Origin of the sequence: Nocardia sp. NPDC005978 (genome assembly GCF_040614455.1) — a bacterium.
Lineage (GTDB): Bacteria > Actinomycetota > Actinomycetes > Mycobacteriales > Mycobacteriaceae > Nocardia.
Genome location: NZ_JBEXUS010000013.1, coordinates 1 through 56,252, shown reverse-complemented (window position 1 = coordinate 56,252; position 56,252 = coordinate 1). Strand labels below are relative to the sequence as shown.

The window sequence follows — 56,252 nt, the reverse complement described above, 5'->3', positions numbered from 1 at the left end:
CCCGCGACTCCATGCTGACCGCGATCCTGTACCCGGAACTGGTGTCGCGCCTGGTGCTCTGGAACATCGTCGGCGGCATCTACGGCACCCTCAACCTCGGCGCCCACTACATCCTGCCGAGCCTGCAGGCGGTGCGCGGCCGCGGCATCGAAGGGCTGCTGCGCCTGCGGGAATGGCGCGAACGCGTGGAGGCCAATCCACGCAACCGAGACCGCCTGCTGAGTCTGGATCGCGAGGAGTTCCTGCGCCTGTCACTACTCTGGCTCCAGGCCTACGTCCCCAAACCCGGCCAGACGATCCCCGGCGTGGAAGACGACCTGTTCGACCGGATCCAGGCCCCCACCCTCATCATTCGCGGCGGCGCGAAAGACCTCGACCACCCCAAACGAACCTCCCTCGAGGTGCACTGCCTGATCGAGAACTCGGTCCTGATCGATCCCCCCTGGCCCGAAGACGCCTGGGAGCGCGCGATGGAAGACTTCGTGACCGGCCGCGCCGACCACTACAACATGTTCGACACGTGGGTACTGGCCGCCCCGGAGATCCTGAAATTCCTTGCGGAACAATAACTCTTGGAGTTGGTTCTGACGAGAGTCGTTTGCGTCCTGCGCGGAATCATCCGAGCAGGATTCGGACCTCGCAGTTCAGGGCCGCCTCCAGGGCGGTCTGCACCCGGCTCTCGGGTACCCGGTCGAGGTCGGACGCGCGCAGGGTGACCGACACGACGTCGAAACCGGACGCGTCGGGGGCGCGTTCGACATCGCCTGTGAGACCGAAACCGGCGAGTACGCCGTGGGCGTCGGCGTCGGTGCCGCGGCTGAGGAAGGTCACCGGGCCAACGGTCGGGACGGTTCCGAAAACGCCAGCGCACCAGCGCACCACCTCGCGGCGGGCCATCCCCGCGTCGGTCGTGTCGACCAATACCTGAATCTCGCGCGAGTCGACCGCCCCGGCCGCGTCCTCGATCACGACGGACCGCTCCCCCGCCTGTTCCCGTAGCCGTGCGCGCCCGGCGGCGAGCCGGGCATCGTCGAGATCCTTCGTCGGATCGACGTTCACTCGCAGCACCGCGGTTCGCATGTGCCCATGCTATCCCCCAGGCCGATCACCGGAACCGTTCCGCCACAACATGTTCGGGTGTCTTTGCGATACCCGGCCGGCTCCTTCGAGGCGGCTTTTCGTTTCTCGTGACTTGGGCTCGTTCCGAGCGGCGACATGGCGAACTTTAATCGTTAGTTGCGCATATATACATGTTCCCACGTTTTAGGCAGGGGTCATAGTCTACCGGCGTCGAATCGTCACGTGGCGTCCGGCGTCCCCTGGGCCAGGGCGAGTGCGCGTTCGAGCATGCGGGCCACCTCGTCGGCCTGATCGTCGAAGTCGTCCCACAGCTCGTCGAGGTCGTCGAGGCGCTCGTGATCGCGGTGGCGGGCAGCGATTCCGGCGTCGTAGGTATCGGCCAGGACCGGTTCGACGAACACCGGTTCGGGGGGTTCGGGCAGCTGCTCGGTGCGCGCGGCCTCGGACATCAGGCGGTAGGCCGGGACCGGGCCGCGGACATGGGCGGCGATGATCGCGGCGATCGCGGTGGCGGACAACGGTTGCAGCCAGAGCATCTCGTTATCGTGCATGGGGGTGTAGCCGCGAGAATCGAAACTGGTGAACAGCGGCAGGTGCTCGTGGGCGACATCGAGACCGGTGGCGGGCAGGTCCCGGCGGCCCAGGTGGTGGGCGAGGCGGCCGCGACCGGCCGGGTGCGGAGCCAGGCGCAACGCGTCGGTCCAGCGGCACAGCACCTCGATCGGGCAGGTCGCCGGGTCGCCGGTCGGCTCCAGCAGCGCCAGATGATCGCCGACGACCACGTGTTCACCGCTCGAGCGCAGGTCACGCTGGGTGAGGGCGGCGATCTGCGGGTAGGTGAGACCGGCGGCGGCCAGCACCAGCAGCGCGGCGTTGCGACGGCCGAACAGCCCCGCGGTCCACCCCCAGACCGGCAGCTGCGGCAGCAGCCGCTCGACCCGCCGGCGCAGCTCGGAATGCCGGTGTGCGCGATGTGCATTGAGCGCGGCGCGCAGAGCCGCGGCCCTGCCCGGCGCGGGCAGGCCGGCGGCGACGTGCGCCTGATTCAGCGCCGTCAGCCGACCGCGCTGGGTGGCCGTTTTGCCGGGGTGTTCATGCAGGTAGGCGGCCACGGTGGCCGGTGACGCAGGCAGGGCGCGCCGATCGGTGGCCGCACACCAGCGGGCGAACGCCGCCCAACCACGGTGGTAGCGCTCGGCGAGGCCCACCGGGTGCCCGGCGACGGCCGAATCGGGCTGCAAGGGTGGATGTTCCCGCGCGGCGGCCTCCCGGCACGCGCCCGGTTCGGCAACAATGGTCGCTCGCGATACGGCCGCGGCGGCCCGCCGCTGCCATACTCGGCCGACGGAACTCGCGGTCAGAGGCTGTTTTTCGTGCGGAACACCGCCGCGCAGGGGCCGGAACAGCGGAGCTGTCATCAAAGGCACACCCGGCCACGGGGTCTCGCAGCTGTGCGCCTCGGGGTCCACGTCGTCGTGGCCCAGCAACCGGGTGACCGCCAGCGCTCCGCGTCCAGCCGTCAGGTCCACGGCCATGAGTCCCTCCGCGCCCGGAATACCGGTCCCGGCCTCCCCCGGCGCCGTAGGGTCCGCTCCCGGCACGACAAGCCGATCCGGCTCCGCAGCACCGCTTTCGGCCCGGTCGTAGGCGGCGAGGACGCCGAGCCAGCGGTGCACCACGCAGGGCGGGCAGCGGCGACTGTCGGACCGATTCTTGGCCAGGAACACGTATTCCGCGCCGTCACCGCGTGTTCGGCGGATCCGGACCCGCAGCCCCTCCCCTCCCCCACCGTCGTCCGGCCCCACATCCTCGATGTACAGCCGGGTCAGGGCGCTGTGGTTCAGGCGGCGGTCGGAGCCCAGGACCAGCAGCGCGATGTCGCGGCGGGCGAGCGCGCGGGCGGCCCATCCGCGCGCGTCCGCTTCGATGCCGGCCACGAGCACCGACAGCTCCTCGACGCTGAGCCGCGCGGCCTCGCGAGCCGGGGACGACCCGGTCGAGGCAGCACGGGCACGAATATCACGCAGGGCCAGCGTGACCCGAGGATCCTTGCCGGGGTGCGGGAATCCGGCTGCCTGGTGCCGATCGCCGATGGCGGCGAGCCAGACTCCGAACGTCGCCGTCCGGTAGGGGCGTTCGCCCCGTCCGCGCGGGGTCGCCGCCTCGGTCAGGTACCGAATCACGCTCTCGGCGTCGGCGGGCAGGGCGACGTACCCGTTCGCCGTGCACCATGTGTCGAAGCGCCGCCAGGACGAGTCGTACATCCGCCGGGTGCCCGGCGACACCGCGGGAACGGCGAATTCGCCGCTGTTTTCGCCCCCGATCGCCGCGAGGTCGGTCGTCACTGTGTGCCTTCCTGCCCGGTGAACACCCGCCGATCGACATCGAAACATCAATTGAGCTGGGGCAATTCATTGTCGAGCCACCGGAACGCAAATTATCATGCGCCAGAACAAAAAACGTCAATGTGGCTGGGACCGGCCGTTGTTCACCCCGGACAACCCCGACGTCCGGCGACCTCGTGAACAACCCGTTCGCATCTCGTCACCAGCACCATCATGCCGCTGACCTGCCGGTTCAGCCGGTTTCGACACGGAAAATCTTACCGCTTCGGATCTCGGTACACGACCGCGAATTCCGGCCGACGAGGTCGCTCGCGCGTACAGGGCGCGGCGATCTCGTTCGATGGCGAGCCGGGACACGAGGCGGCGGCACGAGGCGTGCGGGTGTCGGCGTCCCGGCTCGCCCCTCTCCCCTCCCCCGCCGAGGCCGATCAGCCCGTCCCGGAGCCGCTTTCACCCGGCGCGGCAACCGAATGCCCAGGCCAGAGGGCTGATGCCGCTAGATTCCACGCTGAGCGACTTTCTCCGCAAAATCACACACGGGTGCCAGATGGCAGTGATCTTCGCGCAGAAGATCATTCAGGGGTCTTTGTGGGGTTTGGCGGTTCTCGAAGGGGGTCAACTTCGACGAAAACAGCCGATTTCGAGCGGATTCGAGCATTCCGCCAGCAAACCCCGTGCTCAGCGGGTTTCCGCACATGAATTCCCGATCGCGCACTCCCCCGTCGACATGACCCACGGTCCGCAGATCAGTCACAAGGGCCCGCCGAGATCCGGTGCGATTCCGGCCATCCGAGCATCGACGATCAACCGCGGGCGATATCGCCGGCTCGATTCGACGCTCGCTGAGCGTTCTCGTGCACGCACCGCGGGCACGCTGGACACGCGCGCGAAAGGAGGATGTCCGTCGGCATCGTGACCGCGCCACCAGCGCTGAACCTCGATTCGCAGAGACACACACGTGGATTCGCCGACAAGCCTTCGTGTCCTCGGATTGCTCCACCCACGTCGGGCTCACCCTCGCCCGATCGCTCCACCGCGGCCTCGTCGCTCGCCGAAGCGCCCGCGTGACGCCGTACCCGTATCCGCCGACGACTACTGCGGCCGTGCAAGGTGTCGTTCTCGGCCGGCCCTGCCGTTGACAGTTCCCCTCCCTGAGCGGCATTCGTCGGCATGGCATGCCATCGAAGCAAGAAGCACCCGATGCGCGGATGCAGAAGCCGACTTCGCGCACTCGACATCTGCGACCGCCTCCCTTCCGGCCATCACCGGTCATCGCGTGAACATCCCCGCCCGCGTCGGATGGCGTGGTGGCGCTTCGACGACTACGCCTGCGCCGACTCGATCGGAGTTGCCGCGGTCGTCGACGCGGCCCTTCTCCGAACCCCGCGGTGCGCCGGGAAGTCCCGCTCAGCACGACAGAGCGCTGCACGGACGCGCACGCGAAGTGCGCCGGCGAATCAGCGCGGGACGCCGTTCCCCAGCGTCGTCCTCGTGCCAGGCAGCACGCCCGTGTGCCACCCGAAACTCACCGGCACTCCGGTCAGCAGTCCGCAGTCCGCACGGTAGCGCGGAGCGGTCGATTCACGTCGGCAACTTGGCATTCGATGTAGCCATACGGGTCGCGCAGTCGCACCGCCACCGACAGCTCTGCCGCACATGGTCCGGCAGCATATGGACACGCACGGCCAATGACCGGCAGATCAGGATTTTGCGCACCACGCGCACGAGCCACAACTTCCGGACGAGAGGGGAGGGGACCACCCGGCCTCCCCTGCCACCGCCGAGGATCGAACGGATTCATGACTGTCGCAACAGGCTTTTCACCTGGGAAATGGTTAGACTTCCACGGAGCGATACAGGCCGGAGACCCCAGGAAGGAGGACACATCGTGAGACACCATGACACTCGAAGAAGACTCGCCACAGCCCCTTCCAGATCCGGTTCAAGTCTTGAACTCGTCAGTATCAGAGACACTTTCAGATCTGTCAGACTTGATTCAAATACTTGCTCTGAGCTGCGAACTTTCAATCAGACAGTAACTGCCGCCAGTCGTAAGGTCGCATGTAACGTCGTACGCAAGACAGTAGCTCCGACTGTGTGTACGACGTTAGATACGACGTTATGCAAGACGGTAGAGCGGGCGTGTTCATCGACCTCCGGTGTTGCCTCAACTACGGGTGCCCGCAGGGGATTCGATACCGCCGCATATAGACCCAGAGGTAGAGCACTTTCCGGTGGAGTACGAACTGCCGCTGAGATCACCTCCGGTTCGACCGCATCGACTGCCGGATTCAGTGGCATCTGCGGGACCGTGCCCAAGGCGGTTTCCAATGCCGTAGACATCGCCACTTCACTGCCCCGGACTCGGGCCGTCCATGCGACAGGGAAGCCTGCGCACAGCAAGGCCTTCCATCAGGTACGCGGCCAGGTATTTATCAAGGCGACATCTATCGCCGATCTGACGGCCGCAGACTCGGTCTTCCTCGAGGGTGTATGCATCCCCTTGGAAACGGCTTGTGCGATGACAGTTCCCGCGAGCACAGCACGGGCGATCCCTACGCCCGCAACAAAGATCAGCGCTGCCACCCGTGCACTTACCGCCGATCCGATCGAATCGACTTCCCCATCTGCGACCTTGGCAAATGCCGTATCTCGTGTCGTACTGCCGATACGTTCGGCGACCACAGAATCGGCGCACAACAAGGTCATTGCCTCGGTCATGGTCAAGACATCTCGTTCGGCAATCCAGAAGGTCACATCTCGGACCTCGGCTATGCCCCGAGACAAGGTGAGAGCCAAGGGCTTTCCTATCGCCAGAGACATAGCCGCCGGTACGCGCGTGATTATGGTCATCGATACCGCCGCAGCTACTGTCACCGCAGCGGCATGCGATGAGGTATCCGCTCCGAACGTCGAACAGACCACGGCGACGACCGAATCCACGGTCGTGTCATCGGCCTTCTCTTCGACAGCGAATCCGGCCGCACGACAGGTCTCGACGACGATCGCAACGGATATCACCGGCACTACCTCCCACCATGCTGCCCCACAGGTGCTTTCACCGACCCTCGTCACGACCTCGGCGAAGACAGCCCGCGCCGCCGAAGCAACGACCGTCCACAAGCCCCTTCGGCGTGTCGACACACCGGTCTGTTCCTAGACCGCAGTACCCGCCCTTCCGAAGCCGCCCGCTACGACCGCTCAACAGGCTGACCAGCAGATCAGTTGTAGTGGAGTGCATTTGGCGGTACTTCGGACGACCGCACAGACACGAGGACATACCGCGACACACCCCCTCGCGGTTGTTGTTTCGACGATCTTCGCTCGGGTACTGTCGCCGCCGTGACCAGTACGCGTTTGCTACCCGTTTCCCGAGCTGCCAGACGAACCATCCTGGTGGCCAATCAGAAGGGGGGAGTGGGCAAGTCATCCATCGTCGCCGCGATCGCGGTGGCCGTCGCACAGCGCAACAAGCGCGTGCTCGTGGTCGACGCCGATCAGCAGGGCAACTGCACGATGCGCGATCTCGGGGTGAAGAACTCCGATGAGGGGCGCTCGCTGGCGATGACCCTCCAATACGGTTCCGCTCTCGAACCGGTGCTCGATGTCCGCCCTGGACTCGACCTCGTCTGCGGCGGAAAGCTGCTGGCGATGGCCGGCACGGTGGTCTCCAACGCCGAACAGCACGGGATCGATCCGCGGGAGAATCTGCTCAACGCGCTCGACGCACTCATCGACACCGGTCGGTACGATCTGGTGCTCATCGACTCCGGCCCCGGCGACCGCGGCGTCCTGGATCTTCTGCTCCAGGTGGTGAGCTGGCTGGTCGTTCCCACCAAGGAGGACGACGGCAGCATCGACGGCGCGGAACTGCTCGCCCGCCGCTACCTGTGGGCCCGCAAGAACGGCGCTCTCGTCGAACTCATGGGAATGATTCTGTTCGACTGCAATCCGCGCGCGGTCCGCCGCAACGAGGACACCCTCGGCAAGATCATGGATCTGCTCGAGGGCACCGGCATCGAGCCGTTCCGGAATTTCGTCCGGCAGGACAAGGCCACCGCGCTCGACGCACGCGCCTTCCATCTCACGCCCCAGGAGCTCATCGACTTCACTCCGCCCAAGGGCGGGGAGGATTCGAGCGAGGCGCCCGTCAAACGCTGGTCACGTGACGCGGAACCCTTGGCTTCGGACTATCAGGCGCTGACCAAGGAAATTCTCGTTCGCCTCGCTGCCGGCGAACGCGCGAAGGAGGTTGTGTAAATGAGCCGGAAGGGCGCCTTCAAGTCCGACGATCTCGACGACATCGACGATCTGCTCCCCCCGCCGCCGCCTCCGGCAGCGGTGCCGCCGACCCTGCCCACACCTCCGGCCGTGGTCGAAACCCTCCGGGCCGTCGAAACTCCGGAACCGGCGCCCGCGCCCAAACCCGCGCGAAAGACGGCCGCCCGTTCCGCCCCGGCGGCCGAGCCCGCGGCGAGCAAGCGCACCCGCCAGGCCCCCGCCCGGGCCCGGGCCACCCAGTCCACCCCCGAGGCGCACGTGGCTTCGGTTGTCGCCGACGCGCTTCGACGGCTCACCCACGCCGAGAAGCAGCAGCGGGGCCGGGGCCGCAGCTACGGCGAGGTCGTCCTGGACGCGATCGAGCAGTTCGAAACCGAACTGCGCGAACACTTCACCGAGCAGGTCGAGGCCAAGCCGAAGGGCCGGCTGTTCCAGCGCGTCGACAGTTCCCGGCCGCGCCGCCGTCGTCACGCCGAACCGCCGGTGAAGATTCCGCTGGCGGGCATCATCTCGACCGACGTCGAATCGCTCGATCTGCTGGCCGACGAGTGGCACGCGGGCAGTCGCAGCGCCCTGGTGGACCAGGCGCTCCGGCTCTACCTCGCCGAGGAGATCGCGGCGCTCGCAAGCGAAGCCGAGGAGAGCGCGGACGAAGGCGACCTCGAGGCCGAGGCCGCGGTCTGATCAACGCTCGGCCGAAAGCCCTCGAACCCACCGGGCAAGGGTGCGTCAAGCCGCGTACGAGTCCCCTTTCGGCTGCCATCGTGCACCGCGGAGCCCGCGATGCACGGTGTCATCGGCGAGACCGATGACGTAGAGGTCCTCATCGCGGCAATTGTCGGACTGTAGACGGTCTACGGATTGGACCAGCCGTTTGCGAAACCCCAGCCAGTTCAGCCAGGCCGAGCGCACGGTCGCGTCGATGCCGTGCAGCAGGCGGCGGCGCAGTGCCCGGCGAGTTTCGAGCTGGGCGGCATCGAGCGCGCGGACCCAGCAGCGTTGATGGTGCAGGGAGCGCAGCAGTTTCGCCGAGCGCCCGTTGCTGGTGGCCAGACGCTCTCCAGGCAGCAGTTGAGCCAGGGCGTCGCACCGGAGTGCCCAGCGGTGGCGGTCGGCGGCGTGCTGGGCGCGCAAGCGGGGGAGGGAGGCACGCCCGGGGGTGGGGGTGCTACAGCTAGTGGGGGAAGTTTGGTGGTCGCCGTGCCCGGCCGTCACCTCCGGGCCCACCCCGTAGGCCGCCGTGTCCTTCGCACCGCCGCTGTACCGGTGGACCACCACCAGCAGACCGGCCCGCACGCACACCGCCAGCGCCGCCCGAACCGTCTTGGCATCCATCAGGGTTCGCTCGGCCAGATCGCGCACGCTGATCGAGCCGTTGCGCTTCACCAGCACCTCGGCCAGGTGAAACAGCACCCTGGTGACGCTGGCACGGCGTTGCGGGCGGATGGGCAGGGTCGGCAGCACCGCGTTGCCGGCCGTGGCCAGTTCCGTGCGCAGCACGTCGATTTCGCGGGCCGAGTCGCGAGCGAGATCGACGTGGACGTCGCCCACGTGCAATCGCCGGGGGCGGCTGGTCGTGGCTTCGACGACGGCCCGCTCCCACAGCACCAGCCACCATTCGCGTCGAATGCGGGCATACCCCGGGGGACAAGCCGTTCGGGCCAACGCCCACGCCTCGGATTCGGTACGGCCCTGCTCGGCTGCCACCGTGGTCACCGCGGGCATCCACTCGTAGCGCTGCCACCAGCGCCGACCGCGCGTCAGCGCTTTCGAGCCCGCGACGGCGACGATATGCCAGGCGTCGGCGGCGCGGTAACCGGCGCGGACCAGTGCGCAGGCTTTGCCGTACTCCCGGGCGGAGCGGGAGCCGTCGCGTGCGCCCTGCCCGGAGCTCGCGCCTCGGAATCGAGTCCGTCCGGACACGCCCCTGTCCCAATCGCGTGCGGCGTGCGGAATGGCGGTGATGTCGGCCGGGGTCAGGGTGCACGACAGGACCGGGCAGGGCAGTCCCTGGCGGTGCGGAGAACTGAGCAGGCGCAGCGTCTTTCCGGTGCGATCGTCGACGTCGATCGCGTACTGCCGGGACAGGCGCGCGCACAGTTGTCGCCATTGCCGCCGATGTCGTCGCTTACGGGCGGCGGTGAGCACGTGCCTGCCACCGGGGCGGCCCGATTCGCGCACCAGATACGGCAGCCCCTGGTCCACACACCATTTCACCAGCGATTCCGCGCAGGCGTCGCCCACGAGCGCGTATCCCGGCGGTGGATCGATGTCCGCGACCAGGATGCCGGGCCGGACCCGGCCCGCGATCGAGCGCGCCGTGCCCGCCGCGAGGTCTGCCCGTGCCGCGGACAGGTTCCGGGCGCGAGCGGGGGAGGTGTTGTCCGCGGCGATGAGAACCCATGGTCCCCTGAACAACTCGGCCTCGAGAGCGGCGACGACCGTGGGCGAGATGTCGTGAATGTCCGGCAAAACCGGACGTGTGTCACATTTTTCAGGCACCCGGGCCGTGCGTTTCCGATTCGTGACATACGCCATCGGTGTGTCACGCACTGTTGGGGTGGAACTCTCGTGAGGGCATGCTCTACCCTCAGAGGTGCTGAGCAAGCGCAGCCTCCGTTGCAAGACGGTGGCACCGGCGGATCCCGAGTTCCAGCTCGGTCCGCAACCTTTCGGTCTGGGGCGGTTTGGTCGCCTCGCCGTAGTCTCGATATCGATTCAGGCCCTCCCCTCCGGGGGAGTGGTCTGTCTCGACTCGTTCGATGCCCATATGACGTTGTCTGGGTGTGGGTTCAGCGACGAACTGTGGGGGCTTTCCTCCTCGAAGCAGTGCGGGGCGCGACGGGTCATGACGCCGGCCGGGTATGCGGGGTCACCGAACTCGGGCGGGGACGCGGGACGATTCGTTCGCGGGCGGTGGCACGATCCCGTGCTACCGGAACGCGGAACGGTTCATCGACGCGTGGGCAGAGCTCCCGTTGAGGTCGACGACGGGCAAGCTTGGTGGGGTACAGCAGCTCTCACGAAGTCCACCGGCAGCGAGCTTCGTGATGCAGCTTTGCTACCAGAGACCTGCGATTTCGACGACGACTCGCTCCGAAAACGAGAACACGCAAGCGACACGCCGTCCGGGGGAGGGGTAACACTCCGCTGTTGCCGTGCACGGGTACACGGACATGCGGTATCCTCAGAGCTGTCCATAGCCTTTTCTGATTTTTCTTTTGGTCGGATACGCACCCTTGGCGTTTGCAAGACTTAAGAGGGTGCGACATCCGAAGGCGGGCGCAGGTCGAGAAGGGGCGGCAACCCTGACTTATCGACCTAACCGTGAAGCTCTGGCCCTGACGGCCAGGGCTTTCGGTCTTTTCTGCCTACCTATGAAGTTGTCTGGGAAGCGCGATCACGATGCCTGGGCGAACTCCTCGAAGCTTCGGACGGTCTGAACCGCCTGGGGGGTGGCCAGATCCGGTCGGCCGGCGAGAACGCACAGCATGTCCGACATGAACTGGTTGACGCTGGTGTAGCCGTTGGTCCGGGCCAGATCCTGGAGGTCGAGCTCTTGGGGGTAGCGGACTTTGGTCTCGTGCCGCGGCCCGAGACTCTTGCGGCCCATGGGCTTCTTGCCCGTGTGTGCGTCACCCGCTGCCATTAGCTCCTCCTCGCCAAGGATGGATACCGAATTATGGGTACAACAAGTATCTTTCACTGAAATGTATCCCCCGTCGAGTTGACACGCAACGACACGCCGCTCCCCGCTATCGCGTCGGAAATCCCCGGTCGCACCGGCCCTCCGTTTGTGCAGGTGAGGCCGTGAAAGGGAAAGCAGCACCGGACGAGTGCGCCGGGATATCCGAAGTCTTCACCGCAAGAGCGGGATTCGCGAAGAGTGTACGCGGCCGCGCGAGGGGTGGATCGGCAGATTCGTCAATGACGTTGCGACGCAACCTGTTCAACGGCCCATACGAGCCGGATTCGCTGGCTGAGCAGGGCAAACATCATGCCCGGACACAGCGGGAGCGAGGAAACCGCAGCGAGAGCTGCTGGGAGTCATTGGAAGTGGCCGTGCGAGGTCTCTGTTCACAGCCGACGCCAGCCTACTACAGGATTTTTCTAACAGGGAAGAACTACATGGGGGCGCCATTTACTGCGTGTCACCTGCGGAAATACGAGGGCCGCGTCCGCAAGTTATGCGTGCGGCGTCCGCAAGTTATGCGCGCCGTCCTGGGAAAACGGCAATGCGGATGTCCGCGTGTTATGCGCGGAAACCCGTGTGCGGCGGCCGAGTTGTCCACAGGACTGTGTATGACGTCCGCGAGATATGCGTGGATAACTCACCCCGGTAAGTGTCCGCCTATTATGCGCGGCATCCCGCGATTCGCCGCGCATAACACGCGGACACGACGTCCGCGAATTTATCCGGCAGCCAGCGACTACGACGACCTCGCCCGTGGAGAATCATCGTTCACCGCACGCATAACACGCGGACGCCGGTTATCCACCGTCCGCAAGCTATGCGTGATTACCCGGTCAGCGTCCGCAAGGTATGCGTGATCGGCCGCGGTGTGTCCGCAAGGTATGCGTGCGGTGTCCGCCGGTTATGCGCGGACGCCGGTGTCCGCGAGTTATGCGTGCCGTGTCCGCCGGATATGCGTGCCCGTCCGCCGTTTATGCGTGGGCGGCAAGGGGTTTCGGTGTCCGCAAGCCATGCGTGACGTCCGAACCGCCCGTCACCGGGGCGATGTCCGCAAGTTATGCGTCTGCGTCGCGGGAAACGCCCTGGTCAGAAGCGGTGCCGACACCTGTCCGCACCACGGTGGCATCGGGGCCCGCGCGCGGCTCATCCGCTGTCCGGACGGCTCGATTCCCCCGATGTCCGCGAGTTATGCGTTGCGGGACGCGAAGAACCGCAGGTCGGAGCCTGATGATACGGCCGGCTTCCCGACGCCGGCTGACGGTCCGACGTCGGGAAGCCCGACGGTCCGACGTGCCGATGTCCGCAGGTTATGCGCCGGGCGCACCGCGACAGGGGGTCTTGACCGGGTGATGTTTCGGTGGCGGTCCGCAAGTTATGCGTGCCCGTCCCGGCGCGATCCCGCGCGCTACCTGCAGGTGTCCGCGAGTTATGCGTGCGATGACGGGGCGAACGATAGGAAAGAGGCGTCCGAAACCGGACACGGGGTCGGTGAGAACTGGAATTTCGCTGTGATCATGCAAAACTAGGGGCCATGCCACGACCCAAACGAACTCCGTTGGACATCGTGCGCGCTGCCGCCGAGGTATGGGATGGCGAACAGGAGGTCGGTTACCTGGCTCGCGTGTTCACCCAGACGTCGCTACCGTATCGGGATCCGGGTGACGTTCCGGCGTGGGGCCGCCGCAACGGTGACCTATCCCTGACGGTGCAGCCGGGCATGACCACCGACGAGAACAACAAACCCGAGTCCATCGGCTACCCCTACGGCACGATGCCACGGCTGATCCTGACCTTCCTCTCCACCGAGGCGGTGCGGACCGGATCGCAGGAAATCGTGTTGGGGGACAGTCTCACCGACTTCATGGGCGCGATGGGCCTGACCGCGACCGGGGGGAAGAACGGTTCCCTCACGCGGATGCGCAACCAATCGCATCGCCTGTTCAACGCCACCTTGACCATCGAGTACAAGGGCGACGCCAACCGCCGGATCGGCGCGAAACTCTACGTCGCCAGTGCGTACAACATCTGGTGCGGCACCGACACCGACGAAGAACAGCCGTCGTTGTTCACCTCGACCGTCCGGCTCAGCGACGAGTTCTTCCGCGAGGTCACCGCCCATCCGGTTCCGCTGGACATGAACGCCATCAAGGCCCTGGGCGGTTCGGCGCTGCGCCTGGACATTTACGCGTGGCTGACCTATCGCATGTTCTCGGTCAAGCGCGAGACGACCGTGCCGTGGGAATCGCTCATGGCGCAGTTCGGATCCGGGGCGGACTCGTCCGATCGCCGTCGCCGCCACCAGTTCCGGCGCGACTTCACCGCCGCGCTCAAACAGGTTCTGGTCGTGTATCCGCAGGCCAACGTCGATACCACCGAACAGGGTGTGGTGTTGCGACCGGGTCTGCCGCACATTCCGGCCTCGCCCGGGTTCCGGGCCCTGGCTCGCGCCTGACCTACTGCTTGCAGTCCGCGCATAATTTGCGGACATCCCCCGCTCAGAGCCGGGTCGAATAGTTGCAGTCCGTGCACCGTTTCAGCATTCGAGTGCCTCGGCGAGCATGGTCAGATCCACCGCGTCGGCCATTGCCCGATAGCCGGCGAGATTGGGATGCAGCCGGTCCGGGCCGCTGAAACCGCGCGCGAGCACCGTCGGATCGACGGGATCACGCAGCGCGGCATCGAAATCGACCACGCCGTCCGCGACCTGCTGGGTGCGGATCCACGCGTTGATGCGCTGCCGGAAGTCTTCACTAGCCGGTGCGATGGCCACGCCGTTGACCAGGGCATCCGCCGCGGGCAGGATCGTGCCGAGCCAGATCTTCACCCCTGCCTGCCGTGCCTCGGCCACCACCTGCCGGAGACCGGAGATCATCTGATCCGCGTTCGCCTGCGGCGGCAGTCCCAGGTCGTTGATGCCCTCGAGAACGAGCACGCCCGCGACCCCGGCCTGCTCGAGCGCGTCCCGGCGGAAGCGCTGTATTCCGCTGGGGCCGAGCATCAGCGGCTGCCCGTCGGTGACCAGCCGATTACTGCCGATACCGGCGTTGGCCACGGACAGGGGGATTCCGGCCGCGTCCAGCCGGCGTTGCAGCACGTCCGGGTAGCGGCCGTCGGTGTCGGCCAGGGCGATCTCGGCGGGCACTCCGACCGGTGAATTGGTGATCATGCCGTCGGTGATCGAGTCGCCGAACGCGACGATGGACCGGGTCGACGCCGGGGCCGAGACCTCGAGCGCGTCGACGTAGAGCCACGAATAGGTCTTCTCGGTGAACCCCGCACCGCTGTCGCCGCCGGTCAGATCGCCACTGCCGGTGGGGGAGTAGTACGAGGTGGCGTTGGCGTTCCAGTGCTTGGTCGGCGGTCCCGCGGTCCCGGCGACGTGGATGCTCACCGCCAGCCGGGTGAAGGCCGCGAAGCTCAGCTCGACCGGATCACTCACGATCTCCGCTCCCGCCGGCACCACCGCCGAGCGACCCGCGCCGAAGGTCACCGGTCGCGGATTCCGCACCGCCGCGCCGATGTCCTGCGTCCCGACGGTGACCGCGCCGAACGTGACCGGAGTCAACCCGAACCGGTTGCTCAACCGGATGCGCAGGGTCGAACCGCCCAGGTGCGGGGTGATCATCATCCGGAAACTCTGATCCGAGACCACGGACGGGACGACGGTGCCGGTGGGGTCCAAGGGCGTGACCGCGTCGGTCACGCTCGCGGTCCAACCGGCCACGAAATGATCCGCGCCGCAGCCCGGTACGGCGGGATCGGCGGTCGCCGACGCGGCCGGGACCACGATCGAGACCGCACCGAGCACCGCGCAGGCGAGCATCGAACCGCGGCGAGGGGACGGTCGGCGGGACCGGGAGCCAGGACGTCTTCGGCCTGTTCGCATGATGAAATTCCTTCTGTAGCCGCGCTGTCGGCGGGCGGACTCGAGACTGGCATTCGTGTGGTGAACGCCCATCCGGGTTGCGCCCGGAGGTCGAAAAGTGGCGTCGAACGGTCGTTCTCGTGCGCCGATCGGCGACGGGTATCGCGATCGGCGGCGCCCGGCTCCGGTAATCTCCAGGTGATGACCACCGCACGCCGAACCAACAAGGGGCCGAGCGCGGCGGCTGGAAACCGGGCGGCGATTCTCGCGGCGGCGCGAACGATCTTCGCCGAGAACGGCTTCGACGCACCGCTGTCGGCGATCGCGCGGACCGCAGGCGTGGGTCAGGGCGTGCTGTACCGGCACTTTCCGAATCGGGAAGCGATCGCGCTCGCGGTATTCGACGACAACATCGCCGAAATAGAGGCGCGCGCCGCCGATCCCGGGCGCTCGCTGGGCGAACTGCTGAACATGATCGTCGAACAGCTCACCGACTCGGCCGCGCTCATCGCGCTCATCGACCCCGAATCCACGTTCGACGCGCGGCTCACCGAACCGGCGACCCGGTTGTTCGTCCTGATCTCGGGCAAGATCGACGACCCCGCGCAGCGCGGCGACGTGCGGACCGAAGCAACGGCCGCCGATGTGATCATGGCGTTGTCGATGCTGGCGGCCCTGCTGACCAAGACCGACCCGTCCTGCCGGGAGCAGGTCTCCCGGCAGGCGTGGAATATCTTGTCGCACGGCCTCTTTCGTTGACGCTCAGATGAGCGAGCCGATATCACGGGCCACGATGTTGTCCAGGGCCCGTTCGGCCAGCGCCGCGATCGTCATCGAGGGATTGCAGGCCGCGGTGGTGCCCGGGATCAGCGCGCCGTCGACCACGTACAGGCCGGGCTGACCCTTGACCCGCCCGTCCAGGTCGCAGACCACGCCCATGTTGGCCCCGCCCAGGGCATGCCAGGTCGAATTGAACGCGAGGTTGGTATCGACCAGCGTGCCCGTGGAAGCCGCGATGCGGTGTGCAGCCGGGCCGATGTGGTTGTTCTGGATGTCGCCGTCGCCGTTCTGTGGCCAGTAGAGCGTGGCGTCGTCCCGCGCGGTGTCGTAGCTGAAGTGACCGCGGTCCGCGCTGACGCCGAAGCCGACCATCATGGTGCTGGCGGCGTCGACGCCCATCGGTGGAATCGACGCCTGGATGATGGTGAACGCGGACTTCGGGTCGTTCCAGTTCTTGCTGCCGTACACCACCGGCCCGCCCTGTGCGGCACCGAAATTCGCCGTCGGGTCGTTCCAGAGATAGATCCGGTCGGCGTTGGTGCCCCAGCCCTGACCCAGGCCGTCGGGCATATCCGTGATCTGGCCCTTGGCGCTCGCGCGCACGAGCAGCCGTGTCGTGTTGAGGCTTCCGGCCGCCATGACCAGGGCCCCGGTGGTGAGGATCTTGTTCTCCACGACCGCGCCGGTGGTGTCCAGGCGTTGCACGTGCACCACCCAGCGTCCGTCGCGCCCGCGCTCGATGTCGGTGACCTCGTGCAGCGTTTCGACCCGGACCCGGCCGGTGGCCTCGGCCTGTTCGATGTAGGTGACATCGACCGAATGCTTGCCGCCGTTGTTCACGCCCATCGCACCGTCGCCGTTGGAGTACGACGGCTTCATCTCCCCGCGCAGCTCGGCGAGCGCGTAGTTCCAGTCGATGGGCATAGGGATCTTGGACAGCGGCATCCCCGCCTGCCGGACGCGATCGGCGAAAATCCGTGCGACCCGGTAGTTGTCGGTCGCGATGAGTTCGTCGGGGGCTTCGGCGAGCCCGAGCATCCGGGCCACGCGCGGGTAATGCACGCGGTTGAGGGTCGCCCAGTCCAGTTCCTGGGGGAACCAGGTGTTGAACAGGTCTTCGGTGGGTTGCAGCGACATGCCCTGGTACACCAGCGAACCGCCGCCCACGCCGGAGGCGCACAGCGCGGTCATATTCGTTCCGGGCACGGCCTCGACCAGACCGGTGTAGGGCTCGAACACCATCGGGGTACCGAAGAGGTTGGGGCTCGATCGGTACCAGAGGATGCGCTTGTCGGGTGCGGACGCCCGCGGGAAGGTCTCGGCGTTCGGTCCGGTGCGCCAGCGCAATCCGCGTTCGAGCACTGTCACCTGCACGCCCGCCTGGGCCAGGCGCAGCGCGGTCACGCCGCCGCCGAAGCCCGAGCCGATCACCACGACGCGGTGGTCCTCGCGGGTGAGTTCGACCCGGTTGACCCGGGCCGCGGCCGGGGCCGGCCGGGTCAGGGCGCCGGTGGCCAGGAGTGCGGCACCGGCGGCGACACCGGTCATCATCGACCGGCGCGAAAGTGCTGTCATCGGGAGAGACCCTTCGGGGGGGAGAGAAGCCAGGGCGTGACGGTCGCCACAAGGCAGCTGTCGAGCGTGGACGATACCGGACAGTGTTGTCCGGATAAAGGGGCGGTTTTCGGCGGTCGTCATCGGCGGTGGTCGGCAGGGTCTCGCCGAGTGCGTCGCGCACGGTCCGAGTTGCCGTCGCGCGGCGCTGTTCTTCTCTAGGTCGTAGTTAGTGTCGTACGTACTGTCGTGTGGGATGTCGTACGTACGACGTTAAGGGACCACAGCCAATCATGGATACTCGAAACCCAGTTCACACAGCATGTTTCAGCGGTCGGCGGTATTCGATTCAACGTTGCTCGCTTCGACGCTGCTGGGAGCGGCGCGGACCCGGCCCGGTGCCCAGAACCCGATTGCGACCGCGCTCACCAGGGTCAGCACGCCCAGGGCGATCGCCGCTTGGCCGACGCCGTGCACGAACGCGGCCGCGGCGGCCTGTGCCAGCGGATCGGCCTGCGGGCCGATCCGGGCGGCCACCTCCAAGGTCGCCGCCAGCGAATCCGAGACCGGGCCGCGGAGCTGTTCGGGGAGTGCGGCCACGGTCGGAGCGATCCGGTCGCTGTAGCCCGCCGCGAGGATGCTGCCCGCCAGCGCGATGCCGACCGCGGCGCCAACCTCGCGGGCGGCGTCGTTGACCGCCGCCGCCACACCGTGATTGCCGGTCGGCACCCCGGACACGATCGCGGCGGTGGCCGGCGCGGTGGCCAGGCCGATGCCGGTGCTGGTGATCAGCAACGGCCACACCAGATCCGCGTACGTGCTGTCGGCGGACAGGGTCGCCACCGAAAGTAAACCGATGCCGAGCGTGAACAGACCCAGCACGGTGGGTACGCGTAGGCCGAATCGCTCGGCCAGGCGGGGCGCGATGGGGGAGAGCAGCATCATCGGCCCGATCATCGGTGCCATCGCCACCGCCGACCACAGTGGCCGGTATCCAAGAATCAGCTGCATGTACTGCACGATGAGCAGGAACAACCCGAATGAGACCAGGAACTGAATCGCGACAGACAGTGCGCCGCTACCGAATCCGCGCCGCAGGAACAGCCGAACATCCAGCAGCGGATGCCGTGTCCGCAATTCGACTATCACGAACACACAGCCCGCGACCACCGAACCGACCAACGCGACCCATGGCACCGGATCGGCCCAACCGCGTGCGGGCACCTCGACCATGGCCAGCACCAGCAGTCCGACCGCGAGACTCGACAGCGCGGAACCCACCAGATCGAAGGGTGGTCGTGCGGGATCTGCGGATTCGGGCAGCGTGCACGACGCGATCGCCAGGACCGCTCCCGCGATACCCATGGCAAGCGGAATCGACTGCCATGACCAGTGTTCCACCAGCAGTCCGGAACCGATGATGCCCACCACCGCCCCGGCCCCGGCCATACCGGCCCAGATACCGACCGCAACTCCTCTCCTGGCTTCGGGAAAGCTCGCGGTCAGCAGAGACAAGGTGGAGGGCATGACCAGGGCCGCGCCGGCCCCGGCGACCGCCCTGGCCGCGATGAGCCAGCCCACCCCGTCTACGAATACCGGCAGCAGCGAGGCCAGAGCGAAAACCGCCAGCCCCGAGACCAATGCCGCCCGTCGGCCATACCGATCGCCGAGTGCCCCGCCCGGCAGCACCAGACACGCCAGTGCGAGCGTGTAGCTGTCCACGATCCAGGTCAGCTGCTGCTGTGTCGCACCGGTCGAGGACGCGATCTGTGGCAGCGCCGTGTACAGCGCCGCCATCGACGCGATGATGAGAACGATTGCCAGACAAGACAGCACGAGTGTCCAGCGCTGCATCGTCGAGAGTCGGGTGGGGCCGGAATTCATCGGCGTCTCCCAAAGGTACCGAAGGTAGCGTTACGCTACTACCAGTAGCACACCTGGGAGGGGTGACGGAAGAATTACCAGTAATGCGACCGGTAATGACGGCGGTAGCGGTGACGAGCTCGAAAAACGCTTGTCGGAAACCGATTTCGCGACCTCGAGCGACACTGATGATCCGAGAAAGGCTCGCTCGCGCGCCCATCTGTTGCGGGCGGCCACCACGCTGTTGCGCAACGGCGGCATCGAAGCGGTGACGATCGAAGCGGTGACCCGGATATCCAAGGTCGCGCGCACCACGCTGTACCGGCATTTCGACAGCGCCGCGCACTTGCGCGCCACCGCCCTGCAGGAGCTGCTCCCGCCTGTGGTTCGGGCACGCGACAGCGGAACCCTGCGCACTCGGCTGATCGACCTGATCACCCGGCAGGCGGCGGTCATCAACGACGCGCCGATCCACCTCACGACCCTCGCCTGGCTCGCCACCGCCGATCACGCCGATTATGGGGCGGCCCCGGCCTTCACCTCGTTGCGCGAGCGGATCATCGAGCAGTACCGCCGTCCGTTCGACCAGGTCTTCGACACCCAGGAGGCACGAGCACTGGTCAAGGACGAGGACCGGATGCTGGCCCTGGCACAGTTGGTCGGTCCCATCGTCTTCCAGCGTTTGGTCGGCCTCGAAGCCGCCACCGAAGCCGACTGTGTCCGGCTTGTGGATGACTTTCTGGCAGCCCGCGCCCCCCGCGAGTAGCGATCTCGAGCTGTGAGCAGTAAGACGCGTGTGGGGGAGCGTCGGCGGGCTTCGCTCGTCGGCATCGATGCAAACGCAGAGTTAACGAATTCGTCCGCGCCGGCGTCCCGGTGAGTGGGACCGATGCTCGGGCCGGAACCGCACCCGATAACGTCAATGGCGTGAGCTCGCCAAGACGTGTCAACAAAGGCCCGGCCGCGGCTGCGGAGAACCGTGCCGCGCTGTTGGAAGCCGCGCGCGGCGCTTTCGCCGCGCACGGGCTGAACGTGCCGTTGAGTCTGATCGCGCGCGAAGCCGGCGTGGGGCAGGGAAGTCTGTACCGGCACTTCCCCAATCGTGAGGCGATCATCCTGGCCGTATTCCGGGAGAATATCGAGCAACTCGAGGCCCTGGCCGCCGATGTGGACTCCACCCTGGATGAGCTCCTGGACCAGATATTTCAGCAAATGACCACGGTCACACCGCTTTTCGACTCGTTGGCGGGCGCTGATCTCAGCGATTCGCGATTGACCGAGGTGATCGGCCGGCTCTACGGGCTGCTGGGGGAGAAGCTCGCCGACGAGACCCGGCGCGGCAGCATTCGTGCCGACGCGACCGCCGAGGAGATCTTCCTCGCGGTGGGCATGCTCGGGGCGCTGCTGAATCGGACGCCCGAGGACCAGCGGGCGACGATCGCCGACAAGTCCTGGCAGCTGCTGCTGCGCTCGCTGCGGCGCTGACCGGTCCGGACCGGACCGCCGCTGACCATAGGCGAAACGTCAGATTTTCATTTTTTCCTCGATCTCGCTCTTGACGCGGCCGGGTGAGGGCGGACACACTACCAACCGGTAACCGGACAAGTACGTCCGGTTGTGGGCGGGGTTACTCGCGGGCTTTCGAGGGGAAAAAGTTGAGAAGAGCACGTACGGTCGCCCCGATGCTGTCGGCGATCGCGGCACTGTCGGTCGCTTTCGCGTCCACGACGGTGCCCGCCCCCGCGGCGCACGCGGCCACCGATTCGTTCTACACCTATCGCGGCGCCACGCCCCTGGGCGATCTCGCACCCGGCACCGTGCTGGCGACCCGGACGCTGAGCTATCACATCGCGTCCATCCCCACCCCGATCACCGCGATCCAGCTGCTGTATCGCACCACCGACGCACAGCTCCGCCCGATCGCTAACGTCGCGTCCGTCCTGCTGCCGCCCGGCGGGGTCGATCCGGCGAAAGCCGTTGCGTACCAGTCGTTCTACGATTCGCTCAGTCCCGAGCACGGTCCCTCGCGCTCGATCGCGGGTGACCTGAGCTTCGGCGGCATGGTGCTCTCGTCCGAGAGCATCCTGATCGCGGACATCCTCTCGCGCGGCTATGCCGCGATCATCGCCGACACCGAAGGGCCGCAGGCTGATTTCGCGGCCGGACCCGAATACGGCATGACCACCTTGGATTCCATTCGCGCCGCGACCCAGGCCCGGGAAACCGGTCTGACCGCGGACACCCGTATCGGGCTCGTCGGGTATTCCGGCGGCGCGATCGCCACCAACTGGGCCGCTGCGCTCGCCCCCGACTACGCCCCCGAGGTCAACGACAAGATCGTCGGTGCGACCCAGGGCGGACTGCTGGTGAATCCGGCGCACAACCTGCGGTATGTCAGTGGCAGTCTGGGCTGGGCGGGTGTGGCCGGTATGGCCATCATCGGCATCGCGCGCTCGTACGACATCGACCTTTCGCCCTATCTGAGCGATCGCGGCCGTCAGGTCGTGGCCGCGCTGCGCGATGCGTCCATCGCCAACGTGCTCTTCCAGTACCCGGGCCTGTCCTGGCAGCAGCTGGTGAAGCCGGAGTACGCGGATCCGAACAGCGTTCAGGCGCTGGTGGATACGGTCGACAAGGTGAACCTCGGCTCGGCGCCGACGCCGACCATTCCGCTGTACATCGCGCAGGGCGCCGGCGGTGACATCGAGGGCACGCCCGGCAGCAATCCCACGGTCGGGCGCGGCGACGGCGTCATGGTCGCGGGCGATGTGCGCAGTCTCGTGCGGCAGTACTGCGCGACCGGCAACAGCGCGGTCGAGTACCACGAGTACGACGGCCTGAGCCACATCCCGACCCTGGCGGTCTGGACCACCGGCGCGATGGCCTGGATCGATGCCCGCTTCGACGGTGTACCGGCGGGGTCGAACTGCGCGAGCGTGGCCCCGGGCAATCCGCTGACCGCTGACCTGTAGCCGGTCCCTTTCATAGCGCCGGTGCCGCAACGGTATTCGACCGTTGCGGCACTCGGCGTGTCCGCCGCAGGGTGTGATGATCCGGCTGTGGGCCTTCACGGTGAAGCGTCACTGTGACGTTCCGTTCGCGAGCGCCCCAGGATTGGGTGTCGCATGGAGTGCCCCGGTCCGGGATGTATCGGCTAATAGATGAAATGAACGCCGTTCACTATTTGAAAGCCGAATGAATTCTCGACCGCGATCGCGGTGAATCTCGTCGAGTCGTCCCGACATTTCTTATGGACATCTGTCTGGACACCGCTATGCTTTGGTGTCGGAGGGTGTGCCCCGCGAACTGCCGCGGTGGACTCGCTCGCATTGCGACGGAAGGGAATCCAATGAAGACACGGCTCAACTGCCCCTGCGGCGAGTACATCCGGGGGGCCGATGAGGAAGACCTCGTGACCAAGACTCGCGCGCACCTGGCCGAGGTGCATCCCACCCACGACTACTCACGCGAGGAAATTCTCTTCATCGCGTACTGAGCCGGTGCCGGCTATCGGCATCTCTCATATTGCTTGGTGTTCAACGGTTTACGAGCAGTAGGCCGTGGCTTCACGGCGGGCGGATCATCGCTTCCACTGTCGGGCGGAAAACTGCGCACTAATCTGGAATGATGTCTGGAATGTGGTCCAGCTCATATGGTAGCGTCACCGCGTAGCCCACGAACGCTGCCCGCGCGGAGTTCGTTTCCTCGTCCACGTGGCGCCCGAGGCGGTCGGTGAAAATCCGATATCGCCGGTCGGGAACCTCGAAGTAGAACAGCGACGTCGGAATCCATGACACAGAGCAATGACGCTAATTCCCGGCTTCGGACGGTGCTCGAATCCGAATACGGCGACGCGATCGAACCACCGCCGAAACCGGCCGCTGTACTCCGGCGCAATTTCGCCGAAACCGTCCTCTCGAGCGTGGCCACCCTCGGGCGTGCACTCCGAATCGGCGCGCACGCTATAGCGATCGGGGCCACCGATGCCGCTCGTGGCCGATTCCAAGTTCGCGAAACCCTCGTGCAGGCCTGGTTCCTGATCCGGGTCACCGCGGTGCCCAGCGTGCTCATGGCCATCCCGTTCGGCGTCATCGTCTCCGCGCAGGTCGGCAATATCGTCACCCAGCTCGGCGCCGACTCCATGATCGGCGCGGCCGGCGGGCTCGGGGTGATCAAACAGGGCGCGCCGATGGCCACGGCCATGCTGCTCGGCGGGGCCGGAGCCGCCGCCATCGCAGCCGATCTGGGCGCGCGTACCGTCCGCGAGGAGATCGACGCCATGCGCGTGATGGGCGTCGATCCCGTGCAGCGACTCGTGGTGCCGCGCATCGCGGCCATGATGCTGGTCGCGCCGCTGCTCAACATCCTCATCGTCTTCGTCGGCATCGCTTCGGGTTTCGCCGTCGCGGTCACCGCGCTCGAGGTGACCCCGGGCAGCTACTGGCAGTCCTTCGGTTCCTTCACCACCCCGATCGACGTGTGGGTGTCGCTCATCAAGGCCACGCTGTTCGGATTCCTGGTGGTGATCATCGCCTGTCAGCGCGGCCTCGAGGCCAAGGGCGGACCGCGGGGGGTCGCCGACGGCGTCAATGCCGCGGTCGTCATGTCGGTCGCGGCGGTCGTGGTGCTCAACACCGCGATCACCCAGGTGGTCACCATGTTCCTGCCCGTCAGGATGGCCTGATGGCCGCGCCGTACCGGCCCGCCGGACTGCGCTGGGCGATCCGCTTCGAGCGCCGCCTGCAACCCATGCGCCCGATCGACGCGCTCGGTTTCGTACTCGGCTTCTGCTGGCAGGTGCTGTCCTCGATCCCGTACACGCTGGTGCACTACCGCCGCCAGACGATCTCGGTCATCACCGATATGACCTGGGGCCGTGGCTCGATCATCGTCGGCGGCGGTGTCGTGCCGCTGATGCTGCTCATGGGTGCGGCGATGGGCGCTTCGATCGGCATCGAGGCGTACAGCGCGCTCAATCTGCTGTCGCTGGGTCAGCTCAGCGGGCTCATTTCCGCGTTCGGCGTCACCCGCGAACTCGCGCCCATCGCGGCGGGTGTCGGATTCGCCGCGCAGGCCGGCTGCCGGATGACCGCCGAGATCGGCTCGATGCGCATCTCGGAGGAGATCGACGCCCTGGAATCGCTCGGCATCCGGTCGGTTCCGTTCGTCGTCACCACCCGCGTCATCGCCGGAATCATCGCGGTGGCACCGGCTTTCGTGGTCGCTCTGATCCTGAGCTACTTCTCCTGCGAGGTGATCGTGACCGTCGTGCACGGCACCCCCTCGGGCACCTACGACCACTACTTCGACCAATTCGTGCTGGCCTGGGACGTGTTCGCCGCGACCGTCAAAGTCATGATCTTCGCGATCGCCGTCGTGCTGATCCATTGCTATCAGGGGTTTTTCGCCACCGGCGGTCCCGAGGGCGTCGGCATCGGGTCCGGGCGCGCCATTCGCGCGAGCCTGGTATCGATCATCGCCCTGGACATGGTCGCCACGATCCTGCTCTGGGGATTTCAGTCCCCCATCACATTCACGGGGTGAGCCCATGCCCGAATACACCCTTCCCGGAACCGAAGTCGGGCCGCGTCGCGCCCGCATCCTGGGCATCTGCGCAGTCGCGATCGCACTGGTCGCGGGCGCGGCCTGGCGGGTGGCCCCGGAGTCCGCGCCGGCCGACGGCATCGATGTCGCGCTGGTCGTCGGCTATGTCGGCGAGGGCATCGGTCCCGGCACCGACGTCCGGCTCGACGGCGTCCGCGTCGGATCGGTCACCACGATCGAGTTCGCCCGCGCGGGCCAGCGCCGAATCGAGTTGAGCCTGCAGCGATCTCAGCTGTTCGGACTCACCACCGGACTCGCGGTCGACTACGTGCCGGGCAATCTGTTCGGCATCAGCGCGCTCGAACTGCATCCCGAGGGCGCCGGCGCGGCCCTGGAGGACGGCTCGACCGTCGACCTCACCGGGGGCAACGCCGATCGCCTGCGCGACGCGACCCTGGCGGCGCTGCTGAACTCCACGGGCGATCTCACCCAGCAGGTGCTGACCCCGCAGCTGACCGAACTGCTGCACAAATTCTCCCGGGATCTGGGCGCTTTCACCCCGCTGTTGCAGGCCATCGGCACCACCGCGCGCTCCTACGTCGAGACCGCCCAGCGGCCGTCCGCGGAGCTGTTCGACCGGTACGGCGCGGCCCTGGCCGGGGTGCCGCCCATGGTCACCGGCGGACTGACCGTGCTGCACGCCAGCTACGCCAACGGCTATCTCAGCGAGGAGGAGCACATCGCCAAATTCGCGTACATGTGGCCGAGCGTCCAGAACGAGCTGCTGCCCGCGGTGACGGCCCTGTTCGGCACGGCGCGACCGTATTTCGGCGGACTGCTGCCCGTGCTGACGATGGTGCTGGACAGAATCAGCGCCGCGGTTCCGGATCCGCAGGGAGCCGGGGCGCAGTCGAGTGAACTGCTCGATCGGCTCGCCCGCGGCTTCCGTCCCGGCCCCGACGGACCGGTGCTGGACGTGCGGATCGATCTCGATCTCGTGCCCGGTCTGGCCGCGCCGCTGGCCGCTGCGACGGGCCTGCCGAACCCGAACGAGGGGCAGCCATGAGCACCCGTGCACTGTTCGTTCGCGTCCTGCTCGCGGTGGCGGCGATGGTCCTGGTTCTGACGGGCGTGTTCACGCTGATCACCCGCCCGGTCGACGGCGAAACCGACACGCACACGGCCATGTTCGCCGACGCGAACGGACTGCGGCCCGGTGACGACGTGCGCCTGTACGGGGTGCAGGTCGGCAAGGTGGTCGCCGTCGAGTTGGCGGGCACCCTGGCCCGGGTGCGGTTCACCGTCGTCGCGGACCGCCCGCTGTTCACCAACACCAAGGTCGCGGTCCGCTATCAGAACCTCACCGGCTTCCGGTACCTCGAGATCGACCAGCCCGATCAACCCGGCGAACGCCGCAGCGCGGCAACCACATTCGGCGTCGATCAAACGATCTCGGCCTTCGACATCACCACGCTGTTCAACGGCTTGCAGCCGGTGCTGCGCGAGCTGTCACCGGCGGACCTGAACCAGTTCACCACCAGCCTGCTCGCGGTCGTCGAAGGCAACGGCACCGGACTGGGTCCGGCGCTGGGGGCGATCGACAAACTGAGCCGGTACGCCTCGGACCGGCAAACCGTCCTGAGTACGTTGGTGGCCAACCTGTCCCGGGTCTCCGAGCACATCGGCGGGGACTCCGGCAACGCGGTCCGGCTCCTGGGCAGCCTCACCGACCTGTTCGTCGTCATCGCCGAGAAACTGCCCGGGCTGGTGGACTTCTCGAACCAGATTCCCCCGGTGCTGCAGCCGCTGCGCAGCATGCTGACCGTGCTCGGACTCACCGGCGCCCGCGACCGGGACCTGGACGCACTGCTCAAACAGGCGTTCCCGGACCCGTACGACGCGGTCGCGGTTTTCGATCGGATGCCCGGGCTGATCCAGTCGGTCACCGCGGCGCTGCCCCGGACCGGCCCGGATGCGCAACCCGGCTGCTCGCGCGGCAGCGCACAGGCTCCCGAGCCGCTCCGAATCCTGATCGCCGGCCAGAGGATCACGCTGTGCAACTCCTGAAATCTCGTGTCCGTCGAGGCGAACCGCGAAACACCGACCTGCGCTGGGGGATCGGCGGCCTGTGCGCGGTCGTGCTGCTGGTGACCGGCATCGGCGTCGTCTATCTCACCGGCACCACCCCCGAGACCACCTACCGCGCCGAACTCACCCAGGCCGGGACCATCCGCCCGGGCGATGACGTGCGCATCGCGGGCATCCCGGTCGGGAAGGTGAAATCGCTGACCCTGCTCGCGGATCGGGTCGCTATGGAATTCACCGCGCGGCGCGAGGCGTTTATCGGCGACCAGAGCGTTCTGGATATCCGCATGCTCACCGTGGTGGGCGGCTACTACCTCGCCGTCGAACCGGCGGGCGCCAAATCTCTGGGCAACGGTGTCATCCCGCGCGAGCGCGTCGGCATCCCCTACAACCTCACCGCGGCGTTCCAGGACGCGGTGCGCCCGGTACGCGAGGTCGACGGCACTGTTCTGCGGCAGAACCTGGCCCAGCTCTCGACCTCGCTGGACAAGAGCCCGGAATCGGTGCGGTCCGCGGTGCAGGCCGCCCAGGATCTGGTCGGTCTCCTCGACCGGCAGAACAGCGACATCTCCCGCACCCTGAACTTCGCCGACGAGTACCTCACCGCCATGCGCGAGAACTCCGATGTCCTCGCGCGCCTGGTGACCACGCTGGGCACGATGGTGAACATCATCCAGAACAACAAGACCCAGGTCGCGAACGCGCTCAACGACCTGGCGGCGGTGCTGCAGGATCTGGCGCCGCTGGGCACCGCCTGGGATCGCGGACTGAAGGAACGCGCGCAGCCGCTCGCCGACGCGATACCACCGCTCGAGCAGCTCGCCACTCGGCTGGGTGAGCTGATCGTGTCCCTGAAAGCCATGGGCGACAAGCTCTTACCGTTGCTGCCGCCCGAAGGCGGCATCTCGGTCGATCAATCCGCGGCGACCGTGGCGGGCATCTGCGTCCCGGTGCCGGGAGGTGTGTGTTGATGCTGAACAGGATCCTGGGCTCGCGCGCGTTGATGTCCGCCACGGTCGCACTCGTGGTGATCGCCGCGGGCGCCATCGCCCTGACCGCGGGCAACGAATCCCCGCCCACCCGTGCCTACTGCGCCGATATGCCCGACAGCATCGGGCTGTACGAAGGCAGCGCGGTCACCGTGCTGGGGGTGCGCGTCGGCGAGGTCACCGGCATCGACCTCGCCGGGACCGTGGCACGGGTGCGGTTCACCGTCCGCGCCGATCGCACCCTGCCGCTGGACGTCGGCGCGGTCACCGTCAGCGACACCCTGCTCGCGGACCGCACCCTCACCCTGGTCGGGGACGAACCGGCGGGCGCGGGCTGGAACCCGGGGGAGTGCATCACCAAAACACTGACCCCCAAAAGCCTTTCGGAGACCTTCGACGCGCTGGCGCATCTCGCCGATCAGCTCGAAGGCGCCGGTGACCCCGCCGAGCAGGCCGCGCTGGGTGCGGGACTGACCGCGCTCGACCGGGCCACCAGCGGCACCGGCGACCAACTCAACGCGATCATCAACCAATTGGGAACGGCGCTGGCCGCACCCGACGCAGCCATCGGCCACATCGGCGCACTCCTGGACGCGCTGGGCGAGCTCACCCGGCGGGCGCGCGCGGGCTGGTCGCAGGTGCGCGAAACGATCACCGGGCTCCCGCAGGCATTCAACGACATCAACCTCATCGCCTTCCCGCCGATCATCGATCTGGTCGACGGACTGAGCAAGACGCTGCCCCAGATCAACGACGTGATCGTCATGTTCGCCTCGCCCGCACTGCGCGCACTGGATTCGGTGGAGAACCTGGCCGGCCTCATCGCGTCGGGCGTCGGTTCGCTGCGCGAACTCATCGCCATGGTCCCGGCGATCGCGGGCGGCTTCGGCTCGGCGAAGGACCCGGCGACCGGGCAGACGCGCATCGGCTACGCCGGGCCGAGCATCGCTCTCGCACAGCAGGATACGGTCGCGGTCTGTGCCGGGGTGCAGGCGATCACCGGGCAGCAGTGCCGGACGAATCCGAACGGAGCCATCACCGTGCCCCTGCTTCCCGCCCTGCTGAGCGCGGTGAGCGCGCGATGAACCGGCGTATCGGCCGCCGGCTCGGTGCGGTGCTGGCCCTGCTGCTGACGCTGACCGCCTGCGGGTGGAAGCCGTCGGAGATCACCGTTCCCGGCTCCGGCGTCGACGGCCCGACCTACCCGCTGCGCATCGAATTCGCCGACGTGCTCAACCTGCCCCCTGGCGCGAAGGTGTTCGCCGACGGCGTGCGCGTCGGCGAACTCACCGCGCTGGATCTCATCGACCCCGATCCCGCCGCCGCCACGATCGCGGGCCGGCGCGGATACGTGGTCGCGGAGGTCGCCGTGCGCACCTCGGTGCGCCTGCCCGCGGAGACCACGGCCGCACTGCGGCAGGAGACACCGCTGGGCGATGTGCACATCGCCTTGAGCGTGCCCGCCACCGCCGCGGGTTCGGTGCTCGAACCCGGGGCCACGATTCCGCTCGCGCAGACCATCGCCGCGTTGCCGATCGAGGACATCTTCGCCGGACTGTCCGCCTTCGTGGGCAGCGGCGCGGTGACCGACATCCAGACCATCGTCACCACGATGAACGGCGTCATGCCCGAGAACCCCGCCGACACAGCGCGATTGGCCGGACTGCTCGGGGCGGACCTGACGGACATGGGGGAGAACCTGAACTCGGTCGACACCCTGCTGAACGGGCTCGCCGCCACCGGTGACCAGGGGCTGGTGCAGAACCTGCCGATGTTCGACGTGCTGCTGACCCCTTACGGCGTGCAGCACACCGTGGACACCATCAACGCCGAGATCGGAGTCATCTTCGTGCTGACCGCGCTCGGCCCGGTCGCACCCAGTCTGACCTGGCTCGCACCCGTCGTGCAATCGCTGGACGGCACCGCCCGGGCGGTCGTGCCCATGCTCTTCGGCGCGCACCCCCTGGACACCGATTCGCCCTCGACGATGAAGAAACTCGTCGACCTGATCCAGAACAAGATCATCCCCTTCGCCGAACAGGGACCGAAGGTGAACCTGAAGGGGGTGAGCGGTGTGCCCGGCACGGGCTCGCCCGAGGAACAGACCGGCCGGATCCTGGACACCCTGCGCATGATCGGAGCGGTGCGATGAATGTTCGCGCGGTCGTGTCACTCTCGGCCATCGTCGCGGTGCTGGTCGCCGGGGTGGCGTACATGGCGTTCGGGGTGCTGCACGTCGACCCGCGGCGCGGCTACGTCGATGCCGAACTGCTGCTCGACGATTCGGGCGGACTCGGGCCCAACGCGCCGATCCTGCTGGCCGGGGTGCAGGTGGGGCGCACCGAATCCGTCAGCAAGGACGCAGCGGGTGTGCTGGTCCGGCTGCGGATCGAGGACCGCTACCGGATTCCGCTGTCCAGCGCCGTACGGATCGAACAGCTCTCCGCACTCGGCGAACCCTACGTGCAGTTCTCGCCCGCGACTGCCAATGCCCCGTATCTCGAAGACGGGCAACGGATTCCGGCTGATCGGGTACGCATGCCCATGACGATCACCGCGCTCTCGGCGAAACTCGTGCGGTTGCTCGCGCAGTTCGATCCCACGGTCATCTCGAACCTGGTCGGCACCTTCGACCGGGCCTTCACCGGCACCGATCCCGCCGTGCAGACCCTGCAGCGCTCGACCTCGCTGCTGGCCGCGACCCTGCTCAGCCGGACCGGGCCGGTGCGGCAGCTCTTCGACGACATCCAGACCCTCGGCGGGGACATCGATTGGCTCGGGCCTTCGCTCGCCACCGCGGGACCCGAGTTCGGCGCGTTCGGCACCACGCTGAACAAGATCGTGGAGTCGGGTTCGGCGCTGGCCGAGAGCCGGCCGGTCTCGGCGTATTTCACCGGGGACGGGCTGGTTCCCTTCCTGCGGGAGGTGACCGAGCTGATCGCCCGCATCGGGCCAGATGCCGCTCAGCTTGGGCCGATGCTGCAGCCGGTGGTCGCCGACGCGGTTGGTCGCGTACCGGCACTGGACATCGGCGCGCTGCTGGGGCAGGCGCTGCAGAGCGTCGACGCCGACGGCACGCTGCACTTCCGGCTCGGGGTCAAGTAATCCATGGGGCCACAGCACATTTCGGTGAGAGGACCACAGCGATGACAACACGGACAGACGCCGACACCGGGACCGCTCCGGAGTCCGGGGCGGCCGAGACAGGTGCGGCTGCGACGGAGACCGGCACGGCGCCCGCGGTTTTGGCGAAGACCCCCAAGTCGCCGCCCGCGCCCGCGCCCGCCAATGGTCAGCGCTCGATTTCGATCTCCCTGTCGACCCTGCGGAACGCGGTCGCACTGGTGCTGCCGCTGGTGGTGATCATCGTCCTGGGGATGCTCTACAACTCCGCGAGATCCGAACTGGCCGATCGTGATTCCCGGGCGGCCGACGAGCGGCACGCCGAGCAGGTCGCCACCGACTACGCGGTCGGGGCATCCACCATCGACTACCACGACACCAAAGCGTGGCTGACCCGCCTGAAAGCGGGCACCACCCCGCAACTGTCCGCGAAGTTCGACGCCACCGCCCCGCAACTCGAGCAGATCCTGCTCCCGCTGCAGTGGACCTCCAAGGCCACCCCGCTCTCGGCCTCGATCCTCTCCGAAGCGGGCGGCATCTACAAGATCAATGCCTACCTCGAGGTCACCTCGACCAGCGCCCAGACCCCCGACGGCGCAACCACCACCGTGACCTACTCCCTGACCATCGATCGCAACGCCGACTGGAAGATCACCGAGGTGGGCGGCCTGCAGAACGCGTTTACCGCGAAATGACCACCGCGACACCGACCCTGCTGGTCCCGGTGGGCGACTCGAACTTCGAGGTACACCGCGCGGGACCGGTTTCCGCCGCGCAGCGCACGACGGCCCTGCTCCTGCACGGGTTCCCGCAGAGCGCCGCCTCCTGGCACGCGGTCGCCCAGCACCTGAGCGCGTTCGGGATCACCAGCTACGCCCCGAACCAGCGCGGCTACTCCGCCGGCGCCCGCCACCATCCGGTCGAGGCCTACCGCCTGAGCGAACTGGTGGCCGACGTCGTCGGCCTGTGCGATGCCCTCGCGCTCGACACCGTCCACCTCGTCGGCCACGACTGGGGCGCGATCGTCGCCTGGGCTACCGCCGCCCACCACCCCGACCGCGTGACATCCCTGACCGCGGTCTCGGTGCCCCACCCCGCGGCCTTCGCCCGGGCGATCGGCACCGACCCCGAACAACAGGAGATGTCGGCGTATCTGGGCCTCCTGGAGCAGGACGGCACCGCCGACCTGCTGCTGACGAACGACGCCGCAGCCCTCCGCCTGGGTTACGGCGACGCACTCACCCGCGAAACCGCCGACGCCCACATCCGCCTGCTCTCCGAGCCCGGCGCGATGAGCGCCGCCCTGAACTGGTACCGCGCCCGGGGCACCAGCTGGCACGAGGTACCCCCGGTGACGGTGCCCACGACCTTCGTCTGGGGCGCCGACGACATGGCGGTCTCCCGTTCGGCGGCCTACGGCTGCGCCGAACACGTCACCGCGCCTTATGAATTCGTGGAGCTGGCAGCAACAGGTCACTGGGTCCCGGAACAGGAGCCCGCCCGGCTCAGCACGGCGATCATCCACCGCATCGTGGGCTGAACCGAGGTCGAACGTGCACCGCGCCCGCGTCATTCGCGCTAGTGCGTGGTGCTCAGTTCGATCAGGAGCACGCCTGCCACGATCAGGGCGATGCCGGCGATCATGACCTTGGTGAGCGGTTCGGCGAACAGGACCCGGGACGCCAGCGCGGTGAGTGCGACGCCGGCCGCTGCCCAAATGCCGTAGGCGACACCGATTCCCATGCCCTGGGCCAGCGCCTGGGTGAGGAAGGTGAACGCGGCGACATAGCCCGCGGCGACGACGCCGTACCAGTACTTGTTCGCGTCCTCCTGGGAAGCCATCCGCAGGGACAGCGTCGCCGAGACCTCCGCGAAAATCGCCGACGCCAGGAACAACCAGCCCATCAGTGCGTGCCTTCCTGCTCGGCGGTGGCGGGGTGCGAGCCCAGTTCGACACACAGGACCCCGGCGATGACCAGGGCGATGCCCGCGACCATCGCGGCGGTGAGGGGGTCGCCGAACAGGACGGCGGCCAGCACCGCGGTCAACGCGACCCCGCTGGCGCCCCAGATGCCGTAGGCGACACCGAGGGCCATGCCGGCCCGCAGGAGCAGGCTCAGCGCTATGAAGGCGCCGATGTATCCGGTGGCGACCAGGATGTACCAGCCCGGGTGATCGAGGGCGGCCCGCAGGGACAGGGTCGCGGCGACCTCGAGTCCGATCGCGGCCACCAGGAGTAGCCATTTCCGCATCAGGGATTCGTGCCTTTCAAGAGATCTCTGACGACCGCGAGCAGCGCCGCGCGGTCGTGTTCGGGAACGGGAAAGACGCCGGTCGCGGCGGCGGTCCAGTACCCGTCGGCCAGCAGCCGCGCCGCGGTGAGCCGGGCGCGCTGTGCCGCGGAGAGTTCGGGCGGGAGGGCGAGCCAGGGCTCGAATCGCGCGACCCAGGTCGTGGTGAGCGCGGGGTGGTAGACCGCGTCCGCGCAGATCGCGAAATCGGCGCGATCGAACGATCCGGTCAACGCGACCTCGACATAGCTCGCGATCCGCTGCGTTGCGCTCGCCTCCTGTGGCTCGCAGCCCAGATGGTCGATCAGCTTGCGTTCCCAGCGGGCGGCGACATGGTCGACGACGCCGAGCATCAGGGCTTCCTTGGTCGGGAAGTGGTACATCAGACCGGGTTTGGTGAGGCCGACCTGTTTGGCGGCGGCATCGAGGGTGAGGCTGCCGCCGTTCTCCACACGAAGGAGCTCGAGGGCTCCGTCGAGGATCTTGGCTCGCGCATTGGTAACCACGAAATCTACTTTACCATCCGGAAGGTAAAGTAGACGGGCACGGACCGATCAGTCGGCGAGCGCGGCCAGCACGGCCGCGGTGTCGAGGTAGTACGGGCGGAACTCGGTGATCAGGCCGTCCCGGAAGCTGATCCATTGCAGCAGAGACGTATTCAGCGTTCGGCCCGTGCGTCGCGCGCGCAGCCGTCCGCGGGTGTGGACCACGACCCGATCGTCGGCGCTCAAGAACTGCTGCTCGTCGAACCACAGTCCGTCCCAGCTCTCGCCCATGGCGGCGATGAACCGCCGAAAGCCCTCGTGGCCGTGCCACTCGCCGCCGTAGGGAAGGCTGGGCGCCTGGTGCATGACGATGTCCGGGGCCAGGTGCGCGGCCATCCGCTCGAATTCGGCACCCTCGGTGAGGTATTCGGCCTCGGCCAGATAGAAGGCGTGCAGGGTGGTCATCGGATCGGCTGTCATTCCCCCGATCCTCACGGCCGCCGGTCGCACGTGCTGGCGGAAATGCGACGTCGCGGTTTCGAGGGCGGTGAGAAAAGGGGTTGACCTGAACAATTATTGAGGTTTCACTATGGGAGGCACACGAGAACCGCACCGCTTCTTCCATCGGAGGTCATCATGACAACCGCAGCCACCAACTCCGTTCGCAAAGTGTCCATCCCCGCCCTGAGCCGCCCGGTCGCCGTGCTGAGCGCCATTGCCGGGGCCGTTGTGGCGAACATGATCGTCTGGTTGCTCGGCATGGCCGCGGGTGGATCATTCGAGACGACCACCGACGGAAAGGTCCAAAGTGTCGCGCCCGGCGGAATTCTCATGCTGACCGTCGTCCCGCTACTGATCGGCCTCACCGCTGCGGCGCTGCTGTCGTACAAGTGGCCGGGGATCCTGCGCGTGGCGGCGGTGATCGGCTCGGTCCTGGCGGTCGGCACCATCGCCCTGACCGTGGCCGCCGATTTCGACACCGCCTCGACCGTTGCCCTGGCGGTCACCCACCTGACCCTGGTGCCGGCGCTGGTGTTCGCCACCGAAGCGATGCGGCGCAAGCTGATTCGGTAATCGGCCTTCGGCAGGGCCCGCATCCCTCGGGATGCGGGCCCTGCGGTGTCTCTGCCCCGCGCGGCATGGTGCGCCACCGGTTGGAATCAGCTGTGCGACATGGCCCGCCGGACTACGGGCAGCTGGCGAACGAGTTTGGGGAGCAGCGCGATCGCCAGCAGCGTCAGTCCGAGCCAAGGGCGAATATGTGGCGTCAGGCGTTGTATTCGGCCGTGGGTATCCAGTTCGATCAGCATCGCGTCCCCGATTCGTACGCCCAGGACACGCGCTTCGGCGATCGCGACGGCAGTTCGGTCACCCCTGACCACGTGGCGCCAGGTAAAGCCGGTCAGCTCGGGAAGCAGAATCGAGAACAGCACGCGCAGATCATGGTGGCCACGAAAGACGGCGCGACCGGCCAGTGGCGACACCAGCTCCGCGTTGGTCGCGAGAGTCTCCAGCACGGCATCGATGTCGCCGGCTTCGGTTGCCGCGCAGAACCGTGCGATCACGTCGTCATCCACCGGAACTCCCTCGTCGGCGCTTCTACTACACAGTGTAGTTCACGTGTGTGGGGTGTGTGGGGTCGAACCGGGCTTCCCGTAAGCGATTTCCGTTGCGGGTGATCGAAACACGACGAATGCGTGCGGGTTCAGATCGAGTTGCGCGGAATCATCCCTTGGCGCGAGGCGGGAGGGTCAGGCAGAAAGGGTGGCCCGCGGGGTCGACGAGTACCCGCCAGCGATCGGGGGCCGGCTGGAAATCCGGCTTGCTCGCCCCGATCTCGATCGCTGCGTGTTCGGAGGCATCGAGATCGGACACGAACAGATCGAGGTGCATTTGCTTGGGCACCTCACCGCTCGGCCAGTCCGGCCGCCGATGTCCGGCCACCCGCTCGACCGTCAACATCATGTGCTCGCCCTGAAGCACGATCAAGTCGTCGGATTCGTAGTACAGGTCGAAACCCAGCAGCGCGCGGTAGAACGCGGCGAGTCCCTGCGGGTCGTCGCTGTCGAGCGCGATCGCTCCGAATCTGGCAATTGCGGTCATGGCTACCCCGAGGCTCCCGGCCTCCGCCTGGTGCCGGGCCGCTCCACGTCCATGGTTACCACAGGCGGCCGAGTCGACGTTTATGACCATGCGCTACAGGGCTTTCCCGTAACCGGGTGCAACACCCCGGTGGGCATGGCGTCTCTGTGAGCTGTCTACGACCCGCCGTGACTGCCGGGGGTCTGCTCGATGAGCGTCGCGGTGGCGCGGTCGAGGAATTCGCAGAACCGCTTGTGCTCCACGGGAGTGAATCGGTCGGTGAGCGCGCGTTCGAGCACGATGACTTCGTCGTAGGCCTGGTCGAGCAGCGCGCGGCCATCCGGGGTCAGTGCGGCCATCAGGACCTTCGCGTGCACGGGTGACGGCGTGCGGTCGAGGAGGTTCTTGTTCTGCATGCCGGTCAGCACGGTGGCCATGCTCTGCTGGGTGACGCCGCAGGCGCGAGCCAGCTGGGCGCCGGACATGGATTCTTCCCGGGACAAGGTCAGCAGCACCGAGTACTGGGTCATGGTCAGTCCGTAACGGCGCAGCACGGCCTCGTGGTGGCCCATCAGCGCCTGTTCGGCGCGGCGGATACGCGTACAGACGTATTCCTCGATCGGCACGTCGACCATGTCACAACTCCCTGAGTTGACTCAACTACCTGATACTGCTTGAGTTCTGCGTATCAGGATACTGAGTCAACACAGAAAGCTGTATGTGATGAGAGCCGTAGTGCTTGGCGTCGATGACACGTTCACCATCTCCGAGATCCCCGAGCCGGTGGCAGGACCGGGTGAGGTCGCGATCCGCGTCGCCTTCGCGGGTGTGCAGTACGGCGATGTGCTGGTGCGCAACGCGCACTTTCCGATTCCGCGCCCGTTCGTTCCGGGTTTCGAGGCCGCCGGTGTGATCGTCGCGGTGGGCGAGGGAGTGGACCGGGCACGTATCGGTGAGCAGGTTGTCGCTCTGGTGGGCGGCGGCGCCTACGCCGAGGTCGTGACCGCGCCGGCCGCATTGGCGATCAATGCCACCGGGGTCGACCCGCGCACGGCGGCGGGGTTCGGATGGGCGACGCCAACCGCCTACGACCTGATCAACAGCGTCGGCAGGGTCCGTCGCGGCGACAGCGTGCTGATCCACGCCGCAGCCGGTGGCGTCGGTTCGCTGGCCGGGCAGTTCGCCGCCGCCGCGGGTGCGGAGCGGATCGTCGGGGTGGTCGGCAATCCCGGCCGGGTGAGGTACGCACGCGGGTTCGGCTACCACGAAGTGCTGACCCGTGATCGATTCCCGGATGCGTTGGGTGAGGAGCTCTTCGATGTTGTTCTGGACCCGATCGGCGGGGCCACGCGTCTAGAGAGCCTGGCACGATTGGCGCCGCACGGTCGAATCCTGGTTTACGGCAACATCGCCACCTTCGACCCCGTGACGGTGTCGGCCAACGACCTGCTCATGAATGGTCAGTCGCTGCTGACATACAACAGCGATCTGGCCGCACGGACTCACCCGTATCGGTTGGCCGAGAGTGCTGCTCGCGCGATGGCGGCCGTCACGGATGGTTCGGTGCGTATCGACGTGACCGCCGAATACGCCTTGGCGGACGTCGAGACCGCGATCGCGAGCCTGGCCGACGGCGCGACCCATGGAAAGAGCATCGTTCGCATCGGATGAAGGGTCCTCGGACGCACCGCTCCGCCCGGCCGGGCCGGCGCTGTATGCGGTGTGGCCTCATGCGATCCGGTAGAGCCGCCGCGCAAGGTCGATTGGGAGGGGATAGCTGCTCTCTTTGGGGAGCAGTGCCGAAGCTTTGTCATTTCGGCCCTGGGCGCGCAGGTCGGATATCTTGCGCACCCGCGGAGTCAGGTCCGTGATCTCGGTGACCCAGTCGTCCACGAAACGATGAATGATGTGTCGGCTCAACCCGACCTGGATCGACCGGGTATCGCGGCTGGCGCCGGTGAGTGTCCGCTCCGGGTCCCACTGCACGTTGACGGTCGCATGCTTGATCTGCGCCTCCCAGTCGGCGCGGTCCCGATACACCCCACGCTCGAAACTGGTGAGAACCGCTTGCGACAGAGCGGTCTCCCAGCCCTCGCGGGTGATTCGGACGGCAAGCACCCGCTCCTGACCGGGCTTACGTCCCCAGTTGCTGCGCTCCATCATCCACAGGAACGACGGCTTGATCCACGTCATCCGGTTGGTTGAGAACGGCGGCACGAAGCGCTGCGCCGCCACCGCGGGATCCGCGATGGCGGGGGAGTATGCCTGGTAGACGACGATCGACTTCTGGTCGTAGTCGGCGCGAATTTCATGGATGTGCACGTGATTCCTGATGTTCGAAGGCAGGCCGTCATGCTGGATTGTTGTCCGATGCTTGCGGCGTTCCCTGGTGAAAATAGAGTTTCCATGTCCCGTCACGCAGGAGCCAGATCGAGCTGCGGACGGTCGTTCGCTCCGGGCTTCGTGTTCGGTATGTCAGCTGAATCACGTTGGGAGCCAATCGCATCGCAGTGATGTTGTCGGTGATGGGTGCCATCGAGCGGTCGCTGCTCATCGCGTCGAGAATCGACTCCCTGTCCCAGACCCGGCCGGAAGAGGCGAACTCCCGAAACTCGGGGTCGAGCAACGCGGCCGATTCCGCTCGCGAGTTGCGAACCGCGCGGTCCATCAGCCGCAGCTCGGCCGCTACCACGGAGGCGATGTCGGGATCTTCGCTCGTGAAACTCATGTGCCGAGCCTTCATGTCCGAAGGAGAAGGGGCAACATGTTTTCGGACGTAGGTCGGCCCTTCAACGCGTGCCGTATTAATCGGCTGGCTGTGCGATCGACCGCTGCGGCAGGATGCTGTCGTGCGTCACGATCTTCACGGGCTGGCCGAGAACCCCGCGCTGCCAGCGGATCTGCTCGACCGGCTGATCGCGACCGCGGATTCCGACCTCGCCGAGGTGCTGGCCCGCCGCTCGGATCTGACGGGAACGCAGGTGGCGGCGCTCGCGCGCTTCGAACGGGCCGCCGCACGACTCGGGCGCGAGGGACGACTCACCGAATTTGATCAACCGCCTCGGCCTCGTGTCGCACTCGCGCTGCTAGAGGCGGGTTTCGGCCGGCCGGAGTGGGCGCGCGTTCTGGCGGCCGATCCGTCGGCGCGCACCCGGGAGCGGCTCGCGGCCTGCCCGGCGCTGCCACGCGACGTGACGCACACGCTGGCCTCCGATCCCGACGTCATGGTCGTCGCCGAGCTCGCCCTGTGGGCGACAAGCGATGTCGCCGCCCAGCTGGCGACGCATCCCCACGCGGAGGTCCGCCGCGCCGTGGCGACCAATGAGGCCACGCCCGGCCCGGTGCTGGCGGCACTGCTGACCGGCGACCAACTGCCTCCGGCGCGCTCCTGCGGGGTCTGCGATCTGGAGGCGATACCATTCGTGCACGACCCGAACTGCCAACGACCCGACTGTGCACTGATGCCGGGCGCCGCCTGCGACGGATCCCACGAATCCACCGTGTACACGATCCAGCAGATGGCGCTGCGCAATCCGGCCACGCCGGCCGACGCGGTGGTGGCTTTCGCCGACCGCTGCCCGGGGCTGCACAACGGCGAGCTGGCGGCCCGCACCGATCTGCCGCGGCGCCTCTACGCCGAGCTGGCCGGGGACCCCGTCCCACTGGTCCGCGCGCAGCTCGCGGACAATCCCGCCATCGACGAAAACCTCATCCGAGCACTGGCTTTCGACCGCGGCCACGATGTCCAGCGCCGACTGGCACACCATCCGCACCTGCCGCTCGACATCCTCGCCGCCCTCGCCGCCGGCACCCGAATCGGCCCGACCCTGCTACCGCGCATCGCCTCGGCCACCACTGCCGAGGCCGAGGAACTGGCCGCGTCGACGAACCCGATCCTGCGGATGCTCGTCGCCCAGCGACGCGATCTGCCGGCCGGGCTGCGCGACGCACTGGCTCGTGACGCGGACGCGAAGGTGCTCGCGTCCATCGCGCCGCACCCCGGATTGTCCGAAACCCGGCTGCGCGAGCTGGCGGCCGCGCACGGTGCCCGGGTCAGCGCGGCAGTCACGGCGAATCCCGACGCCACCGCATCCCTGCTGGAGGAGCTGGCACGACAGCGCCCGTCGGTACTCAAGGCGTTGCGTGAGATCGCCCGCCACCCCCATGCCACCGCCGCGGCTCTGCGCACATGCCTCACCGACTCCCGGGCCAGACGATCGGCGGCAGGTCACCGTGCCCTGCCGCCCGCGACGATCGTCGAGCTGCTCGACGATCAGGACTGGCAGGTCGTGCAGGCGGCGGCAGCCAATCCGGCACTGCCGCATGCCGCTATGTACGGGCTCGTGTCCTGAGTGATGCTGCTCGGGTAACCGCTCCGCGTCGGCCTTCGGCACGGTGCTCCCGGGGTCGGACTCCGGTCGTGGCCTCCGAGCATCGCACTGACCGGTCCGGTCGGCGGCGACGGCACGATCGAACCGACCGCGTCCCCGACTCGCGTCGCTCCGCGTTCAACGCCGGTTGGGTGGGCGCGAGGGCACCCACACGTACCCGCCCATGCGCGCTCGGTGCGGAACCCGCCGCCGTTGACCGCCGCGTACGCGCAGTTCGTGGGCGGCCTGGTGGATCCGCTGGGACAGCTCGCTGACGTGGGTCGGCTCGGGATCGACGGTGGAGATGAAACCGCCTGCTCGCCAGCCGATCTCGTGCCCATACGTGGCGTAGGGCGGGAGCGGCGCCGGGCCTTCGGCCGCGAGCGATCGGTCAGGTTCGATCGCGGCTACGGTGTCCGCGAATTCGGTCATCGCCTCCGCGACCTCGTCCACGCTGCCCGAGCGCGTGAACTGCAGTCGCGCCATCGCCGGCAGGCGGATCTCGATCACGCACTCGACACGGGTATCGGCACAGGGCACCGTTTCAGTGTGCCGCCGCCGGACCCACTCCGCCGTATCACGACTCGGCGTTTCGCACCTGCCGGTTTCCGGCGGACGCCGAATTCTGGGTTGAATCGTGCTCAGTGGGTAGCACTGTTGGTGCTGGGGTGGGGTTCAACAGCGTAGCTTCACCCCGGCCCGAGGGGTCCTCACCCGTGGCCACCCGGCGGTCGCGGAACCGAGCGACCACACATGGATCATCCGGACTCGGTTGTGGGCTACGCGTCCGCCCAGGACGCGGGCAGCGATTGCCAGGAGACGGCGGCGACCTCGTGCAGGCGCCGGGCGGGTAGGCCCAGACGGCTCAGCTGGATCAGGCCCTGGGCGACCACGACGATATTGGCGCTGTGTGCCGATACCGCTGCGGCATCTTCGGTGAAATGGCCGGTGCGGCACAGGCGTTCGGCGACGATCTGTTCCATCGCCGCGGTGGTGCGCGCGCCGATCGCGCGGATCTCGGGGATCCGGGTCGCGAGTTCGGCGACGCTGTTGATCATCAGGCAGCCGCGATGGTCGGGGTTGGCGGCGCAGTCGGCGATGACCGCCTCGAAGAGGGCGCGGACCGCGTCGCGGGCCGAGCCGGGCGCGCGGGACACGACATCGCGGACGAAGAGTGCGCGCTGCTCGCAGTACCGGTCGAAGGCCGCCAGGAACAGCCCGCGCTTGCTGACGTAGGCCGAGTAGATGCTGCCGTTGCCGACACCGGTCGCGCGGGAGACGTCCTGCACCGACGTGTTGTCGAAACCCCGTGCCCAGAACAACTCCGTGGCGGCGTCGAGCAGCTCCGATTCGTCGAACTGTCGTGGCCGTCCCATGGGGGTCACCGTACCAATCGGCGTGCGCTGAACCACACCGCTTGTTCTGGAGCCGTGATTCCAGAACAATGGATGACATGGCCACCAACCTCACCGAGCAGCCCCGCCGGCGCGTGGGCATCCTGCTGTTCGACGGCGTCAAGATGCTCGACTTCGCCGGGCCCGCAGAGGTTTTCGTGGAGGCCAATCAGGCCGTGTCCGGATACGAGGTGATTCTGGTCTCCGCCGACGGCAACAGCGTGCAGACCTCCATCGGCGCGCGGGTGGAGGTGGCCTGCGCGGCGGCGGACGCCGGACGGTTCGACACCGTCGTGATCCCGGGCAGCGAACTCCCGCCGTCGACCTTCGCGACGCCGGAGGTGCTCGCCGCGGCGCGGCATCTGTCCTGGAACACCCGCAGGCTCGCCTCGATCTGCAGCGGGGCCGCCATTCTGGCCGAGCTGGGCCTGCTGGACGGGCGGCGCGCGACCACGCACTGGAAGTTCGCCGCCGGGCTCGCACGGCGGTACCCGGCGGTCACGGTGGAACCGGACGCGATCTTCGTGCGGGATGGGAACCTGTACAGCTCGGCCGGTGTCGCTGCGGGTGTCGATCTCGCACTGGCGTTGGTGGAGGAGGACTTCGGGGCGGATGCCGCGCGCCGGGTCGCGCAATTGCTCGTGGTCTACATGCAGCGCTCGGGCGGGCAGTCGCAGTTCTCCGCGTCGCTGACCGGGCCGGCTCCCCGCAGTCCACTCGTGCGCAAGGCCGTCGATCTGATCTGCGCGGATCCGGCGTTTCCCCACACCGTGCAGACGCTGGCCGATCACGCCTGCGTCAGCGTGCGGCATCTGGCCCGGCTGTTCCGCGCCGAGCTCGAACGCACGCCCGCCGAATACCTCGCCTTCATTCGCTTCGGTGTCGCCAGGGACATGCTCCACGCCGGGAACAGCGTCACCGAGGCCGCCATGGCCGCGGGGTACGGCAGCGCCGAGGCGCTGCGGCGCGCATTCGTCGCCAGGCTGGGGATCTCGCCGCGCAAGTACCAGCAGCGTTTTCGGTCCACCGGGGCCGCCACCGCGCCATATCCGGAACGCGCGCTCCCGGCTGCCGTGTCCTGATCGGAGGCTTTCACGGCCGCTGGAGAGGGGTGCGCTGTTGTTTGCCTGGAGGAAGCTGGATGGGGCGTACTTCATCCGTACAACAGCTTCGGAAGGAATTCAGATGGCAGGCAATCCGCTCGGGATCGCGCTCGAGCAGGCGGCGCAGGAATTCGTGGACGCGACCTCGCAGCCGCCCTTCCTTTATCAGCTGGACCCCGAGGAGGGGCGCAAGGCCGTTGACTCGGTGCAGGATTCGCCGATCGACAAGCCGGAGATCGACGAGGAGTGGATCACCGTCGAGGGCGGTCCCACCGGCCGGGTGCGGGCGCGGATCGTGAAGCCGCGCGGCGCGGACGAGACCCTGCCCGTGATCGTCTACACGCACGGGGCCGGCTGGGTGTTCGGCGACGCGCACACCCACGACCGGCTGGTTCGTGACTTGGCCGTCGGCGCGGGCGCGGCCGTGGTGTTCCCGGAGTACGACCGCTCCCCGGAGGTGCGCTACCCGGTTGCCAACGAGCAGTCCTACCGTGTCGCCCAATGGGTTTCGACCGAGGGCGCGACCAAGGGCCTGGACTCCTCGCGGATCGCCATCGCGGGCGATTCGGTCGGCGGCAACATGGCGATCGCGCTGACCCTCATGGCCAAGGAGCGCGGTGACCTGTCGTTCGTGCAGCAGGTGCTGTTCTACCCGGTCACCGACGCGAACTTCGACACCGAGTCCTACCGGCAGTTCGCCGAGGGGTACTTCCTGACTCGCGAAGGCATGCGGTGGTTCTGGGACCAGTACACCACCAGTGCCGATGAGCGCGCCCAGATCACCGCGTCGCCGCTGCGGGCCACCACCGAGCAGCTGGCGGGCTTGCCGCCGGCCCTGGTGATCACCGGTGAGGCCGATGTCCTTCGCGACGAGGGTGAGGCCTACGCCGCGAAACTGCGCGCCGCCGGGGTTCCGGTGACGCAGGTGCGATACGGCGGCATCATCCACGATTTCGTCATGGTCAATTCGATGCACGACACCCACGCGGCGAAGGCCGCTGTGGCACAGGCTGTCTCGGTGCTCCGGGCCGCGCTGCACGAGTCCTGATCCCGCTCGACCCCACCAAGGAAGGTAGCCGTGAGCTCCGAAAATAATCCGACCATCGTGCTCGTACACGGAGCGTTCGCCGACTCGTCCAGCTGGAACGGGGTGGTGGCGAACCTGCGCGCGCAGGGGTACTCCGTTGTCGCCGCGGCCAATCCGCTGCGCGGGCTCGCTTCCGACGCCGCGTACGTCGGCTCGGTCGTGGACTCCATCGACGGTCCGGTAGTGCTGGCCGGTCACTCGTACGGCGGCAGTGTCATCACCGTCGCCGCGGCCGGTAAGACGAATGTGACCGCGCTGGTCTACATCGCGGCCTTCATCCCCGCCGAGGGTGAGAGCGCGCTCGAACTGACCGGCAAGTTCCCCGGTTCGACGCTCGGCCCGACCACGAGCCCGGCCCAATTCCCGCTGCCCGGCGGCGATTCCGGCACCGAGCTCTACATCCGCCAGGACGAGTTCCCCGCCCAGTTCGCCGCCGACGTGGCGCCCGAGACCGCCGAGCTGATGGCCGCCACCCAACGCCCCGTCGCCCTGACGGCCCTGCAGGAACCCGCCGCCGCGGCCGCGTGGCGGAACATCCCCGCCTTCGCGCTGCTCACCACCGACGACAAGAACATCCCCGTAGAGGCCCAGCGGTTCATGGCCGAGCGGGCGTCGGCACAGGTCACCGAGGTCGCGGCCTCGCACGCGGTCAGCGTCTCGGCACCGGACGCGGTGACCGAGGTCATTCTGTCGGCTGCGCAGAAGTAGCTTCCAGCAGGAGCAAGGACATCGCCAGGACCGCCCGGTAGCACAACCGGGCGGTCCCGTCGTCCGCACCGAAATACTCCGACCGGACGGGGAAGTGCAGACCAGCTGCGGTAAGCCTATGGCAGGGGACGACGGTCAACGTGTTGTCCCGCAGAGCATCTGGTCCCAGTGAAGTTCGCGGGTGTAGCGGCCGCCGACCCGGGAACCTCCTATAGGCAGGTGACCGGGCAGGAGAGGTTTATGAGCCGAGCAGATTCGATGCAATTGCTGCGGGTGCAGGTCCTGACCGAGGCCCCGATCCCGATCGTGGTCGCCGCCGGTGAGGTGGATGTGCTGTCCGTTCCGCTGCTCGACCGGGCGTTGCGACAGGCCCTGGCGGGGGATCCCCCGACGATCGCGGTGGACCTGACGCGGGTGGTGTTTCTGGACTCGTCCGGCCTTGCGGTCCTGGCCCGCAGCGCGCGAGCTTGCCCGCAGCCACCGCGCGTGGTGGCCTCCCCGCAGGCGCGGCGTCCGATCGAGACCACCGGCATGACCGTCATGCTGACCCTGTTCGACACCCTCGCTCAGGCGCTCGCGGCTTCCCTCGGACAGGACCAGCAAACGGGTTGATTCCGAGGAGGCGCGGCTTCGGCGCCGGTCAGAAATAGATGAGCAGGCCGGTGTGAAGCTCCGGGGCGGACTACTCGAATCGGACGACCTCGGCTGTTCGGCCCGCAGGTGAGAATCGTGCCTGATAGAACCACGTGATGGGTAGGCCGACAGCCAAGAAGCGGGCTCGACGAATAGCCCGTCAGACCAAGCGCCCGATGCCGGGTGTGGATCAGTCGCAGTGGAACATCCCCACGCAAGTCTTGCGTCCTGTGCTACCCGAGTCGGCACGGGACATCGAGACCTTCGAGCGCGACGTGGCGTGGTGGCAAGCCAACGAGGGTCCCTGCGGGGTCCCGGTTTCTCCGAGCCCCACCGACGATGTGCGGGAGTTTCTGCTCGGCGGCTCCACCTCCTGCGAGGGGTTCAACGACCGTGAACAGTCCTTCGTTCTCGGTGCCGAGGCTTTGTCCGAGCAGTTGTTTCGGCGTGGATGGCGTTTCAGCAGCGCGGACTCTTCACCGTCGGCACTGGTTTGGGCATATCCGCCCTCGCGGTACGCGCAGGCCGAGGGGCATATCGAGCCGGTGACAACCTTCCATGTCTTCACGTTCCACGCGCCGGTTTTCGAGGGATGCGAGTTCTCGCTCATGGTCGCGGGACACACGTGGGAGGCGGGGGAGTGGCCGGTGAGCAGTATCGCCGAGTTCCTGGCGAACATCGACGCGGTCGAAAGTCACCGTGCGGGAGACGACATCGCGAGTCTGCCGTTCGCTTACGACGGGCTGCTCGACAATCACGCCAGTCCGGTTGATCGACTCGGCTGGGGCGCGAAGTAGGTCTCGACCGCGTAGCGGAACCAGCGTTCGCGAGAGCGGAGCGCGCGGCGGCTCACCTCGGCCGTGGGGACGATGCGGTCGAAACCGTGCCAGCAGCCGGGGTAGACCTCGAAGTCGACAGGAACCCCAGCGTCGCGGAGTCTGCCGACGTAGGCGACGGTCTCGTCCAGGAACGGTTCCAGGTCGCCGACGTAGGTGAAGGTCGGGGGCAGGCCGCGCAGGTCGGTGGCCCGGGCGGGGGCGGCGTAGATCGGCACCTCGTCGTCAGTGTGGCCGCGGCCCAGGTAGAGCCGCCAGGCCGAGCGCAGGGTCGTGCTGTCCAGCAGGGGCGCGTCGTTGTTCACCGCGGACGCGGTCGTCACCCGGTCGTCGAGCATCGGATAGATCGGCAGCTGGAACGCGACGCTGACCTCGCCGCGGTCGCGCGCAAGCAGGGTCAGGGCAGCGGTCAGGCCACCGCCCGCGCTCTCACCGCCCACCGCGATCTGATCGTCCCGCACCCCGAGGCGAGTCGCGTTGTCGCGCAACCACGTCAGTGCGTCGTAGCCGTCGTCCAGAGCCGCGGGGTAGGGAAGTTCGGTGCTCAGCCGGTAGTCGGGGGCGACGATCACGCAGCCGACGGCGGCGATCAGGCGGCGATAGAACGCGGCGTCCTGTTCAGGTGCGCCGAGGGCGTAGCCGCCGCCGTGCAGCCACAGCAGCCCGGTCGCGTTCTGCACCGGCGTCAGCGGGGAGTAGACCATCACCCGCAACCGTGATCCGTCGGCGCGCGGGATGTGGAACTCCCGGACCCGCATGCTGCGCGGCCGCCGCCGGTAGGCCACGGCCGTGACCCGCCCGAGCGCGAGACTGCCCCGGCGCAGGCGAGCATCACCGATCCGGGAAGCGGCGCGGCGCAACATGATTCCGGTCCGGCGCAACTGCGGATCGATCATGTCGGCGGTGATTCTCATGTCTGCCTCTCGGTGACTCGACGATGGCTACCCTGAGTATGGACGGTAGTACGGACAGCTGTACAGGCGTTCGGCCGGTACGCGTCACCCCGGTCGAGCAGGTGAATCCGTCCGCCGCTCTTGCGTCGGAACACTGTCGGAAATACTATCCGGACATATGTCCGTATAGCTGTCCGAGTTGTGTTCGAGATGCCCCGCGCGGCACTCGGCCGCAGTCGGCGCCCCGTCATCCGAATCGCTTCCTCGGTTCCGTACCTGTGAGGACATCCATGGCCTACGTGATCACCCAACGTTGCTGCAACGACGCCAGCTGCGTGGTTGAGTGCCCGGTCGACTGCATCCGCCCGCGCCCGGACGAACCCGGGTTCGCGACGGCGGAACTGCTGCACATCGACCCGGACACCTGCATCGACTGCGGGGCGTGTGCGGAGGCGTGCCCGGTGGACGCGATCTTCGCCGCGGACGAACTCCCCGACGCACTGACCCGGTACGCCGAGATCAACGCCGCCTACTTCGAGCACAATCCGCTCGAAACCACGATCACCGCGGCGCCCACCCCGCTGCGCCTGCCCCGCGAGGCCGCGCCGCTGCGGGTGGCGATCGTGGGCACCGGACCCGCGGCCTGCTACTCCGCCGAACAACTGCTCGGCCGCGGCCGGGTCGAAGTCGATCTGTTCGACAAGTCGCCCGCGCCCTGGGGCCTGGCCCGCTACGGCGTCGCGCCCGATCACCCCGAAACCCGGGGCGTGATCGACCAATTCAACGCCGCCTTCAAACGCGACGCGATCCGCATGCATCTCAATGTCGACATCGGTCGCGACTTCACCCACGCCGAGCTGCTCGAGCACTTCCACGCGGTGATCTACGCGGTCGGCGCACCCGGCGACCGCCGGCTCGGCATCCCCGGCGAGGACCTGCCCGGAAGCCATTCCGCCACCGAGTTCGTGGCCTGGTACAACGGCCACCCCGACTGCGCCGACCGGAGATTCGAGCTGTCGGGCGAGCGCGCGGTCATCGTCGGCAACGGCAACGTCGCCCTGGATGTTGCCCGGGTGCTGACCGTGGATCCGGATCGGCTGGCGCGCACGGATATCGCCGACCACGCGCTGGAGGCCCTGCGGCACAGCGCGGTTCGCGAGGTCGTCCTGCTGGGCAGGCGCGGACTGGTGAACGCGGCCTTCACCGGGCCCGAGTTCCTGGCGCTGGGGCAGCTCGACGGCGTGGACGTGGTCATCGATCCCGCCGACCTCGACGCCGAAGTCGCCGCCGCACTGGCCGATCCCGAGACCGACCCGACGCTGCGGCTGAAACTGAACCTGGCCACCGAATACGCGGCCCGCCCGCGCACGAGCGGGAACAAACGCATCGTCTTCCGCTTCCGGGCCGTACCCCGCGAGGTGCTGGGCGGGCAATTCGCCACCGGGGTGCGCATCGAACGCAACGAATCTCCGGGCGCGACAGCAGATTCGCCGCCCGGCGAGAACCTCGACGCGCGACTGATCGTGCGCGCGGTCGGCTATCGCGGCGTCCCCGTGGCCGACGTGCCCTTCGATCCGGCTGCCGCGGTGATTCCCAATTTCCTGGGCCGGGTCGTGGACGCCCTGGGCGCGACCGTGCCCGGGGTCTACACCGCCGGCTGGATCAAACGTGGCCCGCGCGGGGTGATCGGCACCAACCGCGGTGACGCCGAGGAAACGGTGACCCAGCTGATCGCGGACTTCCTGGCCGGAGACCTGGATCGCCCGGTGCGTGAACGCGATTCGCTCGACGACCTGCTCGCCGAGCGCTGCTCCGACCACGTCGATCGCGCGGGCTGGCTGACCGTGGACGCCGCCGAAAAGGCCGCCGGCGCAAGCGAACAGCGCCCCCGAGTCAAGTTCGTCCGGGCCCGGGACATGGTCGATCTGGCCCGGGGTGCGGTGGCCGCTCGATGAGCATTGTTATGGACGAGTGTCGGTGATAGTGTCCAGACACATGTCCAGTCTTCAGTCCGTCCGGACGGGGCAGCCCCGGAACCGGAAGCACGAACTAGCGAATTCGAGGTGCCCGTGATGACTTCGGCCTCACTGGAGCCGTTCACGTTCGACCCCTACGACTACGGTTTCCACGACGACCCGTACCCGACCTACGAGCGCCTGCGCACCGACGCCCCGCTCTACTACAACCCGGACCTCGACTTCTGGGCACTGTCGCGGCACGCGGACGTCATCGCCGGATTCCGCGACAACGTCCGGCTCTCGAGCGCCATGGGCGTCTCGCTGGATCCCGCCGCCTGGGGACCGCACGCGCACCGGACGATGTCGTTCCTGGCCATGGACGATCCCCGGCACATGCGCATGCGCCGCCTGGTGTTCAAGGGGTTCACCCCGCGCCGGGTCACCGAGATGGAGAACCGGATCGAGGAGCTGACGCGCGAACACCTCGAGCCCGCCCTGGCACGCGGATCCTTCGACTGGATCGAGGATTTCGCGGGCAAGCTGCCCATGGACGTCATCTCCGAACTCATGGGCGTGCCCGTCCCGGATCGCGCCGAGATCCGCCGGCTCGCGGACCTGGTCGTGCATCGCGACGACGGCGTGATGGACGTGCCGCACAGCGCGATCGACGCCTCGCTGCAGCTGATCGTCTACTACAGCGAGATGGTCACCGCGCGCCGCGCCGAACCCACCGACGATCTCACCTCCGCACTGCTGGACGCCGAGATCGAGGGCGACCGCCTCACCGACGAGGAGATCATCGGGTTCATGTTCCTGATGGTGGTCGCCGGCAACGAGACCACCACCAAACTGCTCGGCAACGCGCTGTACTGGGCCGGTCGCACCCCGGGCGAATACGCCAAGGTCGTCGCCGATCCGGACCTGGTCCCGGACTGGGTCGAGGAGACCCTGCGCTTCGACACCTCGAGCCAGATCGTGGCCCGCAGCGCCGCCGTCGACATCGAGATGTACGGGCGCACCATCCCCGCCGGCGCGAAGGTGCTGCTGCTCATGGGATCCGCCAACCGGGACTCCGAAGTCTTCCCCGACGGCGATGTCTTCCGGATCGACCGCCCCGAGAAGGGCGCGATCTCCAGTTTCGGTGCGGGCGTGCACTTCTGCCTCGGCGCGCACCTGGCCCGCCTGGAAGCCATCGTCGCCCTGCGCGCGTTCGTGTCCCGCGTGCGCGACTACTCCCTCGACGAATCCGGGATCGTGCGCGTGCATTCGACCAACGTGCGCGGCTTCGCCACCCTGCCCATCACCACGGAGATCGCCTGATGCCCCGCTTCGCCCCCCAGCCCGAACGCCGACCCGCCATCGTCACCGGCGCCTCCTCCGGAATCGGGGCCGCCACCGCCGTCGCCCTGGCCGAACTCGGTCACCCGGTCGTGCTCGGCGCGCGCCGCCTCGACGAATGCCAACTGCTGGCGGAGAAGATCCGCGCCAACGGTGGTGCGGCGCAGGCACTCCGGGTCGATGTCACCGACACGGAGTCGATCGACGAGTTCGTCACCGGCGCCGAGGCCGAGTTCGGTCCCACCGAGATCGTGGTGTCCGCGGCCGGGCACCTGGTGTTCGGCCTGGTCCACGAGCTCACCCCCGAGCAGTACCTGCAGCAGGTGAATCTGCACCTGGTCGGCCCCCAGCGCCTGGCCCACCGGGTACTGCCCGGCATGCTCGAGCGCGAACGCGGCGACTTCGTACTCATCAGCTCCGACACCGCCACCACGCCGCGCCCGCGCTCGGGCGCGTACCCCGCGGCCAAGGCCGGGGTCGAGGCGATGGCCCGCCAGCTCTGGATGGAACTCGAGGGCACCGGCGTGCGCGCCTCGCTGGTCCGGCCCGGCCCGACCCTGACCGCCATGGGCACCGACACCACCGCCGAGATCATCGGACCCGTCCTCGAGGACTGGAGCACCTGGGGATTCGCCCGGCATTCGGAGATGCTCAAGGCCGCGAACCTGGCCACGGCCGTGGTCGCGGTGGTCTCGGCCCCGCGCGGCGCGCACATCCAGCTCACCGAGGTCCAGCCCGAAGCCCGGGTCTCACCCCGCAAGAACGGCGGTGCGTCATGAGGATCGTGGTCGACCGGGACCTGTGCCAGGGCCACGCCGTGTGCGCGGCCGAAGCCCCCGAAGTGTTCTCCGTCCCCCGGCGCGGTCCGGTCGAACTGCTCGACGCCGAACCCGGCCCCGACGTCCGCGCCCAAGTCCAGGACGCCGTCCGCTACTGCCCCACCCAGGCGCTGTCGATCATCGACGGCGACGCGTGAGCACGCTCGCGCAACAACGAAAGGTTCACGAACATGGCTGATTTCGATCGCGCCGAACTCGACGAGATGGTGCAGCGCTGGCTGCAGGCCAACAAGGACTGCGAAGCCACCGGCGACTGGCGCCCGCTCGCGGAGTACTACACCGAGGACGCCACTTACGGCTGGAACTACGGCCCCAAGGACGAGTTCATGGCCGTGGGCCGCGACGAGATCCGGGACATCGCCATCGGTTTGGAGATGGACGGCCTCGAAGGCTGGACCTACCCGTACCAGGAAGTCGTGGTCGACGACCGCAGCGGCACCGTCATCGGCTTCTGGAAGCAGATCGCCGACACCACCCGCGCCGACGGCACCCACTACTCGCCCGAGGGCATCGGCGGCAGCTGGTTCCGCTACGGCGGCAACTTCCAATGGTCCTGGCAGCGTGACTTCTTCGACTTCGGCAACGTCAGCGCGATGTTCCTGGAGATGATGACCAACAAGGCGCTCTCGGACGGCATGACCAAGCGCATCACCCGCGCCACCTCCGGCAACCCGCTGCCCGGCTGGTACAAGATCGGCAAGGGGCCGGTGGAGCTGTGGTGAGCGACGCGCCCGATCGGCGCAGCGCCTTCGCGGACCTGACCCGCGAGCAACTGGCGATCCTGGTCCCCGAACTCCTGCTCAGCGGCCACCTCATCGACCGCTCCGGCATGGCCCACACGATCGGCGCGTTCGGCCGCGAGGGCATGGCGCAGGTCGCCATCGAGGAGTGGCAGGTCGCCAGCCCGGTCTACACCCGGCGCATGCAGCGTGCGCTCGGGTACACCGGCGACAGCGTCGAAACCATCTTCAAGGGCCTGCAACTCGACATCGGCGCGCCCCCGCAGTTCATGGATTTCCGGTACCGGATCCAGGATCGCGATCACGGGGAGTTCTGGCTCGATCACTGCGGGGCGCTCGCGGATGTGGAACCCATGGGGGAGGACTACGTCCGATCCATGTGCCACGACATCGAGGACCCGACCTTCGACGCGACCGCCCTGGCCACCAACCCGCGCGCCCAGGTCCGCCCGATCCACCGCCCGCCCCGGGTGCCCGCGGACCGGAGCCCGGTGTGCGCGTGGACCGTGATCATCGATGATTCCCACGTGCCGCCGCCGATTCCGGCGAACTTCGACATCGTCTCGGAATCGGCTGCCGCACAGGTGATCCTGGATCCCATCGACCCGGCAGATCCCGGGCAGGGTGACTACTCCGGCCCGTTGCTGAGTGACCTGCGCTTCAGCGACTTCTCCCGGTCCGCGTTGATCCGCATGGCCGACGAGGTGTGCCTGCAGCATCATCTGCTGGCGCTGGGTTTCCTCATCGCGATCGGATCGCGCACCGACGTCGACGCGGCGGCCGACATCGGGCGCAAACAGTTCGCCGGCATCGCGGGCCTGACCTCCGAACGCCTGCGCGACGCGCTCGGGGCCGGTGACGACGATGCCGCGCTGGCGCAGGTGCTGCGTCTGCATCCGGCGTGGAATCCGCTGTGCTACACCGGTGTTCAGGTCGACGAGCACGACATCGGTGTGCGCCTGCGCATTCCCAAGCGCAGCGGGGCGGTCAGCGATCGGGTCTGGCCCGCACTGCTGGACGCCGAGCACCTGGCGCCGATCGAAGCCATGGCCCGCGGGGTCAACCCGCGGTACACCGTCCACGTCACCGCCGACACCGACGACGAACTCGCACTCGGATTCCTGCTCGCGGAACAGCCCTTCCGCGAATCCGGCGAGGTGGCCATCACCCGGTTCAGCACCGGCGCCGACTTCCGCTTCGCCGACCGCGGCATCCCGCTGCCGCTGACCGTGGTCTGACATACCGATGAAAGATGAATTGCCATGGCGTGCAACTTCGCTGACCTGTTCGAGCACGCGGTCGACGCGATGCCCGAACGCATCGCGCTGATCCACCGTGACCGGCGAATCACCTACCGCGAGCTCGACATCCGAGCCAATCGGCTCGCCCATCACCTGGCCTCGATCGGCGTGGCGCCCGGCACCCACGTCGGTTTCCAGATGCACAACAGCATCGAGACCATGGAAACCCTCATCGCCTGCTTCAAACTGCGCGCGGTGCCGATCAACATCAACTATCGCTACAGCGCCGAAGAGCTGTGTTACCTCTACGACAACGCCGATCTGCACACCCTGGTGTTCCACCGCAGCTACGCGAGCGCCGTCGGCACGGCGCTGAGCCGCTCGCCGCGGGTCCGGCGCGCCATCGTCGTCGAGGACGACCTGGACAGCGGGCACATCGAAACCACAGCGGCACACTATGAATCGGTGCTCTCGCCGATCACCACCCGCCCCGAGGCCGAGCGCACGGCCGACGACCTGTTCATGATGTACACCGGCGGCACCACCGGAATGCCCAAGGGCGTCATGTGGCGGCAGGAGGACATGTGGCGGGTCCTGGGCGGCGGCATCGACTTCTACACCGGGGAACCGGTGGCCGATGAGTTCCAGCAGTCCCGCGTCGGCGCGCAGAACGAGCCGAGCGCGTGGTTGATCCTGCCCCCGCTCATCCACGCCGCGGCCATGATGCCGACCTTCACCGCCCTGTGGAGCGGCAACACCCTGATCTACGAGTCGCGATTCGATCCGGCGGTGGTCTGGGAGACGGTCGAGCGTGAGCGTCCCGCGGTCATGGTCATCACCGGCGACGCGATGGCCCGGCCGCTGCTGGACGCGCTGGGCGATCCCCCGCGGGACGCCAGTTCGCTGCTGGCCATCGCCTCGGGTGCGGCGCTGCTGTCCCAGCCGGTGAAGAACCGGCTGCTCGAGCGGTTCCCCGCCACGGTGGTCTCGGATTCCATCGGATCCTCCGAAACCGGTTTCGGCGGAATCGGATTCGCCACCAAGGACGACGATCCCGGTCGCGGTCCGCGGGTGCAGGTGGGGCGCGGCGCGGTGGTCGTCGACGACACCGGGGTTCCGGTTGCGGCGGGGGAGCAGGGCTGGCTGGCCAAGACCGGCGCGGTTCCCCTGGGCTATTACAAGGACGAGGAGAAGTCGCGCCGGTTGTTCAAGACCGTGGACGGGTCGCGGATGGTCGTCACCGACGATCGCGCCCGCGTCGAGGGCGACGGCTCGATCACCCTCATCGGCCGCGGCAACATGGTGATCAACACCGGCGGGGAGAAGGTGTTCGTCGAAGAGGTCGAGAGCGTGCTCAAAGCGCATCCGGGCGTCTTCGACGCGGTGGTGGTCGGTGTCCCGCACGAGCGCTGGGGTCAGCAGGTCGCGGCGGTGATCGCCACGCCCGAAGGGGAAGTGCTCGACTTCGAGGCCCTGACCGAGCACGTGCGCGCGCATTTGGCGGGCTACAAGACGCCGCGCACGCTGTGGCTCGCCGCCGAGGTGACGCGCTCACCCAGCGGCAAGCCGGACTACCGGTGGGCCAAGGAGTACATCGGTACCCGCGCACCCGATCACGAAGTCGGGTCCGCGGCGCGTACCTGACGCCGCGAACGAGCCGCACACTGCCGCACAACCGCACCGGATTCGGTGCGGGTTGTGCGGCAGTGGCGTTTCGGGCCCCGCGGCCTCACCGGTCGCGGGGGTCCGATTCGATGGTGGGCGGGGCGTTTTCGCCGCGCATTCGGGTCGAGTAACCGATCGCGGCGTCGACCAGGGACTCCACATAGATCTTCTCCAGCCGTCTGGCCGAGAACGGATCGCTGCCCGTGCCGATCGCCGCGTCGATGCGGCCCCGGATCCGATCGGTCAGCCGCTGCTGCATATCGATCAGATCCGGTTCGACGACCGCCGGGGTCAGCATCGACGCGGCGGTGGACATGGTCAGCGGGGTCTGCTCGGTCTCGGCGGTGGGCGGGTGGCCCGCACGGCGCAGTGTCGGGAGCGAGAGCGCGCGCCACACCACCTCCGCGAGCAGCTGCTCGCGGGAATCGAAGTAGCTGTAGACCGTTGCGGTGCCGATGTCGGCCTCGAGGGCGACCACCCGCAGGGTCAATCCGTCGAACCCGCCACGGGCCAGGACCTTTACCGCGGCATCGACGATGCGCTCGAACATTTCGGACTTTTCATGCTGGGACCGCCGGGCACCCCCGGCCATGCTGGACAGTTTTTCGGACACAAGTCTAGATGCTATTCTGGACAGCATTACAAGGCAATGGAACCGCACTGAGACGACCGCCATATCGCCTGGTTCGAGTCCATTCGCGCGTCGCACACGCAGGAGGTCGCAGCACCCGATGAGCGCATCGATCACCGGCCGCATCGTCGCGGTCACCGGGGGAGCCCGCGGCATCGGGCGAGCGATCGCGGCGGAGTTGACCGCCCGCGGCGCGCTCGTCGTGATCGGGGACATCGACCCGCACGCGGCCGCGGACACCGCCGCCGCTCTCGGGCTGGCGGGCGCGTTCGCCCTGGACGTCACCGACGCCGACTCCTTCGCCGACTTCCTGCGCCGGACCGAACAGGCCGTCGGCGCGGTCGACGTGCTGATCAACAACGCGGGTGTCATGCCGGTCGGCAAGTTCACCGAGGAGGCCGACGCGCTCACCCGTCGCATCCTGGACATCAATGTCTACGGGGTCATGCTCGGCGCCAAACTCGTGCTGCCGGGCATGCTCTCGCGCGGGCGCGGACACATCGTGAACATCTCCTCCCTGGCCGGGGAGAACCCGACCCCGGGCATGGCGACCTACTGCGCCAGTAAGCAGGCGGTGCTGAGTTTCACCGAAACCATGCATCGCGAGCAGCGTGGCAGCGGCGTGCGCTTCTCGGCGGTCCTGCCGACCTTCACCCGCACCGAGATGATCGCCGGCACCCGCGCGCCCCTCGGGCTGCTCGCCGAGCCCGATGACGTCGCGCGTGCGGTCGCGCGCCTGATCGCGCGTCCGCGCC

The 56,252-nt window shown here is 67.7% G+C and carries 57 protein-coding genes (1 of these 57 running past the window's edge); 36 read left to right on the top strand and 21 right to left on the bottom strand.

Annotated elements, in window-relative coordinates; all coding sequences use genetic code 11:
* On the top strand, positions 1–569 hold the 3' portion of the coding sequence (locus tag ABZ319_RS08620) for an alpha/beta hydrolase (RefSeq protein WP_354985722.1). The gene continues 301 nt to the left of window position 1, outside the view; only the last 569 of its 870 coding nucleotides appear in the window; its start codon lies off the left edge, out of view; the stop codon is at positions 567–569.
* Positions 570–615: 46 nt separating this feature from the next.
* On the opposite strand, the gene ABZ319_RS08615 is transcribed toward ABZ319_RS08620, so the two are convergent.
* Together ABZ319_RS08615 and ABZ319_RS08610 are read right to left on the bottom strand one after the other, a co-directional pair.
* Complete coding sequence (locus tag ABZ319_RS08615) at positions 616–1,080, bottom strand: hypothetical protein (RefSeq protein ID WP_354985721.1); 465 nt, start codon at positions 1,078–1,080, stop codon at positions 616–618.
* A 218-nt stretch (positions 1,081–1,298) separates the two neighbouring features.
* Positions 1,299–3,425 carry a hypothetical protein gene (locus ABZ319_RS08610; protein ID WP_354985720.1) on the bottom strand — a complete coding sequence of 709 codons (2,127 nt, stop codon included), beginning with the start codon at positions 3,423–3,425 and terminating at the stop codon, positions 1,299–1,301.
* 547 nt (positions 3,426–3,972) lie between these two features.
* Between ABZ319_RS08610 and ABZ319_RS08605 the strand changes: the two genes are divergently transcribed.
* Positions 3,973–4,341 (top strand): hypothetical protein, encoded by a 369-nt coding sequence (locus ABZ319_RS08605; protein ID WP_354985719.1) that lies wholly within the window; start codon positions 3,973–3,975, stop codon positions 4,339–4,341.
* A 1,496-nt stretch (positions 4,342–5,837) separates the two neighbouring features.
* Here the strand turns inward: ABZ319_RS08605 and ABZ319_RS08600 are convergent.
* Entirely contained in the window at positions 5,838–6,452 is a 615-nt protein-coding gene (locus ABZ319_RS08600) for a hypothetical protein (RefSeq protein WP_354985718.1), read from the bottom strand.
* A gap of 315 nt (positions 6,453–6,767) precedes the next feature.
* On the opposite strand from ABZ319_RS08600, the gene ABZ319_RS08595 reads away from it, so the two are divergent.
* Together ABZ319_RS08595 and ABZ319_RS08590 are read left to right on the top strand one after the other, a co-directional pair.
* Positions 6,768–7,685 (top strand): AAA family ATPase, encoded by a 918-nt coding sequence (locus ABZ319_RS08595; RefSeq protein WP_354985717.1) that lies wholly within the window; start codon positions 6,768–6,770, stop codon positions 7,683–7,685.
* Positions 7,686–8,390, top strand: coding sequence for a hypothetical protein (locus ABZ319_RS08590; protein WP_354985716.1), 705 nt, complete (start codon positions 7,686–7,688; stop codon positions 8,388–8,390). It begins immediately after the preceding gene.
* Positions 8,391–8,435: 45 nt separating this feature from the next.
* Here the strand turns inward: ABZ319_RS08590 and ABZ319_RS08585 are convergent, their stop codons facing one another.
* Both ABZ319_RS08585 and ABZ319_RS08580 read right to left on the bottom strand, forming a co-directional pair.
* Entirely contained in the window at positions 8,436–10,178 is a 1,743-nt protein-coding gene (locus ABZ319_RS08585; RefSeq protein WP_354985715.1) for a hypothetical protein, read from the bottom strand.
* Between the two features lie 928 nt (positions 10,179–11,106).
* Complete coding sequence (locus ABZ319_RS08580; protein ID WP_354985714.1) at positions 11,107–11,355, bottom strand: hypothetical protein; 249 nt, start codon at positions 11,353–11,355, stop codon at positions 11,107–11,109.
* 1,576 nt (positions 11,356–12,931) lie between these two features.
* Between ABZ319_RS08580 and ABZ319_RS08575 the strand changes: the two genes are divergently transcribed.
* On the top strand, positions 12,932–13,852 hold the full coding sequence (locus tag ABZ319_RS08575) for a replication protein RepA (RefSeq protein ID WP_354985713.1): 921 nt from the start codon (positions 12,932–12,934) through the stop codon (positions 13,850–13,852).
* 81 nt (positions 13,853–13,933) lie between these two features.
* Here the strand turns inward: ABZ319_RS08575 and ABZ319_RS08570 are convergent, their stop codons facing one another.
* Positions 13,934–15,223, bottom strand: coding sequence for a GDSL-type esterase/lipase family protein (locus tag ABZ319_RS08570; RefSeq protein WP_354985712.1), 1,290 nt, complete (start codon positions 15,221–15,223; stop codon positions 13,934–13,936).
* A gap of 243 nt (positions 15,224–15,466) precedes the next feature.
* Between ABZ319_RS08570 and ABZ319_RS08565 the strand changes: the two genes are divergently transcribed.
* The gene (locus tag ABZ319_RS08565; RefSeq protein ID WP_354985711.1) at positions 15,467–16,024 is read left to right on the top strand and encodes a helix-turn-helix domain-containing protein; all 558 of its coding nucleotides are present in this window, start codon (positions 15,467–15,469) and stop codon (positions 16,022–16,024) included.
* A 3-nt stretch (positions 16,025–16,027) separates the two neighbouring features.
* On the opposite strand, the gene ABZ319_RS08560 is transcribed toward ABZ319_RS08565, so the two are convergent.
* Both ABZ319_RS08560 and ABZ319_RS08555 read right to left on the bottom strand, forming a co-directional pair.
* The gene (locus ABZ319_RS08560) at positions 16,028–17,620 is read right to left on the bottom strand and encodes a GMC oxidoreductase (protein WP_354985710.1); all 1,593 of its coding nucleotides are present in this window, start codon (positions 17,618–17,620) and stop codon (positions 16,028–16,030) included.
* A gap of 306 nt (positions 17,621–17,926) precedes the next feature.
* Positions 17,927–19,483, bottom strand: coding sequence for an MFS transporter (locus tag ABZ319_RS08555; RefSeq protein ID WP_354985709.1), 1,557 nt, complete (start codon positions 19,481–19,483; stop codon positions 17,927–17,929).
* A gap of 130 nt (positions 19,484–19,613) precedes the next feature.
* On the opposite strand from ABZ319_RS08555, the gene ABZ319_RS08550 reads away from it, so the two are divergent.
* The 14 genes from ABZ319_RS08550 (at position 19,614) to ABZ319_RS08485 (ending at position 32,743) form a co-directional block, all read left to right on the top strand.
* Positions 19,614–20,228 (top strand): TetR/AcrR family transcriptional regulator, encoded by a 615-nt coding sequence (locus ABZ319_RS08550; protein WP_354985708.1) that lies wholly within the window; start codon positions 19,614–19,616, stop codon positions 20,226–20,228.
* Between the two features lie 161 nt (positions 20,229–20,389).
* The gene (locus tag ABZ319_RS08545; protein ID WP_354985707.1) at positions 20,390–20,947 is read left to right on the top strand and encodes a helix-turn-helix domain-containing protein; all 558 of its coding nucleotides are present in this window, start codon (positions 20,390–20,392) and stop codon (positions 20,945–20,947) included.
* Between the two features lie 197 nt (positions 20,948–21,144).
* Positions 21,145–22,434, top strand: a complete 1,290-nt coding sequence (locus tag ABZ319_RS08540) for a lipase family protein (protein ID WP_354985706.1) — start codon at positions 21,145–21,147, stop codon at positions 22,432–22,434.
* Between the two features lie 377 nt (positions 22,435–22,811).
* Complete coding sequence (locus tag ABZ319_RS08535) at positions 22,812–22,958, top strand: DUF1059 domain-containing protein (protein WP_354985705.1); 147 nt, start codon at positions 22,812–22,814, stop codon at positions 22,956–22,958.
* A 294-nt stretch (positions 22,959–23,252) separates the two neighbouring features.
* Positions 23,253–24,146: an ABC transporter permease gene (locus tag ABZ319_RS08530; protein WP_354985704.1), complete on the top strand. Its 894-nt coding sequence runs from the start codon at positions 23,253–23,255 to the stop codon at positions 24,144–24,146.
* Positions 24,143–25,006 (top strand): ABC transporter permease, encoded by an 864-nt coding sequence (locus ABZ319_RS08525; protein ID WP_354985787.1) that lies wholly within the window; start codon positions 24,143–24,145, stop codon positions 25,004–25,006. The genes ABZ319_RS08530 and ABZ319_RS08525 overlap by 4 nt, the downstream gene beginning before the upstream one ends.
* A gap of 4 nt (positions 25,007–25,010) precedes the next feature.
* A complete protein-coding gene (locus ABZ319_RS08520; protein ID WP_354985703.1) occupies positions 25,011–26,072 on the top strand; it encodes an MlaD family protein in 1,062 nt (353 codons plus the stop codon).
* Positions 26,069–27,073 carry an MlaD family protein gene (locus ABZ319_RS08515; RefSeq protein WP_354985702.1) on the top strand — a complete coding sequence of 335 codons (1,005 nt, stop codon included), beginning with the start codon at positions 26,069–26,071 and terminating at the stop codon, positions 27,071–27,073. Before ABZ319_RS08520 ends, ABZ319_RS08515 begins: the two co-directional genes overlap by 4 nt.
* Positions 27,061–28,062, top strand: a complete 1,002-nt coding sequence (locus ABZ319_RS08510) for an MlaD family protein (RefSeq protein WP_354985701.1) — start codon at positions 27,061–27,063, stop codon at positions 28,060–28,062. Before ABZ319_RS08515 ends, ABZ319_RS08510 begins: the two co-directional genes overlap by 13 nt.
* Positions 28,062–29,165, top strand: coding sequence for an MlaD family protein (locus ABZ319_RS08505; protein ID WP_354985700.1), 1,104 nt, complete (start codon positions 28,062–28,064; stop codon positions 29,163–29,165). The genes ABZ319_RS08510 and ABZ319_RS08505 overlap by 1 nt, the downstream gene beginning before the upstream one ends.
* Positions 29,162–30,232: an MlaD family protein gene (locus ABZ319_RS08500; protein ID WP_354985699.1), complete on the top strand. Its 1,071-nt coding sequence runs from the start codon at positions 29,162–29,164 to the stop codon at positions 30,230–30,232. The genes ABZ319_RS08505 and ABZ319_RS08500 overlap by 4 nt, the downstream gene beginning before the upstream one ends.
* A complete protein-coding gene (locus ABZ319_RS08495; RefSeq protein WP_354985698.1) occupies positions 30,229–31,185 on the top strand; it encodes an MlaD family protein in 957 nt (318 codons plus the stop codon). The genes ABZ319_RS08500 and ABZ319_RS08495 overlap by 4 nt, the downstream gene beginning before the upstream one ends.
* A 41-nt stretch (positions 31,186–31,226) precedes the next feature.
* Positions 31,227–31,898 (top strand): hypothetical protein, encoded by a 672-nt coding sequence (locus ABZ319_RS08490; protein WP_354985697.1) that lies wholly within the window; start codon positions 31,227–31,229, stop codon positions 31,896–31,898.
* Positions 31,895–32,743, top strand: coding sequence for an alpha/beta hydrolase (locus ABZ319_RS08485; protein ID WP_354985696.1), 849 nt, complete (start codon positions 31,895–31,897; stop codon positions 32,741–32,743). The genes ABZ319_RS08490 and ABZ319_RS08485 overlap by 4 nt, the downstream gene beginning before the upstream one ends.
* Before the next feature lie 38 nt (positions 32,744–32,781).
* Here the strand turns inward: ABZ319_RS08485 and ABZ319_RS08480 are convergent, their stop codons facing one another.
* From ABZ319_RS08480 to ABZ319_RS08465, 4 genes are read right to left on the bottom strand one after another with little or no spacing between them, the layout of a single operon-like run.
* The gene (locus ABZ319_RS08480; protein ID WP_354985695.1) at positions 32,782–33,108 is read right to left on the bottom strand and encodes a multidrug efflux SMR transporter; all 327 of its coding nucleotides are present in this window, start codon (positions 33,106–33,108) and stop codon (positions 32,782–32,784) included.
* Positions 33,108–33,455, bottom strand: coding sequence for an SMR family transporter (locus ABZ319_RS08475; protein ID WP_354985694.1), 348 nt, complete (start codon positions 33,453–33,455; stop codon positions 33,108–33,110). The genes ABZ319_RS08480 and ABZ319_RS08475 overlap by 1 nt, the downstream gene beginning before the upstream one ends.
* Positions 33,455–34,000 (bottom strand): TetR/AcrR family transcriptional regulator, encoded by a 546-nt coding sequence (locus ABZ319_RS08470; protein WP_354985693.1) that lies wholly within the window; start codon positions 33,998–34,000, stop codon positions 33,455–33,457. Before ABZ319_RS08470 ends, ABZ319_RS08475 begins: the two co-directional genes overlap by 1 nt.
* A 48-nt stretch (positions 34,001–34,048) precedes the next feature.
* Positions 34,049–34,459 carry a nuclear transport factor 2 family protein gene (locus tag ABZ319_RS08465; protein ID WP_354985692.1) on the bottom strand — a complete coding sequence of 137 codons (411 nt, stop codon included), beginning with the start codon at positions 34,457–34,459 and terminating at the stop codon, positions 34,049–34,051.
* 156 nt (positions 34,460–34,615) lie between these two features.
* On the opposite strand from ABZ319_RS08465, the gene ABZ319_RS08460 reads away from it, so the two are divergent.
* Entirely contained in the window at positions 34,616–35,053 is a 438-nt protein-coding gene (locus ABZ319_RS08460; RefSeq protein ID WP_354985691.1) for a DUF6069 family protein, read from the top strand.
* 86 nt (positions 35,054–35,139) lie between these two features.
* On the opposite strand, the gene ABZ319_RS08455 is transcribed toward ABZ319_RS08460, so the two are convergent.
* From ABZ319_RS08455 to ABZ319_RS08445, 3 genes are all read right to left on the bottom strand, one after another.
* On the bottom strand, positions 35,140–35,556 hold the full coding sequence (locus tag ABZ319_RS08455) for a nuclear transport factor 2 family protein (protein ID WP_354985690.1): 417 nt from the start codon (positions 35,554–35,556) through the stop codon (positions 35,140–35,142).
* A gap of 148 nt (positions 35,557–35,704) precedes the next feature.
* Positions 35,705–36,082 (bottom strand): VOC family protein, encoded by a 378-nt coding sequence (locus ABZ319_RS08450; RefSeq protein ID WP_354985689.1) that lies wholly within the window; start codon positions 36,080–36,082, stop codon positions 35,705–35,707.
* 155 nt (positions 36,083–36,237) lie between these two features.
* Positions 36,238–36,696, bottom strand: a complete 459-nt coding sequence (locus tag ABZ319_RS08445) for a MarR family transcriptional regulator (RefSeq protein WP_354985688.1) — start codon at positions 36,694–36,696, stop codon at positions 36,238–36,240.
* A gap of 88 nt (positions 36,697–36,784) precedes the next feature.
* On the opposite strand from ABZ319_RS08445, the gene ABZ319_RS08440 reads away from it, so the two are divergent.
* Positions 36,785–37,732: a zinc-binding dehydrogenase gene (locus tag ABZ319_RS08440; RefSeq protein ID WP_354985687.1), complete on the top strand. Its 948-nt coding sequence runs from the start codon at positions 36,785–36,787 to the stop codon at positions 37,730–37,732.
* A gap of 57 nt (positions 37,733–37,789) precedes the next feature.
* On the opposite strand, the gene ABZ319_RS08435 is transcribed toward ABZ319_RS08440, so the two are convergent.
* Complete coding sequence (locus ABZ319_RS08435) at positions 37,790–38,383, bottom strand: DUF4291 domain-containing protein (RefSeq protein WP_354985686.1); 594 nt, start codon at positions 38,381–38,383, stop codon at positions 37,790–37,792.
* A 28-nt stretch (positions 38,384–38,411) separates the two neighbouring features.
* Positions 38,412–38,789: a nuclear transport factor 2 family protein gene (locus tag ABZ319_RS08430; RefSeq protein ID WP_354985685.1), complete on the bottom strand. Its 378-nt coding sequence runs from the start codon at positions 38,787–38,789 to the stop codon at positions 38,412–38,414.
* 121 nt (positions 38,790–38,910) lie between these two features.
* On the opposite strand from ABZ319_RS08430, the gene ABZ319_RS08425 reads away from it, so the two are divergent.
* Entirely contained in the window at positions 38,911–40,413 is a 1,503-nt protein-coding gene (locus tag ABZ319_RS08425) for a hypothetical protein (RefSeq protein WP_354985684.1), read from the top strand.
* Between the two features lie 156 nt (positions 40,414–40,569).
* Here ABZ319_RS08425 and ABZ319_RS08420 read toward each other — a convergent pair whose 3' ends face one another.
* Together ABZ319_RS08420 and ABZ319_RS08415 are read right to left on the bottom strand one after the other, a co-directional pair.
* Positions 40,570–40,971, bottom strand: a complete 402-nt coding sequence (locus ABZ319_RS08420; protein ID WP_354985683.1) for a hypothetical protein — start codon at positions 40,969–40,971, stop codon at positions 40,570–40,572.
* 239 nt (positions 40,972–41,210) lie between these two features.
* On the bottom strand, positions 41,211–41,807 hold the full coding sequence (locus tag ABZ319_RS08415; protein ID WP_354985682.1) for a TetR/AcrR family transcriptional regulator: 597 nt from the start codon (positions 41,805–41,807) through the stop codon (positions 41,211–41,213).
* Positions 41,808–41,884: 77 nt separating this feature from the next.
* On the opposite strand from ABZ319_RS08415, the gene ABZ319_RS08410 reads away from it, so the two are divergent.
* From ABZ319_RS08410 to ABZ319_RS08390, 5 genes are all read left to right on the top strand, one after another.
* Positions 41,885–42,907: a GlxA family transcriptional regulator gene (locus ABZ319_RS08410; protein ID WP_354985681.1), complete on the top strand. Its 1,023-nt coding sequence runs from the start codon at positions 41,885–41,887 to the stop codon at positions 42,905–42,907.
* Positions 42,908–43,010: 103 nt separating this feature from the next.
* Positions 43,011–43,976 carry an alpha/beta hydrolase gene (locus tag ABZ319_RS08405; RefSeq protein ID WP_354985680.1) on the top strand — a complete coding sequence of 322 codons (966 nt, stop codon included), beginning with the start codon at positions 43,011–43,013 and terminating at the stop codon, positions 43,974–43,976.
* A gap of 30 nt (positions 43,977–44,006) precedes the next feature.
* On the top strand, positions 44,007–44,723 hold the full coding sequence (locus tag ABZ319_RS08400; protein ID WP_354985679.1) for an alpha/beta hydrolase: 717 nt from the start codon (positions 44,007–44,009) through the stop codon (positions 44,721–44,723).
* Positions 44,724–44,963: 240 nt separating this feature from the next.
* Positions 44,964–45,335, top strand: a complete 372-nt coding sequence (locus ABZ319_RS08395; RefSeq protein WP_354985678.1) for an STAS domain-containing protein — start codon at positions 44,964–44,966, stop codon at positions 45,333–45,335.
* A gap of 137 nt (positions 45,336–45,472) precedes the next feature.
* Positions 45,473–46,153, top strand: coding sequence for a hypothetical protein (locus ABZ319_RS08390; protein ID WP_354985677.1), 681 nt, complete (start codon positions 45,473–45,475; stop codon positions 46,151–46,153).
* On the opposite strand, the gene ABZ319_RS08385 is transcribed toward ABZ319_RS08390, so the two are convergent.
* Entirely contained in the window at positions 46,111–47,106 is a 996-nt protein-coding gene (locus ABZ319_RS08385; RefSeq protein WP_354985676.1) for an alpha/beta hydrolase, read from the bottom strand. The two genes, ABZ319_RS08390 and ABZ319_RS08385, sit on opposite strands and share 43 nt — an antisense overlap.
* A gap of 269 nt (positions 47,107–47,375) precedes the next feature.
* On the opposite strand from ABZ319_RS08385, the gene ABZ319_RS08380 reads away from it, so the two are divergent.
* From ABZ319_RS08380 to ABZ319_RS08350, 7 genes are all read left to right on the top strand, one after another.
* Positions 47,376–49,040, top strand: coding sequence for a 4Fe-4S binding protein (locus ABZ319_RS08380; RefSeq protein WP_354985675.1), 1,665 nt, complete (start codon positions 47,376–47,378; stop codon positions 49,038–49,040).
* A 117-nt stretch (positions 49,041–49,157) separates the two neighbouring features.
* Positions 49,158–50,363: a cytochrome P450 gene (locus ABZ319_RS08375; RefSeq protein WP_354985674.1), complete on the top strand. Its 1,206-nt coding sequence runs from the start codon at positions 49,158–49,160 to the stop codon at positions 50,361–50,363.
* Complete coding sequence (locus ABZ319_RS08370; RefSeq protein ID WP_354985673.1) at positions 50,363–51,160, top strand: SDR family oxidoreductase; 798 nt, start codon at positions 50,363–50,365, stop codon at positions 51,158–51,160. The genes ABZ319_RS08375 and ABZ319_RS08370 overlap by 1 nt, the downstream gene beginning before the upstream one ends.
* Positions 51,157–51,357, top strand: coding sequence for a ferredoxin (locus tag ABZ319_RS08365; protein WP_354985672.1), 201 nt, complete (start codon positions 51,157–51,159; stop codon positions 51,355–51,357). The genes ABZ319_RS08370 and ABZ319_RS08365 overlap by 4 nt, the downstream gene beginning before the upstream one ends.
* A 33-nt stretch (positions 51,358–51,390) precedes the next feature.
* Complete coding sequence (locus tag ABZ319_RS08360; RefSeq protein ID WP_354985671.1) at positions 51,391–51,942, top strand: nuclear transport factor 2 family protein; 552 nt, start codon at positions 51,391–51,393, stop codon at positions 51,940–51,942.
* Positions 51,936–53,198 (top strand): hypothetical protein, encoded by a 1,263-nt coding sequence (locus tag ABZ319_RS08355; RefSeq protein WP_354985670.1) that lies wholly within the window; start codon positions 51,936–51,938, stop codon positions 53,196–53,198. The genes ABZ319_RS08360 and ABZ319_RS08355 overlap by 7 nt, the downstream gene beginning before the upstream one ends.
* A gap of 24 nt (positions 53,199–53,222) precedes the next feature.
* Entirely contained in the window at positions 53,223–54,845 is a 1,623-nt protein-coding gene (locus ABZ319_RS08350) for an acyl-CoA synthetase (protein WP_354985669.1), read from the top strand.
* Positions 54,846–54,930: 85 nt separating this feature from the next.
* Here ABZ319_RS08350 and ABZ319_RS08345 read toward each other — a convergent pair whose 3' ends face one another.
* Positions 54,931–55,479 carry a helix-turn-helix domain-containing protein gene (locus tag ABZ319_RS08345; RefSeq protein ID WP_354985668.1) on the bottom strand — a complete coding sequence of 183 codons (549 nt, stop codon included), beginning with the start codon at positions 55,477–55,479 and terminating at the stop codon, positions 54,931–54,933.
* 118 nt (positions 55,480–55,597) lie between these two features.
* Between ABZ319_RS08345 and ABZ319_RS08340 the strand changes: the two genes are divergently transcribed.
* Positions 55,598–56,252 (top strand): SDR family NAD(P)-dependent oxidoreductase (locus ABZ319_RS08340; RefSeq protein ID WP_354985667.1); only part of this gene is annotated, 655 nt, incomplete at its 3' end.

Bases quoted from the DNA above. Each gene is read 5' to 3' on its own strand.
- ABZ319_RS08615 (WP_354985721.1), bottom strand. From the start codon at position 1,080: ATGCGAACCGCGGTGCTGCGAGTGAACGTCGATCCGACGAAGGATCTC.
- ABZ319_RS08605 (WP_354985719.1), top strand. From the start codon at position 3,973: ATGGCAGTGATCTTCGCGCAGAAGATCATTCAGGGGTCTTTGTGGGGT.
- ABZ319_RS08590 (WP_354985716.1), top strand. From the start codon at position 7,686: ATGAGCCGGAAGGGCGCCTTCAAGTCCGACGATCTCGACGACATCGAC.
- ABZ319_RS08580 (WP_354985714.1), bottom strand. From the start codon at position 11,355: ATGGCAGCGGGTGACGCACACACGGGCAAGAAGCCCATGGGCCGCAAG.
- ABZ319_RS08575 (WP_354985713.1), top strand. From the start codon at position 12,932: ATGCCACGACCCAAACGAACTCCGTTGGACATCGTGCGCGCTGCCGCC.
- ABZ319_RS08570 (WP_354985712.1), bottom strand. From the start codon at position 15,223: ATGCTCGCCTGCGCGGTGCTCGGTGCGGTCTCGATCGTGGTCCCGGCC.
- ABZ319_RS08565 (WP_354985711.1), top strand. From the start codon at position 15,467: ATGACCACCGCACGCCGAACCAACAAGGGGCCGAGCGCGGCGGCTGGA.
- ABZ319_RS08560 (WP_354985710.1), bottom strand. From the start codon at position 17,620: ATGACAGCACTTTCGCGCCGGTCGATGATGACCGGTGTCGCCGCCGGT.
- ABZ319_RS08555 (WP_354985709.1), bottom strand. From the start codon at position 19,483: ATGAATTCCGGCCCCACCCGACTCTCGACGATGCAGCGCTGGACACTC.
- ABZ319_RS08540 (WP_354985706.1), top strand. From the start codon at position 21,145: ATGCTGTCGGCGATCGCGGCACTGTCGGTCGCTTTCGCGTCCACGACG.
- ABZ319_RS08535 (WP_354985705.1), top strand. From the start codon at position 22,812: ATGAAGACACGGCTCAACTGCCCCTGCGGCGAGTACATCCGGGGGGCC.
- ABZ319_RS08530 (WP_354985704.1), top strand. From the start codon at position 23,253: ATGACACAGAGCAATGACGCTAATTCCCGGCTTCGGACGGTGCTCGAA.
- ABZ319_RS08520 (WP_354985703.1), top strand. From the start codon at position 25,011: ATGCCCGAATACACCCTTCCCGGAACCGAAGTCGGGCCGCGTCGCGCC.
- ABZ319_RS08515 (WP_354985702.1), top strand. From the start codon at position 26,069: ATGAGCACCCGTGCACTGTTCGTTCGCGTCCTGCTCGCGGTGGCGGCG.
- ABZ319_RS08505 (WP_354985700.1), top strand. From the start codon at position 28,062: ATGCTGAACAGGATCCTGGGCTCGCGCGCGTTGATGTCCGCCACGGTC.
- ABZ319_RS08500 (WP_354985699.1), top strand. From the start codon at position 29,162: ATGAACCGGCGTATCGGCCGCCGGCTCGGTGCGGTGCTGGCCCTGCTG.
- ABZ319_RS08495 (WP_354985698.1), top strand. From the start codon at position 30,229: ATGAATGTTCGCGCGGTCGTGTCACTCTCGGCCATCGTCGCGGTGCTG.
- ABZ319_RS08490 (WP_354985697.1), top strand. From the start codon at position 31,227: ATGACAACACGGACAGACGCCGACACCGGGACCGCTCCGGAGTCCGGG.
- ABZ319_RS08485 (WP_354985696.1), top strand. From the start codon at position 31,895: ATGACCACCGCGACACCGACCCTGCTGGTCCCGGTGGGCGACTCGAAC.
- ABZ319_RS08480 (WP_354985695.1), bottom strand. From the start codon at position 33,108: ATGGGCTGGTTGTTCCTGGCGTCGGCGATTTTCGCGGAGGTCTCGGCG.
- ABZ319_RS08475 (WP_354985694.1), bottom strand. From the start codon at position 33,455: ATGCGGAAATGGCTACTCCTGGTGGCCGCGATCGGACTCGAGGTCGCC.
- ABZ319_RS08465 (WP_354985692.1), bottom strand. From the start codon at position 34,459: ATGACAGCCGATCCGATGACCACCCTGCACGCCTTCTATCTGGCCGAG.
- ABZ319_RS08460 (WP_354985691.1), top strand. From the start codon at position 34,616: ATGACAACCGCAGCCACCAACTCCGTTCGCAAAGTGTCCATCCCCGCC.
- ABZ319_RS08450 (WP_354985689.1), bottom strand. From the start codon at position 36,082: ATGACCGCAATTGCCAGATTCGGAGCGATCGCGCTCGACAGCGACGAC.
- ABZ319_RS08445 (WP_354985688.1), bottom strand. From the start codon at position 36,696: ATGGTCGACGTGCCGATCGAGGAATACGTCTGTACGCGTATCCGCCGC.
- ABZ319_RS08440 (WP_354985687.1), top strand. From the start codon at position 36,785: ATGAGAGCCGTAGTGCTTGGCGTCGATGACACGTTCACCATCTCCGAG.
- ABZ319_RS08430 (WP_354985685.1), bottom strand. From the start codon at position 38,789: ATGAGTTTCACGAGCGAAGATCCCGACATCGCCTCCGTGGTAGCGGCC.
- ABZ319_RS08415 (WP_354985682.1), bottom strand. From the start codon at position 41,807: ATGGGACGGCCACGACAGTTCGACGAATCGGAGCTGCTCGACGCCGCC.
- ABZ319_RS08410 (WP_354985681.1), top strand. From the start codon at position 41,885: ATGGCCACCAACCTCACCGAGCAGCCCCGCCGGCGCGTGGGCATCCTG.
- ABZ319_RS08405 (WP_354985680.1), top strand. From the start codon at position 43,011: ATGGCAGGCAATCCGCTCGGGATCGCGCTCGAGCAGGCGGCGCAGGAA.
- ABZ319_RS08395 (WP_354985678.1), top strand. From the start codon at position 44,964: ATGAGCCGAGCAGATTCGATGCAATTGCTGCGGGTGCAGGTCCTGACC.
- ABZ319_RS08390 (WP_354985677.1), top strand. From the start codon at position 45,473: ATGGGTAGGCCGACAGCCAAGAAGCGGGCTCGACGAATAGCCCGTCAG.
- ABZ319_RS08385 (WP_354985676.1), bottom strand. From the start codon at position 47,106: ATGAGAATCACCGCCGACATGATCGATCCGCAGTTGCGCCGGACCGGA.
- ABZ319_RS08380 (WP_354985675.1), top strand. From the start codon at position 47,376: ATGGCCTACGTGATCACCCAACGTTGCTGCAACGACGCCAGCTGCGTG.
- ABZ319_RS08375 (WP_354985674.1), top strand. From the start codon at position 49,158: ATGACTTCGGCCTCACTGGAGCCGTTCACGTTCGACCCCTACGACTAC.
- ABZ319_RS08370 (WP_354985673.1), top strand. From the start codon at position 50,363: ATGCCCCGCTTCGCCCCCCAGCCCGAACGCCGACCCGCCATCGTCACC.
- ABZ319_RS08365 (WP_354985672.1), top strand. From the start codon at position 51,157: ATGAGGATCGTGGTCGACCGGGACCTGTGCCAGGGCCACGCCGTGTGC.
- ABZ319_RS08360 (WP_354985671.1), top strand. From the start codon at position 51,391: ATGGCTGATTTCGATCGCGCCGAACTCGACGAGATGGTGCAGCGCTGG.
- ABZ319_RS08350 (WP_354985669.1), top strand. From the start codon at position 53,223: ATGGCGTGCAACTTCGCTGACCTGTTCGAGCACGCGGTCGACGCGATG.